The 56041-nt window shown below is 58.4% G+C and carries 55 protein-coding genes (2 of these 55 running past the window's edge); 15 read left to right on the top strand and 40 right to left on the bottom strand.

Features of this window, described 5'->3' with window-relative positions; all coding sequences use genetic code 11:
• The 8 genes from HX790_RS04705 to HX790_RS04740 form a co-directional block, all read right to left on the bottom strand.
• A protein-coding gene (locus HX790_RS04705; RefSeq protein ID WP_017137099.1) for a PleD family two-component system response regulator crosses the window boundary here: on the bottom strand, positions 1 to 601 show its 5' portion. The gene continues 401 nt to the left of window position 1, outside the view; 601 of the gene's 1002 nt are visible here — the first part of the coding sequence; it begins with the start codon at positions 599 to 601; its stop codon lies beyond the left edge, outside the window.
• Positions 602 to 653: 52 nt separating this feature from the next.
• Entirely contained in the window at positions 654 to 1664 is a 1011-nt protein-coding gene (locus HX790_RS04710) for a chemotaxis response regulator protein-glutamate methylesterase (RefSeq protein WP_017137098.1), read from the bottom strand.
• Positions 1661 to 3943 (bottom strand): hybrid sensor histidine kinase/response regulator, encoded by a 2283-nt coding sequence (locus HX790_RS04715; protein WP_176991292.1) that lies wholly within the window; start codon positions 3941 to 3943, stop codon positions 1661 to 1663. Before HX790_RS04715 ends, HX790_RS04710 begins: the two co-directional genes overlap by 4 nt.
• On the bottom strand, positions 3940 to 4641 hold the full coding sequence (locus HX790_RS04720) for a chemotaxis protein CheW (protein ID WP_017137096.1): 702 nt from the start codon (positions 4639 to 4641) through the stop codon (positions 3940 to 3942). Before HX790_RS04720 ends, HX790_RS04715 begins: the two co-directional genes overlap by 4 nt.
• Positions 4638 to 5891 carry a protein-glutamate O-methyltransferase CheR gene (locus HX790_RS04725; protein ID WP_017137095.1) on the bottom strand — a complete coding sequence of 418 codons (1254 nt, stop codon included), beginning with the start codon at positions 5889 to 5891 and terminating at the stop codon, positions 4638 to 4640. The genes HX790_RS04720 and HX790_RS04725 overlap by 4 nt, the downstream gene beginning before the upstream one ends.
• Complete coding sequence (locus HX790_RS04730) at positions 5888 to 6400, bottom strand: chemotaxis protein CheW (RefSeq protein WP_017137094.1); 513 nt, start codon at positions 6398 to 6400, stop codon at positions 5888 to 5890. The genes HX790_RS04725 and HX790_RS04730 overlap by 4 nt, the downstream gene beginning before the upstream one ends.
• Complete coding sequence (locus HX790_RS04735) at positions 6400 to 8022, bottom strand: methyl-accepting chemotaxis protein (protein WP_099548538.1); 1623 nt, start codon at positions 8020 to 8022, stop codon at positions 6400 to 6402. The genes HX790_RS04730 and HX790_RS04735 overlap by 1 nt, the downstream gene beginning before the upstream one ends.
• 171 nt (positions 8023 to 8193) lie before the next feature.
• Positions 8194 to 8904, bottom strand: coding sequence for a tellurite resistance TerB family protein (locus HX790_RS04740; protein WP_176991293.1), 711 nt, complete (start codon positions 8902 to 8904; stop codon positions 8194 to 8196).
• A 304-nt stretch (positions 8905 to 9208) separates the two neighbouring features.
• On the opposite strand from HX790_RS04740, the gene HX790_RS04745 reads away from it, so the two are divergent.
• Complete coding sequence (locus HX790_RS04745) at positions 9209 to 10834, top strand: glucan biosynthesis protein D (protein ID WP_017137091.1); 1626 nt, start codon at positions 9209 to 9211, stop codon at positions 10832 to 10834.
• A 117-nt stretch (positions 10835 to 10951) separates the two neighbouring features.
• Here HX790_RS04745 and HX790_RS04750 read toward each other — a convergent pair whose 3' ends face one another.
• The 3 genes from HX790_RS04750 to HX790_RS04760 form a co-directional block, all read right to left on the bottom strand.
• A complete protein-coding gene (locus tag HX790_RS04750; protein WP_017137090.1) occupies positions 10952 to 11137 on the bottom strand; it encodes a hypothetical protein in 186 nt (61 codons plus the stop codon).
• Positions 11138 to 11472: 335 nt separating this feature from the next.
• Positions 11473 to 12579: an NADH:flavin oxidoreductase/NADH oxidase gene (locus HX790_RS04755; protein WP_017137089.1), complete on the bottom strand. Its 1107-nt coding sequence runs from the start codon at positions 12577 to 12579 to the stop codon at positions 11473 to 11475.
• Between the two features lie 127 nt (positions 12580 to 12706).
• Entirely contained in the window at positions 12707 to 14608 is a 1902-nt protein-coding gene (locus tag HX790_RS04760) for a potassium transporter Kup (RefSeq protein ID WP_017137088.1), read from the bottom strand.
• A gap of 289 nt (positions 14609 to 14897) precedes the next feature.
• Between HX790_RS04760 and rimO the strand changes: the two genes are divergently transcribed.
• The 5 genes from rimO to tsaA all read left to right on the top strand — a co-directional run bounded on the left by rimO (position 14898) and on the right by tsaA (position 19026).
• On the top strand, positions 14898 to 16238 hold the full coding sequence (gene rimO / locus HX790_RS04765; RefSeq protein WP_017137087.1) for a 30S ribosomal protein S12 methylthiotransferase RimO: 1341 nt from the start codon (positions 14898 to 14900) through the stop codon (positions 16236 to 16238).
• A 158-nt stretch (positions 16239 to 16396) separates the two neighbouring features.
• A complete protein-coding gene (locus HX790_RS04770; RefSeq protein WP_017137085.1) occupies positions 16397 to 16864 on the top strand; it encodes a GNAT family N-acetyltransferase in 468 nt (155 codons plus the stop codon).
• A gap of 221 nt (positions 16865 to 17085) precedes the next feature.
• Positions 17086 to 17796, top strand: coding sequence for an rRNA pseudouridine synthase (locus HX790_RS04775; RefSeq protein WP_058421638.1), 711 nt, complete (start codon positions 17086 to 17088; stop codon positions 17794 to 17796).
• Between the two features lie 69 nt (positions 17797 to 17865).
• Positions 17866 to 18327, top strand: coding sequence for a DUF1456 family protein (locus tag HX790_RS04780; protein WP_003189058.1), 462 nt, complete (start codon positions 17866 to 17868; stop codon positions 18325 to 18327).
• 3 nt (positions 18328 to 18330) lie between these two features.
• A complete protein-coding gene (gene tsaA, locus HX790_RS04785) occupies positions 18331 to 19026 on the top strand; it encodes a tRNA (N6-threonylcarbamoyladenosine(37)-N6)-methyltransferase TrmO (protein WP_099548535.1) in 696 nt (231 codons plus the stop codon).
• Between the two features lie 66 nt (positions 19027 to 19092).
• On the opposite strand, the gene fpr is transcribed toward tsaA, so the two are convergent.
• Positions 19093 to 19872 (bottom strand): ferredoxin-NADP reductase, encoded by a 780-nt coding sequence (fpr, locus tag HX790_RS04790; protein ID WP_003189055.1) that lies wholly within the window; start codon positions 19870 to 19872, stop codon positions 19093 to 19095.
• Positions 19873 to 19996: 124 nt separating this feature from the next.
• Between fpr and HX790_RS04795 the strand changes: the two genes are divergently transcribed.
• The gene (locus HX790_RS04795) at positions 19997 to 20923 is read left to right on the top strand and encodes a LysR family transcriptional regulator (RefSeq protein WP_026013711.1); all 927 of its coding nucleotides are present in this window, start codon (positions 19997 to 19999) and stop codon (positions 20921 to 20923) included.
• Positions 20924 to 20926: 3 nt separating this feature from the next.
• On the opposite strand, the gene HX790_RS04800 is transcribed toward HX790_RS04795, so the two are convergent.
• From HX790_RS04800 to HX790_RS04810, 3 genes are all read right to left on the bottom strand, one after another.
• Complete coding sequence (locus HX790_RS04800) at positions 20927 to 21289, bottom strand: diacylglycerol kinase (protein ID WP_017137081.1); 363 nt, start codon at positions 21287 to 21289, stop codon at positions 20927 to 20929.
• Positions 21290 to 21364: 75 nt separating this feature from the next.
• The gene (erdR, locus tag HX790_RS04805; protein WP_017137080.1) at positions 21365 to 22015 is read right to left on the bottom strand and encodes a response regulator transcription factor ErdR; all 651 of its coding nucleotides are present in this window, start codon (positions 22013 to 22015) and stop codon (positions 21365 to 21367) included.
• Between the two features lie 252 nt (positions 22016 to 22267).
• On the bottom strand, positions 22268 to 22987 hold the full coding sequence (locus tag HX790_RS04810; protein ID WP_017137079.1) for a tRNA-uridine aminocarboxypropyltransferase: 720 nt from the start codon (positions 22985 to 22987) through the stop codon (positions 22268 to 22270).
• Between the two features lie 179 nt (positions 22988 to 23166).
• Here HX790_RS04810 and HX790_RS04815 point away from each other — a divergent pair, with 179 nt between their 5' ends.
• A complete protein-coding gene (locus tag HX790_RS04815; RefSeq protein WP_017137078.1) occupies positions 23167 to 23607 on the top strand; it encodes a PA3611 family quorum-sensing-regulated virulence factor in 441 nt (146 codons plus the stop codon).
• Positions 23608 to 23985: 378 nt separating this feature from the next.
• Entirely contained in the window at positions 23986 to 25098 is a 1113-nt protein-coding gene (locus tag HX790_RS04820) for a TIGR00730 family Rossman fold protein (protein ID WP_017137077.1), read from the top strand.
• A gap of 142 nt (positions 25099 to 25240) precedes the next feature.
• Here the strand turns inward: HX790_RS04820 and recX are convergent, their stop codons facing one another.
• From recX to HX790_RS04935, 23 genes are all read right to left on the bottom strand, one after another.
• The gene (recX, locus tag HX790_RS04825; protein ID WP_017137076.1) at positions 25241 to 25708 is read right to left on the bottom strand and encodes a recombination regulator RecX; all 468 of its coding nucleotides are present in this window, start codon (positions 25706 to 25708) and stop codon (positions 25241 to 25243) included.
• A gap of 8 nt (positions 25709 to 25716) precedes the next feature.
• On the bottom strand, positions 25717 to 26775 hold the full coding sequence (recA, locus tag HX790_RS04830; protein ID WP_017137075.1) for a recombinase RecA: 1059 nt from the start codon (positions 26773 to 26775) through the stop codon (positions 25717 to 25719).
• An 83-nt stretch (positions 26776 to 26858) separates the two neighbouring features.
• Complete coding sequence (locus tag HX790_RS04835; protein WP_017137074.1) at positions 26859 to 27359, bottom strand: CinA family protein; 501 nt, start codon at positions 27357 to 27359, stop codon at positions 26859 to 26861.
• Positions 27360 to 27467: 108 nt separating this feature from the next.
• Positions 27468 to 28025: a glycoside hydrolase family 19 protein gene (locus HX790_RS04840; protein ID WP_176991294.1), complete on the bottom strand. Its 558-nt coding sequence runs from the start codon at positions 28023 to 28025 to the stop codon at positions 27468 to 27470.
• Between the two features lie 22 nt (positions 28026 to 28047).
• Positions 28048 to 29058 carry a contractile injection system protein, VgrG/Pvc8 family gene (locus tag HX790_RS04845; RefSeq protein WP_176991295.1) on the bottom strand — a complete coding sequence of 337 codons (1011 nt, stop codon included), beginning with the start codon at positions 29056 to 29058 and terminating at the stop codon, positions 28048 to 28050.
• Positions 29059 to 29067: 9 nt separating this feature from the next.
• A complete protein-coding gene (locus tag HX790_RS04850) occupies positions 29068 to 29280 on the bottom strand; it encodes a tail protein X (RefSeq protein WP_017137071.1) in 213 nt (70 codons plus the stop codon).
• Positions 29273 to 29656, bottom strand: a complete 384-nt coding sequence (locus tag HX790_RS04855) for a phage tail protein (RefSeq protein ID WP_017137070.1) — start codon at positions 29654 to 29656, stop codon at positions 29273 to 29275. Before HX790_RS04855 ends, HX790_RS04850 begins: the two co-directional genes overlap by 8 nt.
• A complete protein-coding gene (locus HX790_RS04860) occupies positions 29656 to 31491 on the bottom strand; it encodes a phage tail tape measure protein (RefSeq protein ID WP_176991296.1) in 1836 nt (611 codons plus the stop codon). Before HX790_RS04860 ends, HX790_RS04855 begins: the two co-directional genes overlap by 1 nt.
• 127 nt (positions 31492 to 31618) lie before the next feature.
• Positions 31619 to 32191 carry a phage tail assembly protein gene (locus HX790_RS04865; RefSeq protein ID WP_176991297.1) on the bottom strand — a complete coding sequence of 191 codons (573 nt, stop codon included), beginning with the start codon at positions 32189 to 32191 and terminating at the stop codon, positions 31619 to 31621.
• A 153-nt stretch (positions 32192 to 32344) separates the two neighbouring features.
• Positions 32345 to 32851 (bottom strand): phage major tail tube protein, encoded by a 507-nt coding sequence (locus tag HX790_RS04870; RefSeq protein ID WP_099548528.1) that lies wholly within the window; start codon positions 32849 to 32851, stop codon positions 32345 to 32347.
• Positions 32851 to 34017 carry a phage tail protein gene (locus tag HX790_RS04875; RefSeq protein ID WP_176991298.1) on the bottom strand — a complete coding sequence of 389 codons (1167 nt, stop codon included), beginning with the start codon at positions 34015 to 34017 and terminating at the stop codon, positions 32851 to 32853. The genes HX790_RS04870 and HX790_RS04875 overlap by 1 nt, the downstream gene beginning before the upstream one ends.
• A 2-nt stretch (positions 34018 to 34019) precedes the next feature.
• The gene (locus HX790_RS04880) at positions 34020 to 34199 is read right to left on the bottom strand and encodes a hypothetical protein (protein WP_017137065.1); all 180 of its coding nucleotides are present in this window, start codon (positions 34197 to 34199) and stop codon (positions 34020 to 34022) included.
• A gap of 92 nt (positions 34200 to 34291) precedes the next feature.
• Positions 34292 to 34837: a phage tail assembly chaperone gene (locus tag HX790_RS04885; protein WP_017137064.1), complete on the bottom strand. Its 546-nt coding sequence runs from the start codon at positions 34835 to 34837 to the stop codon at positions 34292 to 34294.
• Positions 34838 to 34857: 20 nt separating this feature from the next.
• Positions 34858 to 37236: a phage tail protein gene (locus HX790_RS04890; RefSeq protein ID WP_017137063.1), complete on the bottom strand. Its 2379-nt coding sequence runs from the start codon at positions 37234 to 37236 to the stop codon at positions 34858 to 34860.
• A 2-nt stretch (positions 37237 to 37238) separates the two neighbouring features.
• Positions 37239 to 37871 (bottom strand): phage tail protein I, encoded by a 633-nt coding sequence (locus HX790_RS04895; protein WP_017137062.1) that lies wholly within the window; start codon positions 37869 to 37871, stop codon positions 37239 to 37241.
• Complete coding sequence (locus tag HX790_RS04900; protein ID WP_176991299.1) at positions 37868 to 38863, bottom strand: baseplate J/gp47 family protein; 996 nt, start codon at positions 38861 to 38863, stop codon at positions 37868 to 37870. The genes HX790_RS04895 and HX790_RS04900 overlap by 4 nt, the downstream gene beginning before the upstream one ends.
• Positions 38860 to 39192, bottom strand: coding sequence for a hypothetical protein (locus tag HX790_RS04905; protein WP_053254663.1), 333 nt, complete (start codon positions 39190 to 39192; stop codon positions 38860 to 38862). Before HX790_RS04905 ends, HX790_RS04900 begins: the two co-directional genes overlap by 4 nt.
• Positions 39193 to 39201: 9 nt before the next feature.
• Positions 39202 to 39813, bottom strand: a complete 612-nt coding sequence (locus tag HX790_RS04910) for a phage baseplate assembly protein V (protein WP_176991300.1) — start codon at positions 39811 to 39813, stop codon at positions 39202 to 39204.
• Between the two features lie 3 nt (positions 39814 to 39816).
• Positions 39817 to 40332 carry a hypothetical protein gene (locus HX790_RS04915; protein ID WP_176991301.1) on the bottom strand — a complete coding sequence of 172 codons (516 nt, stop codon included), beginning with the start codon at positions 40330 to 40332 and terminating at the stop codon, positions 39817 to 39819.
• Between the two features lie 23 nt (positions 40333 to 40355).
• The gene (locus tag HX790_RS04920) at positions 40356 to 40694 is read right to left on the bottom strand and encodes a phage holin family protein (RefSeq protein ID WP_053254660.1); all 339 of its coding nucleotides are present in this window, start codon (positions 40692 to 40694) and stop codon (positions 40356 to 40358) included.
• 284 nt (positions 40695 to 40978) lie between these two features.
• Positions 40979 to 41137 (bottom strand): hypothetical protein, encoded by a 159-nt coding sequence (locus tag HX790_RS04925; protein WP_176991143.1) that lies wholly within the window; start codon positions 41135 to 41137, stop codon positions 40979 to 40981.
• A gap of 149 nt (positions 41138 to 41286) precedes the next feature.
• Positions 41287 to 42021, bottom strand: coding sequence for an XRE family transcriptional regulator (locus HX790_RS04930; protein ID WP_082463551.1), 735 nt, complete (start codon positions 42019 to 42021; stop codon positions 41287 to 41289).
• Positions 42022 to 42123: 102 nt separating this feature from the next.
• On the bottom strand, positions 42124 to 42687 hold the full coding sequence (locus tag HX790_RS04935; protein WP_176991302.1) for a recombinase family protein: 564 nt from the start codon (positions 42685 to 42687) through the stop codon (positions 42124 to 42126).
• A 304-nt stretch (positions 42688 to 42991) separates the two neighbouring features.
• Here HX790_RS04935 and HX790_RS04940 point away from each other — a divergent pair, with 304 nt between their 5' ends.
• Together HX790_RS04940 and HX790_RS04945 are read left to right on the top strand one after the other, a co-directional pair.
• Entirely contained in the window at positions 42992 to 44059 is a 1068-nt protein-coding gene (locus tag HX790_RS04940; RefSeq protein ID WP_176991303.1) for a fatty acid desaturase, read from the top strand.
• Between the two features lie 57 nt (positions 44060 to 44116).
• Positions 44117 to 45262, top strand: a complete 1146-nt coding sequence (locus tag HX790_RS04945; RefSeq protein WP_176991304.1) for a serine hydrolase domain-containing protein — start codon at positions 44117 to 44119, stop codon at positions 45260 to 45262.
• A gap of 303 nt (positions 45263 to 45565) precedes the next feature.
• Here HX790_RS04945 and HX790_RS04950 read toward each other — a convergent pair whose 3' ends face one another.
• Positions 45566 to 48133, bottom strand: a complete 2568-nt coding sequence (locus HX790_RS04950; RefSeq protein ID WP_176991305.1) for an ATP-binding protein — start codon at positions 48131 to 48133, stop codon at positions 45566 to 45568.
• Positions 48134 to 48958: 825 nt separating this feature from the next.
• Here HX790_RS04950 and HX790_RS04955 point away from each other — a divergent pair.
• The 3 genes from HX790_RS04955 to fdxA all read left to right on the top strand — a co-directional run bounded on the left by HX790_RS04955 (position 48959) and on the right by fdxA (position 52566).
• Positions 48959 to 49234, top strand: a complete 276-nt coding sequence (locus tag HX790_RS04955) for a DUF3077 domain-containing protein (RefSeq protein ID WP_176991306.1) — start codon at positions 48959 to 48961, stop codon at positions 49232 to 49234.
• A gap of 274 nt (positions 49235 to 49508) precedes the next feature.
• Complete coding sequence (gene mutS, locus HX790_RS04960; RefSeq protein ID WP_170036383.1) at positions 49509 to 52100, top strand: DNA mismatch repair protein MutS; 2592 nt, start codon at positions 49509 to 49511, stop codon at positions 52098 to 52100.
• 142 nt (positions 52101 to 52242) lie between these two features.
• Positions 52243 to 52566, top strand: coding sequence for a ferredoxin FdxA (gene fdxA, locus HX790_RS04965; protein ID WP_003208688.1), 324 nt, complete (start codon positions 52243 to 52245; stop codon positions 52564 to 52566).
• Between the two features lie 496 nt (positions 52567 to 53062).
• On the opposite strand, the gene apbC is transcribed toward fdxA, so the two are convergent.
• Complete coding sequence (gene apbC, locus HX790_RS04970) at positions 53063 to 54157, bottom strand: iron-sulfur cluster carrier protein ApbC (protein ID WP_176991307.1); 1095 nt, start codon at positions 54155 to 54157, stop codon at positions 53063 to 53065.
• Positions 54158 to 54329: 172 nt separating this feature from the next.
• Between apbC and metG the strand changes: the two genes are divergently transcribed.
• Positions 54330 to 56041, top strand: the 5' portion of a protein-coding gene (metG, locus tag HX790_RS04975; RefSeq protein ID WP_017137048.1) for a methionine--tRNA ligase. 340 nt of this gene lie beyond the right edge of the window; the window shows 1712 of its 2052 coding nt (coding positions 1-1712); its start codon is at positions 54330 to 54332; its stop codon lies beyond the right edge, outside the window.

Genomic DNA, 56041 nt, shown 5'->3' on the forward strand with positions numbered 1-56041 from the left:
ACAGCTGGGTCTGGTCACGCATGGCACGGCGCCATTCCAGCTCCAGGTATTCGTCAAAGTGGCGGCGGTTGGACAGCCCGGTGAGGCCATCGGAGTTCATCAGCCGCTGCAGCACCAGGTTGGTGTCCAGCAATTGCTGCTGGCTCACACGCAGCGCGCGGTACGCCGCATCGCGCTGCAACAGCGTCATATACGAGCGCGAGTGATAGCGAATGCGCGCCACCAGCTCGATGTTATCCGGCAGCTTGACCAGGTAATCATTGGCTCCGGCCGAAAACGCCGCGCTCTTGATCAGCGGGTCTTCCTTGGTCGAAAGCACGATGATCGGGATATTCGCCGTGGCCGGGTGGTTGCGGTATTCGCGCACCAGTGTCAGGCCATCAAGACCGGGCATCACCAGGTCTTGCAGGATCACCGTCGGTTTGATGCGGATCGCCTGGGCAATCGCCTGATGCGGGTCGGCGCAAAAGTGAAAGTCGATGTTTTCCTCGTGAGCCAGGCCGCGCCGCACAGCTTCGCCGATCATGGCCTGGTCGTCGACCAGCAACACCATGGCAGCGTTTTCGTCGGTCTTGATGTCGTCGATCTGTAAATCATTCATGTGCAGTCACCTGAATTACTTTCCTGCAAGCCGGCACTGCGAGAGGTCTTGATCATTTTGCAAATACCTCCAGCAATCGGGGCGCAATTCTGTCCAGTGGGCGGATTTCAACAGCAGCATCAATCGCCGCCGCCGCTTTTGGCATGCCATACACCGCACAGCTCTGCTGATCCTGGGCGATGGTCAAATAGCCTTGTTCACGCAGTATCTTGAGGCCCTGAGCCCCGTCGCGCCCCATGCCGGTCAGCAGTACGCCGACGGCATCACCATTCCAGTGGCTGGCGACGCTTTCGAAGAACACGTCGATGGAAGGCCGGTAAATCTCGTTCACAGGCTCCGCGGTATAGGCTAGCGTGCCATTTTTCAACAGGCGAATGTGGTGGTTGGTGCCAGCCAGCAGCACCACGCCGTTTTGAGGCGGTTCGCCCTCGCGTGCCAGGCGCACCGGCAGGCCGGAGGCGCTGCTCAGCCATTCGGCCATGCCGGCGGCAAACACCTGGTCCACATGCTGCACCAGCACAATGGCGGCGGGAAAGTCACGGGGCAAACCCTTGAGCAGGATTTCCAGGGCGGCCGGGCCGCCTGCAGAGGAACCAATCGCCACCAGCCTCTGACGTTTGCCAGTGGTGCGCGCTGGCGCGGTTTCGGCGCGTACACGACTGCCACGCTGGCCGATCAGCCAGCCAATATTGAGGATTTTGCGCAGCAACGGCGCCGCCGCATCCTTGGGGTTGCCCACGCCCAGCGCCGGAGTGTCCACCACATCCAGGGCGCCATGGCCCATGGCTTCGAACACGCGACTCATATTCGCTTGGCGATCGACGGTCACCAGCAGAATAGCGCACGGGGTCTCGGCCATGATCTGCCGCGTGGCCTCCACGCCGTCCATCACCGGCATGATCAAGTCCATCAGGATCAGGTCCGGGGTCAATTCGGCGCAGCGCTGCACAGCTTCCAGGCCATTGCTGGCCACCCACACAACCTCGTGGGCCGGCTCTAAACTCAACGCGCGGCGCAAGGCCTCTACCGCCAGGGGCATGTCATTGACGATCGCAATCCTCATGCCCGGGCGCCTCCAATCAGCTCCATCACGGCATCCAGCAACGCATCGTCATGGAAACTGGCCTTAGCTAGATAATAGTCGGCGCCGGCGTCCAGTCCACGACGCCGGTCTTCTTCGCGATCCTTGTACGACACCACCATCACCGGCAACGATTGCAGGCGACTATCACGGCGCAAGAGTGTGACCAATTCGATCCCGTCCATACGAGGCATATCAATGTCAGTGATCAGCAGGTCGAAGTCTTCGGAGCGCAGCGCGTTCCAGCCATCCATGCCATCGACCGCGACCGCCACTTCATAACCACGATTAAGCAACAATTTGCGTTGCAGCTCACGCACGGTGAGCGAATCGTCCACCACCAGCACGCGTTTGCGCGGTGCTTCGGTCGCCTGCTGGCTGCGCCGTGCGATGCGTTCCAGGCGCCCGGTGTTGAGCAATTTATCCACCGAACGCAGCATGTCTTCGACGTCGACGATCAACACCACCGAGCCGTCGTCCAGCAAAGCACCGGCGGAAATATCCTGGACCTTGCCCAGGCGGTCATCCAGCGGCAATACCACCAGGGTGCGCTCACCGATAAAACGCTCCACCGCAATGCCATACACCGCATCGCGCTCGCGGATGACCACCACCTTCAAGGTTTCGTCATTGCTCTGCCCCGGCGGGCGCTGCAACAACTGGCTGGCGGCCACCAGACCGACATGCCGGCCTTCGTGCCAGAAATGCTGGCGCCCTTCCAGTTGCACAATGTCATTCGGCGCCAGGTCGCACATGCGTTCGATGTGCGCCAGCGGGAAGGCATAGGCTTCCTCGCCGACCTCCACCACCAGGCTGCGCACCACCGACAGGGTCAACGGCACTTCCAGGTGGAAGCGGCTGCCCTGCCCCGCCGTCTGCTCCAGCACCACGGCGCCACGCAGTTGGCGGACCATGTGCTGCACCGCATCCAGGCCGACGCCGCGCCCGGACACTTCGGTGACCTTGTCGCGCAGGCTGAAACCCGGCAGGAACAGGAAAGTCAGCAGCTCTTCTTCACTCAAGCGCAGCGCGGTTTCCAGCGGTGACAGGTGCCGGTCGACGATGGTGCCACGCAGACGCTCCAGGTCGACGCCATTGCCGTCGTCGCTTAACTCCAGCACCAGCAAACCGGCTTGATGGGAAGCGCGCAGGCGGATCAAGCCTTCGGCGGGTTTGCCCGCCAACACCCGCTGCTCGGGCATTTCGATGCCATGGTCGACGGCATTGCGCAATAAATGCGTGAGCGGCGCTTCGAGTTTTTCCAGTACGTCGCGGTCGACCTGGGTCTTTTCACCCTCGATCTCCAGGCGCACCTGCTTGCCAAGGCTGCGGCCAAGGTCACGCACCATGCGCACCTGGCCGGCGAGCACATCGGCAAACGGTCGCATGCGGCAGGCCAGCGCGGTGTCATAAAGCACCTGGGCACGCTGGCCGGCCTGCCAGCCGAACTCATCCAGCTCGGCGGTTTTATCCGCCAGCAACGCCTGGGCTTCACTTAACAGACGGCGCGTGTCGGCCAGGGCTTCCTGGGCTTCCAGGCTCAAGTTCATGGTCTTGAGTTGGCCATCGAGCGTGTCCAAGGCGCGCGCGCTGTTGCTTTGAATGCGCTTGAGGCGCTGCAGGCTCACCAGGTAAGGCTTGAGCCGCTGGGTCTCCACCAAGGACTTGCTCGACAGGTCGAGCAGGCTGTTCAAGCGCTGGGCGGTGACGCGCAGCACGCGCTCCCCACCTTCGGTCAGGCGTTTGTTCGGGCGCGGCAGGTCAGTGCTGACCGGCGGCACAGGCTCTGGCTCAGGCTCCGGCGGCAACGCTTCAATCACCGGCGCAGGTTCGGGAGCGGCGGGGGCTGGTGTGGCGTTGACAATCGGCTGCGACGGATCCAGCAGGCGTTCCATCAGCGCTACATAGCCTTGAATGTCCGCTGGCCCGACATTATTGCCCGGCGTGGCGATGCGCATCAGCAGGTCGGTGCCCTGCAGCAAGGCGTCGATATGCTCAGGTTGCAGGTACAGGCGGTTTTCCTGGGCGCTGACCAGGCAGTCCTCCATCACATGGGCCACGCTGACCCCGGCGTCCACGCCGACAATCCGCGCCGCGCCCTTGAGCGAGTGCGCGGCGCGCATGCATGCCTCAAGCTGGTCAGCCTGGGTGGGGTTGCGTTCCAGGGCCAGCAGGCCCGCGCTCAACACCTGGGTTTGCGCATCGGCTTCCAGGCTGAACAGCTCCAGCAGCGAGGCATCGCGCATCTGGTCGGGGGTCATGTGAGGCTCCGGGTCACGGCAGACAACAATTGCGCCTCGTCCAGCCAACGCAGGCTGCGGCCTTTCCACTGCAACACGCCTTGGGTAAAGCGCGCGCTGGCCTGGGTGCCGGAAGCCGACGCGGCCTTCAAGGTGCGCTCATCGATGGCATGGATGCCGTCGACTTCATCCACCGGTACCACCACCGGGCCGTCCTGGGCAGCAATAATCAACATGCGCGGCATCACTCGCGCGCCGGTAGCGCCTGTGCTGGCCGGGTCCAGCCCCAGCAGTTCCACGAGTGACAGGCACGCCACCAGCGCACCGCGCACATTCGCAACGCCCAGTAATGCGCGGGAACGTTGGTGCGGCAACGAGTGAATCGGCTGCAGTGGCGCCACCTCCACCAGGCATCGCGTGGCAATGCCCAGCCACTCTTCACCCAGACGAAACATCAGGATCGAACGGGTGACGATGTCTTCGTCAACTTCCGCGGCTGCATACGCCTGTCGGTCGTCCTGCTGCAACGCATAACGGTCAAGCAGGCGCGTGGCGGCGGCGGAATACACCGAGCAGTTGCGGCAGTGGATATGTTCGGCGAGCAACGGGCAGGACTTGTCGCCATGGATGCCGATGCGGTTCCAGCAGTCGTCGATGGCTTGGGTGTCGGCCAGGGTCAGGTCCAGACCTGCGGTGTCGAGCGCATCAAGGTTATTCATCGTTTGGACTCACTGTCTGCACGCTCGCTACGCGCGGCGCGCGCCTGCAAGCGACGCGCGCCCGCACTGTCACCCTGGGACTCGAGCAATGCGGCCAAGTGCATCAAGGCCTGCGGGTGCTGCGGTTCCAGGTACAAGGCTTTGCGGTAATAACCCTGGGCTTCCAGGGCGCTGCCGGCCACGTCGCTGAGCAGCCCCAGCCAGTAAAACACCTGGGCTGCCGGCGGGTGGTTACTCAAATACTGTTCACACGCGGCACGGGCCTCAGCACTTTTGCCTTCGTTAGCCAACGTAGCGATGCGGCTGAGCAAATCGCCCGCATCGCTGTGCGGCGCCTTGATCGGCACCACTTGGGCACTCGCGGTGCTGAACGGGCGCGGCTTGGCAGGAATCGGTGCCGCGCTGCGCTGGGGGATGGGCAGGGGCACAAATACCGGTTCAGGCTTGACCGGCTCGGTATGCCGACTGAATGCAAAGGATTGCGGCACGCCAATCGAGCGCATGCCATGGCGCCCCAGCAGGCTGCCCTCGGCGGGGCCGATAAACAGCACGCCGTCCTCATGGGTCAGGCTCTTGAGCACATCGAACACTTGCTTCTGGGTGGGCTGGTCGAAGTAGATCAGCAGGTTGCGGCAGAACACAAAATCGTAGGTGGGCTCATTGGCCAGCAACGCCGGGTCGAGCAAATTGCCGACTTGCAGACGCACTTGTTCGCGCACCCGCTCGGCAATGTGGTAACCATCGGGCTGTTCGCTGAAGTGACGCTCGCGAAACTCGATATCGCCGCCGCGAAAGGAGTTCTTGCCATACACCCCACGCTTGGCGCGCTCCACCGACAATGGGCTGACGTCCAGCCCCAATACTTTGAACTGGTGCGGCGCCAGCCCGGCATCGAGCAAGGCCATGGCAATCGAATAAGGCTCCTCGCCCGTGGAACACGGTAGGCTGAGAATGCGCAGGGCGCGCATCTGCTTGATCGCCGCCAGGCGCTCCCTGGCCAAGCGCGCCAAGGTGGCAAAGGACTCGGGATAGCGGAAAAACCAGGTCTCGGGAACGATCACCGCTTCGATCAGCGCCTGCTGCTCATCCTGCGAACTCTGCAAATGCTGCCAGTAATCCTGCACGGTCTGCGCCTGCACGGCCTGGCTGCGCTGGCGCACCGCACGCTCAATGATCGCTTCGCCCACCGAGGCGACGTCCAAACCAATGCGGTCCTTCAAGAAGGCAAAAAAGCGTGGGTCGTTGCTCATAAGCTTAGCTCGCTGGCAAACAGCAAGGCGCGCACGTCGTCGGTGAGCAAGTCGGCCACGCCGATCCACTGCATCAAACCCAACGCATCTTCACGCACCGGCCCCAGGTACGGCGCCTCGCGATTATCCAGGCCATAAGGCTGAAACTCGGCCGGGTCGCAACGCAGGGTGTCGGTGGCCTGCTCCAGGACCAACCCCAGCCAGCGTGGCTCGATCCAAGGTTGCGGCTGGTAGTTGACCAGCACCAGCCGTGTGCTGGTGCGGGCCTGGGCCGGTTTGCCGAAGGTCAACGCACACAGGTCGACAACCGGCACCAGCGCGCCACGATGGGCAAAGATCCCCGCCACCCACAGCGGTGCATGGGCGATGGGTTTGAGTGGCAGGCGCGGTAGCACCTCGGCCACCTCCGTGGCTTTGAGGGCATAACGTTCGCCGCCGATGTGGAACACCAGAAACAACGCCTTTTTCGCTGCCGGGACGACGCCGCGTTTAGCCGCAAGGTCGCTCATCAGACTTTGAAACGCGACACGCCGCTGCGCAGACCGACCGCAACCTGGCTCAGTTCATCAATGGCAAAACTGGCCTGGCGCAGGGATTCCACGGTCTGGCTGCTGGCATCGCCCAGTTGCACCAGCGCATGGTTGATCTGTTCGGCGCCGGTGGCCTGGGCCTGCATGCCTTCGTTGACCATCAATACCCGCGGCGCCAAGGCCTGTACCTGATGGATGATCTGCGACAGCTGTTCGCCCACTTGCTGCACTTCGAACATGCCGCGACGCACTTCTTCGGAGAACTTGTCCATGCCCATCACGCCCGCTGACACTGCCGACTGGATCTCGCGCACCATCTGCTCGATGTCGTAGGTGGCCACGGCGGTCTGGTCGGCCAGACGGCGCACTTCGGTGGCCACCACGGCAAACCCGCGTCCGTACTCGCCAGCCTTCTCGGCTTCAATGGCGGCGTTGAGCGACAGCAGGTTGGTCTGGTCGGCCACCTTGACGATGGTCACCACCACTTGGTTGATGTTGCCGGCCTTCTCATTGAGGATCGCCAGCTTGGCGTTCACAAGGTCAGCGGCGCCCATCACCGAGTGCATGGTTTCTTCCATACGCGCCAGGCCTTGCTGGCCGGAGCCGGCAGCGACCGACGCCTGGTCGGCGGCGGTGGACACTTCGGTCATGGTGCGCACCAAGTCCTTGGACGTGGCGGCAATTTCCCGTGATGTCGCGCCGATCTCGGTGGTAGTGGCCGCCGTTTCGGTGGCCGTGGCCTGTTGTTGCTTGGAGGTGGCGGCAATCTCGGTCACCGAGGTAGTCACCTGCACCGACGAACGCTGGGCCTGGGAAACCAGGGCGGTCAGCTCGGTCATCATGTCGTTGAAGCCGGTTTCGACAGCGCCGAATTCGTCCTTGCGCTCAAGGTTCAAGCGCTTGCTCAGGTCGCCCGTGCGCATGGTTTCGAGGATTTCGACGATGCGATTCATCGGCGCCATGATCGCGCGCATCAGCAGCAGGCCGCACAGGCCCGCTGCGAGAATGGCCACGACCAACGATACGAACATGCTGACTTTGGCGGCGGCCACCGCTTCATCGATGGCGGCGGTGGCGTTATCGGCGACCTGTTTGTTTTCATTGATAATGTCATTGAGCTTCATGCGGCCTGCGGTCCAGGCGGGCGTGAGTTGCTCGTCGAACAGCTTTTGCGCCTCAACGCCGTTGTTAGCCTGATGGGCGTCCAGTACCAGGGCAAGAATCTTGTTGTAGTTCTGGTGGAGCTTTTCGAAGGCGTCGAACTCAGTGCGATCCTGATCAATATTGATCGTGCTCGCGTAACTGGCCATGTGCTGTTCCAAACGTGCCTCAAACGACTTGTAGTCCTGTTTGTCGGCTTCCGAGATGCCCTGACTTCGGTGGGCACCGACCAATTCCTGGGTTTGCAGGTAGCTGTCGACCCAGGCGCTGCGGATCATCGAACTGAAAAATACCCCGGGTACGGCGTCATCCCGGACCGAGTTTTCGCTGACTTCAATCTTCAGCAGGCGCGAATACGAGACCACGACCATCAACAGCATGATCGCGATAATTACCGCAAAGCTCGCCAAAATCCTTTGGCGCAAGGTCCAGTTCTTCACAGTAATTCCTCGAAGGGCCGATCAAATGCCGAGGAGTATAGCTGAGCGGGTGCCCGCATTTATCAACAGGTTTTGATGTCGCGCTCACAGAACGCAAAAACACTGTGCAGGTGACGCAGAGCGTCACGGGCTGCGCTCCCACGCAGAGCGTGGGAGCGATCATTCAGGAGGTCAGAGCGTGGCTTGGCGTACCTGTTTTTCCAGCTCGGCCTTTAAGCCGGGCTCAAGCTTGAGCTGGCGCGCCAGCTCGTCCAGGTAAGCTTTTTCCATGAAGTTCTCTTCGTCCACCAGCATCACGCTGGCGATGTACATCTCGGCGGCCATTTCCGGAGTGCTCGCTGCGCGCGCCACATCAGCGGGATCCAGAGGCTTGTTCAGCTCGGCGTGCAGCCAGCTTTGCAGTTCACGGTCGTTATCCAGCTTGGTGAATTCGCCTTCAATCAAAGCGCGCTCTCGCTCGTCTACATGCCCGTCGGCTTTGGCGGCGGCGACCAGCGCCTTGAGAATGCCCTGACTGTGTTGTTCGACCTGGGCCGGTGGCAGGCGGTCGATGGTTTGCGGCTCGCCTTGGGGTGCGCCGGCCTGCTGCGCCTGCCAGTTGCCGTAAGCCTTGTAGGCGATAACTCCGAGTGCTGCCAGCCCGCCATAGGTGAGCACCTTGCCACCGAACTTGCGCGCCTTCTTGTTACCCAGCAGCAGCCCCATCGCGCCCGCCGCCAGGGCACCGCCACCCGCACCGCCAAGCAAACTGCCGAGCCCACCGCCGCCGAGCAAGCCGCCAAGGGCGCTTTTGTCGTCCGATTTGCGTTGCCCGCCCGCCTTGTTTTGCAACATGTCCTGGCCGGATTTGAGCAACTGATCGAGCAATCCACGGGTATTCATGCGTAGCCTCCAGACACTTGGGTTCGTAGGACCAATAGGCTCCCAGCGTAAAACTAAGTGCCAAAAAGCCGCGATCTAGAGTGCTTCCAGATGTAACGCCGGCAGCGCGTATTTGAAACGTCTTGTTTCACATGCAACGCCATCACCCCGCCATCAATCAATTTTCCTTCTGCATCGAACCGCTTAAGCTATCCGGCGTCTGTTTATTGTCCGTTGCGTTTGGTCGAAGGCATGTCCGAACCGTTATTTATGATCCGTTACGTGCCAGGAACGGCGCGGGATTTGCTCACGACAGGTTGTCTCTATGCACCGCAGGAATTTGCTCAAAGCGTCCATGGCCATTGCGGCTTACACCGGCTTGTCGGCCAGTGGCCTGTTGGCCGCGCAGGCCTGGGCCGGGAACCGTGCCGCCGATGGCAAGGCCGTGGCGTTCGACTTCGAAACGCTCAAGGCCCAGGCCAGGCAGCTCGCCGCCAACGCGTATAAAGACACCAAACAGGTGCTGCCACCGACGCTGGCAACCATGACCCCGCAGAATTTCAATGCCATTGGCTACGACGGCAACCATTCGCTGTGGAAGGAGCTGAACGGCCAGCTCGACGTGCAGTTTTTCCACGTCGGCATGGGCTTCAAGACGCCAGTACGCATGCACAGCGTCGACCCCAAGACCCGCGAAGCCCGCGAGGTGCATTTCCGCCCGTCGCTGTTCAACTATGCCAAGACCACGGTGGACACCAAGCAGCTGACCGGCGACCTGGGTTTCTCCGGTTTCAAGCTGTTCAAGGCGCCGGAACTGGATCGCCATGACGTGCTGTCGTTTCTCGGCGCCAGTTACTTCCGTGCGGTGGACGCAACCGGCCAGTACGGCCTCTCCGCACGCGGCCTGGCGATTGATACCTACGCGAAAAAACGCGAGGAATTCCCCGACTTCACGCAATTCTGGTTCGAAACCCCGAGCAAGGACGCCACGCGTTTTGTGGTCTACGCCCTGCTCGACTCGCCGAGCGCCACCGGTGCCTACCGCTTTGACATCGACTGCCAGGCCAACCAGGTGGTCATGGCCATCGACGCGCATATCAATGCGCGCACCGCCATCGAGCAACTGGGCATCGCGCCGATGACCAGCATGTTCAGCTGCGGTACCCATGAACGCCGGATGTGCGACACCATCCACCCGCAAATCCACGACTCGGACCGTTTGGCCATGTGGCGTGGCAACGGCGAGTGGATCTGCCGTCCACTGAACAACCCGGCCAAGCTGCAGTTCAACGCTTTTGCCGACACCGACCCGAAAGGTTTCGGCCTGGTACAGACCGACCATGAGTTCGCCAGCTACCAGGACACTGTGGACTGGTACAGCAAGCGCCCTAGCCTGTGGGTGGAACCCACCACCGCCTGGGGCGAAGGCTCGATCGACCTGCTGGAAATCCCCACCACCGGCGAAACCCTGGACAACATCGTGGCCTTCTGGACCCCAAAAAAGCCCGTGGCCGCAGGCGAATCACTCAACTATGGCTACAAGCTGTACTGGAGCGCGCTGCCGCCGGTGAGCACACCGCTGGCGCAAGTGGATGCCACCCGTTCCGGCATGGGCGGTTTTACCGAAGGCTGGGCACCGGGCGAGCATTACCCCGAAGTGTGGGCGCGCCGCTTTGCCGTGGACTTCAAGGGCGGTGGCCTGGATCGCCTGCCGGCCGGCACCGGGATCGAACCGGTGGTGACCTGCTCCCACGGTGAAGTCAAAGACTTCAGTGTGCTGGTGCTGGACAACATCAAGGGCTATCGCATTCTGTTCGATTGGTACCCGACCAGCGACAGTGTGGAACCGGTTGAACTGCGGCTGTTTATCCGCACCCAGGACCGCACCTTGAGTGAAACCTGGCTGTATCAGTACTTCCCGCCGGCACCGGACCAGCGTAAGTACAGCTGATACGCGCCAACAGAGCGCTCCCACGCTCCCGCGTGGGAGCGCATCCCGTGGTGATAGCAGGACGCGGAGCGTCCTGGGCTGCATTCCCACGCAGAGCGTGGGAACGAGCTTATGCCGTTAAAACCGCGACACGCTCTTCATTGCGCCGATCAAATAGCGCATCGCCACCTGATCGTTTTCGGTCAGGGCGCGATACTGCGCCAGCAACTCCACCTCATCCGAACTCAACCTTCGCCCCCGCAAGGACATCCGGCGACTCCAAAAAGACGCCACCGCACCCGCTACGCCATAAGACTTGGTCATGGACCGTTACTCCTGATATCAGTCAATTACTCCTGGTGCCCATTCCCTACGCTCATGAAGCGCAATGGCTTCAAGGACAAACAGCCTGACTCCCTGGGCCAGAAATCACACTTACCCTAAGCGTAGAAACAATCTCGTCACGTGTGGGATTTTTTTAGAGTATTCACTTAAAAAATTACTTCGGTAACAAATACCTACAACCCTTTCTCACGCAGCGACCGCTAAAGGTGGATATCGGGAAGCTCTTGCGCATCAGCTGCGGATCAGGCATGCGTTAAACGCGGGCAACAAAAAACCCACCGAGTCGGGTGGGTTTATTGCAGGCAGACGCGGGTTCAATCCCTCAGGTCAGACTCGTGAATCGGCTGATCACGGTGAGTCGCCCGCTGGTACTGCGCGGGCCAGATGGCTTTGCGCCCACCCAAGTCATCGTCGGCATGCAGCGGCCAGTAAGGGTCACGCAACAGCTCACGGGCGAGGAAGATGATGTCGGCCTGGCAGGTGCGCAGTATGTGTTCAGCCTGGGCCGGTTCGGTAATCATACCCACCGTGCCGGTGGCGATACCCGACTCTTTGCGCACGCGCTCGGCAAACCGCGTCTGGTAGCCCGGGCCGGTGGGAATCTCGGCGTTGGCGGCGGTGCCACCGGAGGACACGTCGATCAGGTCCACGCCGAGTTCTTTGAGGCGGCGCGCCAGCTCTACGGTTTCATCGGGGTTCCAGCCGTCTTCGACCCAATCGGTGGCCGATACCCGCACAAACAGCGGCAGCTCCTGGGGCCAGACGGCGCGCACGGCGGTGGTCACTTCGAGCACCAGGCGGATACGGTTTTCAAACGAGCCGCCGTAGTGGTCCTGGCGCTGGTTGCTGATCGGCGAGAGGAATTGATGCAACAGGTAACCGTGGGCAGCGTGGATCTCCACCACTTCGAAACCGGCGGTCAGCGCGCGTTTGGCGGCGGCGACAAAGTCGGCAATCACCTGCTGGATCTGCCCTTCATCCAGTGGCCTGGGTTGCGTGTGGTTCGGGTCAAAGGCAATCGGCGAAGGGCCCACCGGCACCCAGCCGCCCTCCTCCGGCTTGACGCTGCCGTGCTTGCCGATCCACGGCCGATGGGTGCTGGCCTTGCGCCCGGCATGTGCCAGCTGGATGCCCGCCACCGCGCCTTGAGCAGCAATAAAGCGGGTGATGCGCTGCAGCGGTTCGATCTGCGCGTCGTTCCACAGGCCCAGGTCCTGGGCGGTGATGCGGCCATCGGCGGTGACGGCGGTGGCTTCGGTAAAAATCAGCCCGGCACCACCGACGGCGCGGCTGCCCAGGTGCACCAGGTGCCAGTCATTGGCCAAGCCATCGTCGGACGAGTATTGGCACATCGGCGAGACGGCGATGCGGTTGAGCAAGGTCAATTGACGGAGGGTGTAGGGTTCGAGCAGCTGACTCATGGCGCACCTCTTCTGGGTTCTGTGGGCACTATTCAAACAGTGCTTAGAGCCTAGTCGACAACGGTGGATTGCACAGGGTTCAGAAAGGAAAGCGGGAGCCGAATGCCGGCTCCCGTGTTGCAAAAGATTACATCTCGACCTGGGTGCCCAGCTCGATCACCCGGTTTACCGGGAGTTTGAAGAAGCGCAGGTTGCCGTTGGCGTTTTTCAACATGAACGCAAACAAGCTCTCACGCCAACGGGCCATGCCCTTGATGCGCGAGGCGATCACCGTTTCACGGCTGAGGAAGTAGGTGGTGCGCATCGGGCTGAAATCCAGATCGTCCAGGTGGCACAGCTTCAGCGCTTCGGGCACGTCCGGCTCATCGGTAAAGCCAAAATGCAGGATCACCCGGAAGAAGCCTTCGCCGTAGGCGTCCACCTCAAAGCGCCGCGAGGCAGGCACACGCGGAATGTCTTCGTAGACCACCGTGAGCATCACCACTTGCTCATGCAACACCTGGTTATGCAGCAGGTTGTGCAACAGCGCGTGGGGCACGGCATCGGGCCGCGCGGTGAGGAACACCGCAGTGCCCTGCACGCGATGAGGCGGTTGCACGCGGATACTGCTGATAAAGATCGGCAACGGCAGCCCGCCTTCGTCGAGGCGGTCCATCAACAGTTCCTTGCCGCGCTTCCAGGTGGTCATCAGCACAAACAGCACAATCCCCGCCAACACCGGGAAGGCACCGCCCTGCACGATCTTTGGCACGTTGGCGGCGAAGAACAGGCCGTCCACCAACAGGAAGCCGATCAGCACCGGAATCGCCAGCACCGGCGGCCACTTCCAGAGCAGCAGCATCACCGCCGACACCAGGATGCTGGTAATCAACATGGTGCCGGTGACTGCCACGCCGTAGGCGGAGGCCAGGGCATTGGAGGATTCGAAGCCGAGCACCAGCAGGATCACGCCGACCATCAGCGACCAGTTCACCGCGCCGATGTAGATCTGGCCTTGCTCGGCGCTGGAGGTGTGCTGGATATGCATGCGCGGGATGTAACCCAACTGGATCGCCTGACGCGTCAGCGAGAACGCGCCGGAAATCACCGCCTGGGATGCAATCACGGTGGCCAGGGTCGACAGCGCGACCAATGGCACCAAGGCCCATTCCGGCGCGAGCAAGTAGAACGGGTTGCGCGCCGCTTCGGGGTTTTCCAGCAGCAACGCGCCCTGGCCGAAGTAATTGAGCACCAGCGCCGGCAGCACCAGGGCGAACCAGGCGCGGGCGATCGGCTTGCGGCCGAAGTGGCCCATGTCGGCGTACAGCGCTTCGGCACCGGTCAAGGCCAGCACCACGGCGCCAAGAATCGCGACGCCCATGCCCGGATGGGACACAAAGAAACGCACGCCCCACACGGGGTTCAGCGCATTGAGCACCTCGGGATGTTGCAGGATGCCGTGCACGCCAAGACCGCCCAGCACCAGGAACCACACCACCATCACCGGCCCGAACAGCTTGCCGATGCGGTCAGTGCCGTGTTTCTGGATCAGGAACAGCCCCACCAGCACCACCAGCGACAGCGGCACCACCCAACGTTCAATCCCGTCAAAGGCCAGTTCCAGGCCTTCAACCGCCGACAATACCGAGATCGCCGGGGTAATCATGCTGTCGCCGTAGAACAGCGCCGCACCGATCAAGCCGAGGATCACCAGCACCGAACGCAACCTGGGGTACGGCGACGCCGCCCGTCGCGCCAGCGCCGTCAGGGCCATGATGCCGCCTTCGCCCTGGTTGTCCGCGCGCAGGATAAACAGCACGTACTTGATCGACACGACCCACACCAGCGACCAGAAAATCAGCGCCAGAATGCCAAAGACCCCGTCGTGATTGACTTGAACCCCATAACCACCGGTAAACACTTCTTTAAGGGTATAGAGCGGGCTGGTACCGATATCGCCGTAAACCACCCCGACCGCCGCCACCAGCATGCCAATCGGCTTTGCATTGGAATGCTCGGCACCTGCTGCCTGACTATTTGCCTGACCCATCAACCACTCCTGCCCTTTGACCTGAGGTCTTTTATAAACAACGCGCCTAAGCTGACCCTAGCATGCGCTGTTTTACTTCTCGTAACAGACGTTTTATTGACCCCGGGGTTTCACCCGTGCGCAACGGCGCGAAGCATAGCGCAGCACTCGTCGCATTTCCCCGTATAAAGCTGGTCAAGCGCGCTGCCCGTCGATAGAATTGCGCACTTTTTGATCAGAGGCGCACCAAGCGCCCGTCTACCGCCATGTCGTGCCCGACTGGCGGCGTCATTCAATACCGAGGTTAGACATGTCCACCACCATCGCAAAAGCCAACCCAAAGGTCGGCTTTGTATCCCTGGGTTGCCCGAAGGCTCTCGTTGACTCCGAGCGCATCCTCACGCAACTGCGTATGGAAGGCTATGACGTCGTGTCCACTTATCAGGATGCCGACGTGGTGGTGGTCAACACCTGCGGCTTCATCGACTCGGCCAAGGCTGAATCGCTGGAAGTGATCGGCGAAGCCATCAAGGAAAACGGCAAGGTCATCGTCACCGGCTGCATGGGCGTGGAAGAAGGCAATATCCGCAACGTGCACCCAAGCGTGCTGGCGGTAACCGGCCCGCAGCAGTACGAGCAGGTGGTCAACGCCGTGCACGACGTGGTGCCGCCGCGTCAGGACCACAACCCGCTGATCGACCTGGTGCCGCCGCAAGGCATCAAGCTGACGCCGCGCCACTACGCGTACCTGAAGATTTCCGAAGGCTGCAACCACAGCTGCAGCTTCTGCATCATCCCGTCGATGCGCGGCAAGCTGGTCAGCCGCCCGGTGGGCGATGTATTAGACGAAGCCCAGCGCCTGGTCAAATCCGGTGTTAAAGAGCTGTTGGTGATCTCCCAGGACACCAGCGCCTACGGCGTCGACGTGAAATACCGCACCGGCTTCTGGAACGGCGCGCCGGTGAAAACCCGCATGACCGAACTGTGCGAAGCCTTGAGCAGCCTGGGCGTGTGGGTGCGCCTGCACTACGTTTACCCGTACCCGCACGTGGACGAGCTGATCCCGTTGATGGCCGCCGGCAAGATCCTGCCGTACCTGGACATTCCGTTCCAGCACGCCAGCCCGAAAATCCTCAAGGCCATGAAACGCCCGGCCTTCGAAGACAAGACCCTGGCGCGCATCAAGAACTGGCGCGAGATCTGCCCGGAGCTGATCATCCGTTCGACCTTCATCGTCGGCTTCCCTGGCGAAACCGAAGAAGACTTCCAGTACCTGCTGGACTGGCTGACCGAAGCGCAGCTGGATCGCGTCGGTTGCTTCCAGTACTCGCCGGTCGAAGGAGCCCCGGCCAACCTGCTGGATGCGGCCATCGTGCCGGACGACGTCAAGCAGGACCGCTGGGAGCGCTTCATGGCGCATCAGCAGGCCATCAGCTCCGCACGCCTGCAACTGCGCATCGGCAAGGAAATCGAAGTGCTGATCGACGAAGTCGACGAGCAAGGCGCAGTGGGCCGTTGCTTCTTCGATGCGCCGGAAATCGACGGTAACGTGTTTATCGACGATGCCAGCGGCTTGAAGCCGGGCGATAAGGTCTGGTGCACCGTGACGGATGCCGACGAGTACGACCTGTGGGCTGAAAAGCGCGACTAGCTCTGCGCACGCAAAGCGTCCGGCGAGGCATTCCCACGCAGAGCGTGGGAACGATCGGCGTGAAAAATTGAAAAAGCCTCGTGTCTGAGCAAGATGCGGGGCTTTTTTAGGTCTATCGTTTGCCCATCAGCGCCGATCATCGGCAAGGGGCAGCGGGCATGCGTCAGCATTCGGTTATCCACACACCTAAAACCAGCGACTACCAGCAATTGGCGCAGATCTGGGAAGACTCCGTGCGAGCGACCCATGACTTTTTGCCGGACAGCTACATCGTACTGCTCAAGGAGCTGGTGCTGACGCGCTACCTGGACGCGGTGATGCTGATCTGCACCAAGGACGCGCGCCAGCGCATCACCGGGTTTGCCGGGGTGGCGGCGGGCAAGGTCGAGATGCTGTTTATCGACCCGCAACACCGTGGCCAGGGCTTGGGCCAGCAATTGCTGAGTTATGCGATCGAGCACCTGAATGCCGATGCGCTGGACGTCAACGAGCAAAACCCGCAGGCCCTGGGGTTTTACTTCAAGCAGGGTTTCGAGGTGGTCGGACGGGCGGAACATGATGGCTTGGGCCAGCCGTATCCGTTGCTGCATATGCGCTTGCGCCAACAGCAACGGCGCAGTGGCTGACACAACACAGCGCCAATGTGGGAGCGTGCTTGTGTGGGAGCTGGCTTGCCTGCGATGGCATCACCTCGATTCCAAATGCACGACCGAGGTGTCTGCATCGCGGGCAAGCCCGACTCCCACACAGGCCAGCGCCCACAAAAAGCCACTACGCTGAAATGGGTCCGGGATTAACCGCGCCCACACAGGTACAATAGCCGCCCCCTTTTGCTACGGCCCTTGTCATGACTGACCCCATACGCCTTTCCAAACGCCTTATCGAACTGGTCGGTTGCTCCCGTCGGGAGGCTGAGCTGTTTATCGAAGGCGGCTGGGTCTCGGTGGACGGTGAAGTGATCGATGAGCCGCAATTCAAGGTCACCACCCAGAAGGTCGAGCTGGACCCAGAGGCTAAAGCCACTGTGCCGGAACCGGTGACCATTCTGCTGCACGCCCCGGTGGGCGTGGATGTGGAAACAGCAATGGCCTCGATCAGCGCCGAGACGCTGTCCGAAGAGCACCGTTTCAGCAAGCGCCCGCTCAAGGGCCACTTCCTGCGCCTGACCGCCAGCGCCGATCTGCAGGCCAAGGCCAGCGGCCTGCTGGTGTTCACCCAGGACTGGAAGATTTTGCGCAAGTTGACCGCCGATGCCGCCAAGATCGAGCAGGAATACGTGGTTGAGGTCGAGGGTGACATGGTTGCCCATGGCCTCAACCGCCTGAACCACGGTTTGACCTACAAAGGCAAAGAGCTGCCGGCCGTCAAAGCCAGCTGGCAGAACGAAAACCGCCTGCGGTTTGCGCTGAAAAACCCGCAGCCGGGTGTAATTGCCCTGTTTTGCGAAGCGGTCGGCCTGAAAGTCATCGCCATCCGCCGCATCCGCATTGGCGGCGTGTCCATCGGCAAGGTGCCGGTCGGCCAATGGCGTTACCTGTCCGGCAAAGAGAAATTCTAAGCCGCTCCCCTTTTCCCGGCACCGGCAACTCTGCGCGGTGCCCTCAGTTGAATACCAGGATTGCCCACCATGATTCACAACGACGTATTGCGCAGCGTGCGCTACATGCTCGACATCAGCGACAACAAGATGGTCGAGATCATCAAGCTCGGCGGCATGGACGTCACCAAGGAAGACCTGCTGACCTACCTCAAGAAAGATGAGGAAGAAGGTTTTGTGTTCTGCCCGGACGATGTCATGGCGCACTTCCTCGATGGCCTGGTGATCTTCAAGCGTGGCAAGGACGAAAGCCGTCCGCCGCAGCCGATCGAAACCCCGGTGACCAACAACATCATCCTCAAGAAGCTGCGCGTGGCCTTCGAACTGAAGGAAGACGACATGCACGCCATCCTCAAGGCTGCTGAGTTCCCGGTGTCCAAGCCTGAGTTGAGCGCACTGTTCCGCAAGTTCGGCCACACCAACTACCGCACCTGTGGCGACCAGTTGCTGCGCAATTTCCTTAAGGGCCTGACCCTGCGGGTTCGTGCGTAAGCCATGAGCTACTCGGTCTCGCCCGTCGGCTTCGTGCGCTCCTGCTTCAAGGAGAAGTTCGCCATCCCGCGCCAGCCGCAGCTGGCCCCGGCCGCACGCGGCGTGCTGGAGCTGGTGGCGCCGTTCGATCAGGGCGAGGCGGTACAGGGCCTGGAGCAGGTCAGCCATGTGTGGCTGCTGTTTCTGTTCCACCAGGCCCTGGAAGACAAGCCGCGCCTCAAGGTGCGGCCGCCACGCCTGGGCGGCAATACCTCCATGGGCGTGTTCGCCACCCGCGCGACTCATCGCCCCAATGGCATTGGCCAATCGGTGGTGAAGCTGGATAAGGTCGAGCCGGGCCGCTTGTGGGTTTCCGGGATCGATTTGCTCGACGGCACGCCGGTGCTGGATATCAAGCCGTACGTGCCGTACGCGGACATCATTGACACCGCCACCAATGATATTGCCAGCAGTGCGCCGCAGCTGATTCCCGTGCAGTGGCTGAAGACGGCACTGCACCAGGCACAAGGCCATGCGCAGCGCCTTGATGAGCCGCTGGTGGCATTGATCGAGCAGTGTCTGGCCCAGGACCCACGGCCGGCGTATCAGACGCCAGGGCCTGAGCGTGAGTACGGCGCGCAGTTCTGGGATGTGGATGTGCGTTGGCACTATCCAGAGGCGGGTGTCATCTGTGTGCTGGAAGTGGTACCGGCCAAGTAAACGCCGAAACAACTGTGGGAGCCAGCTCCCACACAAGCCAGCTCCCACATTTTTTTTGAGCAGTGTTTACTTCTCGACGAACGCGCGCTCGATCAGGTAATCACCCGGCTCACGCATACGTGGCGAAACTTTCAGGCCGAAGCTGTTCAGCACTTCGCTGGTCTCGTCCAACATGCTCGGGCTGCCGCACAGCATGGCGCGGTCGTCCTCGGGGTTGATCGGCGGCAGGCCGATGTCGCTGAACAGCTTGCCGCTGCGCATCAGGTCGGTCAGGCGACCTTCGTTTTCGAACGGCTCGCGGGTCACCGTTGGGTAGTAGATCAACTTGTCACGCAGCGCCTCGCCGAAGAATTCGTTCTGCGGCAGGTGCTCGGTGATGAATTCGCGGTAGGCGACTTCATTGACGTAACGCACGCCGTGGCACAGGATCACTTTTTCGAAGCGCTCGTAGGTTTCCGGGTCCTGGATCACGCTCATGAACGGCGCCAGGCCGGTACCCGTGCTGAGCAGGTACAGATGTTTGCCCGGCTTCAAATCGTCAAGCACCAGGGTGCCTGTCGGTTTTTTGCTGATGATGATCTCGTCGCCTTCCTTCAAGTGCTGCAATTGCGAAGTCAGCGGACCATCGGGCACCTTGATGCTGAAGAACTCCAGATGCTCTTCCCAGTTTGGGCTGGCAATGGAGTACGCGCGCATGAGTGGGCGGCCGTTGGGCTGTTGCAGGCCGATCATCACGAACTGACCATTCTCGAAGCGCAAGCCCGGATCGCGGGTGCACTTGAAGCTGAACAGCGTGTCGTTCCAGTGATGAACACTGAGGACACGTTCGTGGTTCATGTTGCTCATGTACGGGGAACTCCTGGAAATGGGTCTGCGCCAAAGATGAGATGCGCAATTGCACAGCATTCTAATGGCGGCGACAATATCTGTTAACTGGATTATTAAGATAAGGGTTATCGGTTATATCGATATGCGATTTACTCTACGTCAACTGCAAGTCTTCGTCGCCGTCGCCCAGCAGGAAAGCGTCTCACGCGCTGCTGGCCTTCTGGCCTTATCTCAATCCGCCGCCAGCACCTCAATCACCGAGCTGGAGCGTCAATCCAGCTGCCAATTATTCGACCGCGCAGGCAAGCGCTTGAGCCTCAATGCTCTCGGCCATCAGTTATTACCGCAGGCCGTTGCGCTGCTGGACCAGGCCAAGGAGATCGAAGACTTGCTCAACGGCAAGTCCGGCTTTGGTTCCCTGGCGGTCGGCGCCACCCTGACCATCGGCAATTACCTGGCGACCCTGCTGATCGGCAGCTTCATGCAGCAGCACCCCGAGAGCCAGGTGAAACTGCATGTGCAGAATACTGCCAATATCGTGCACCAAGTGGCGCATTACGAAATTGACCTGGGTCTAATCGAAGGCGACTGCAGCCACCCGGACATCGAGGTACAAACCTGGGTCGAGGATGAGTTGGTGGTGTTCTGTGCGCCGCAGCATCACTTGGCCAAGCGCGGTGTGGCGACGATGGAAGAGCTGACCCATGAAGCATGGATCCTGCGCGAACAGGGCTCGGGCACGCGCTTGACCTTTGACCAGGCCATGCGCCATCACCGTAGCGCGCTGAATATCCGCCTGGAGCTTGAACACACCGAGGCGATCAAGCGTGCAGTGGAGTCAGGGTTGGGGATTGGCTGTATTTCCCGACTGGCCCTGCGCGATGCGTTCCGCCGTGGCAGTTTGGTGCCGGTGGAAACCCCGGACCTGGACCTGGCCCGGCAGTTTTACTTCATCTGGCATAAACAGAAGTACCAGACCTCGGCGATGCGCGAGTTTCTGGAGCTGTGCCGCGCCTTCACCGCCGGGGTTCAGCGCAGCGACGAGATCGTGCTGCCAAACATTGCCTGAGGCTTAGATCAGGATCACGGCCCACACCAGGGTAATCATGGTCAGCGCTACGAATTGCGCGGCGCTGCCCATGTCCTTGGCGTTTTTCGACAGCGGGTGGCGGTCGAGGGAAATCCGGTCGATAGCCGCTTCCACTGCCGAGTTGAGCAACTCAACGATCAAGGCCAGCAGGCAGACCGCGATGAGCAAGGCGCGCTCGACCCGACTGACGTGCAGGAAGAAGCTCAGCGGGATCAGGATCACGTTCAGCAACACCAACTGACGGAATGCCGCCTCGCCGGTGAAAGCTGCGCGCAGGCCATCCAGGGAATAGCCCCCTGCGTTGAAGATACGTTTGATACCGGTTTGACCCTTGAAAGGCGACATAGATGTAGGCAACTGAACCAAAGAAGTGGGGAAACTAGATCACGCAAAGTCAAAAAAGCGTGAATCGGGTACAGCTTAATGCTGCGAAATTGACTCAAGTTGTTGCAAGAGCAGCGCCGCCTGAGTGCGGGTACGCACGCCGAGCTTGCGAAAGATCGCCGTCACGTGGGCCTTGATGGTCGCTTCCGACACACTCAACTCATACGCAATCTGCTTGTTCAACAAGCCTTCGCAAACCATGGTCAGCACCCGAAATTGCTGGGGCGTCAGGCTGGCAAGGCCATCACGGGCGGCTTTGGCTTCGTCGGACACGTTGATTTCTTCAAACGCTTGCGGCGGCCATGACACGTCGCCATCCAGCACGGTGCGCACGGCTTTCTGGATCGCTTCCATAGAGCTGGACTTGGGAATGAAACCGCTGGCACCAAACTCCTTGGAGCGCACCACCACGTCGGCTTCTTCCTGGGCTGAAACCATTACTACCGGGATCTGCGGGTATTGCCCGCGTAAGAGCACCAATCCCGAGAAGCCATAGGCACCCGGCATGTTCAGGTCGAGCAGCACCAGGTCCCAGTCGGATTTTTCGTTGAGGCGGGCTTCCAGTTCGGCAATGCTGGCCACTTCGACCAGGCTCACGTCAGGGCCAAGGCCCAAGGTAACGGCCTGATGCAGCGCACTGCGAAACAGCGGATGGTCATCGGCTATCAGGATTTCGTATGTGGCCATTGATTAAATGATCCTGTTTTTTATGGGAGCCCTGATGGGTTCAGGGTTCGCCAGTACACAAGGCAATGGCCAGGCAGCCATCGCCACAGGGCACACTCAGCATCAAAAACACCTGAAACGACACTGAAAAGTCACGGTTACGCCCCAATCGGCGCCCAGCATGCCCAGCGCAGCCTGGGGGGTCAAGCACTACGCCCGTGGGCATTTTAGCCGGTTGCGGGTTTACGGTGCCATCATGCAAACGTCGTCTGGTTATACCGTAGGGATATGGGGCGCGAGCCGCATGTGCACGCTGTCCGCCGGGTCCAGCGGCAATTGAAATTTAGCGGCCAGGTAATGCGTGCTGAACACATCGAGGTAGGCATCCAGCACTTCGCTGGCCGCTGGGTCGTCGGCCAGCTCCAGGCACAGCGCCGCAACCTCGGCGGTACAGAAATGATCATCGCGCTTGGACCGGCGCAGCTTGTAGCGTGACAGCTGTTCGGGCGCCAGGCTCAACACCGGCAAGTGCGCAAGGTAAGGGCTTTTGCGGAACATCTTGCGCGCCTCGCTCCAGGTGCCGTCCAGCAGGATGAATAACGGGCGCTTGCCGTCTTGCACCTTGACCTCGCTGCACACCCGCTCAGGCGCAACGAACTCGCCCGGAAACACGATATAAGACTGCCATTGCGGGTCGGCCAACAGGGTCAGCAACTCGGGGTCCACTTCTGTGCGCGACCAGGCGAACGCGGTGGTGTCGTCGATGACATCGGCGATCAGCCAGCCGGTGTTGCTGGGCTTCATCGGTTCCACGTCATGCATCAACAGGCACATGGCCGAGCGGGCCTGCACTGTTGGGCGCCAGGCGCACAGGCAGTACTCGGGAATCACCCGGCAACCGGGGCAACGTTCGGCGCGCGAACCACGGTTTAGAAACGGCCGGACGGCGCGCGCCAGGCGCTGGGTACGCAAGCGGGAGACGGCGTGGCTCATCGGGCGCACCGCGAGCAGAGGTCAATCGACACAGGCAAAACTCGAATCAGGCTTAAGTGGCCGCAGTTTACCAGCGATACGCCTGGCTGTAGTGGCAAGCGGTCCCCTATAATTGCGCGCCACTGAACGCACAGCGCAGTGGCTGGTCTATGCACCAGTAACCGAATCAGGAGAGTTTCATGCTGCGTTCCATGCTGCGCCTTGTTGCCCCATCCGTCGCCCTTGCGCTGGTTCTGCCCATGGGCGCCCACGCGGCGTCGCTGCTGGAGGCCCAAATGAACAGGAAACTGCAGAGCGTCGCGGCCGAGAGCAACAAGGACCTGCCCCGGGAAATCGATGCAAAGACCCTGGAAGTGGCCTACACCGTTGAAGGCATGCAACTGATTGATCACCTCAGTGTGCTACCTGACCGTGCCGAACAGATGCGCGCAAACCCCAAAGCTGTGTATTTCCAGCTGGGTCAAAGCGTATGCCTGAACAAAGGCTATCGCGAGCTGATGGCCAAGGGCGCCGTGATGCGTTATGAGATCACCGAGAACAAGACCAACCGCCCGGTAGCGTCGGTCAAGTTCGTGGAAGCCGATTGCCCGGCACCCGCTGCGGCGAAGAAGAAAAAGTAACTGTTGCTCGATCATCGCGCGCTGCTGTCCGGTGGCGCGCACCTCCCTCGCCTTATTGGCCAGCCGCCAACTAAACTGCTTGATGAGTGACCAATAAGCGGTTGCCAGCCAAGGGTTTTTCGGCTCATGATCAAGCCATCCCGGCAGCCCATCTACTGCGTTTTTCACGCCGTTCTGTAACATTTTCAGGGCAAAAGAGGGTTGCCCTCCTGCGACTTGCAGTGCAAAGGTTTCCAAATCACAAGGAACATACAGAGCCCGTTTTGCCGCCTGGCGAACACCGTGCAACGCTTAAGGCGTGCAGCGACACACGCAGTGTCGTGGCCGCGGACGAATCTCTCGCCGATGGCCCAGGTTCTGTGAAGAAGGAGAAGTTGAATGCCTTACGAACCGAATGACCGCCTGCTCCGTCATTTTGAAGCAAACGGCGCTGACCTCACCCAGCAGGTCGACGCACAACTCCAGCTGGTCGCTCCCAACAGCCCGAACATCCCCCTTTATCGCGATATGATCCTCACCGTGCTGCGTATGGCCAAGGATGACCGCAACCGTTGGAATGCAAAAATCACGCTGCAGGCGATCCGCGAGCTGGATAACGCCTTCCGCGTGCTGGAACAGTTCAAGGGCCGCCGCAAGGTCACGGTGTTTGGCTCGGCGCGCACGCCGGTCGAAAGCCCGCTGTACGCCTTGGCCAGGGAAGTCGGCACGCTGCTGGCGCAATCCGACCTGATGGTGATCACCGGCGGTGGCGGCGGCATCATGGCCGCTGCCCACGAGGGCGCAGGTCTGGAACACAGCCTGGGGTTCAACATCAACCTGCCGTTTGAACAGCACGCCAACCCGACCATTGATGGCACCGAGAACCTGCTGTCTTTCCACTTCTTCTTTACCCGCAAGCTGTTCTTCGTCAAGGAAGCCGACGCGTTGGTGCTGTGCCCGGGCGGTTTTGGCACGCTGGATGAAGCGCTGGAAGTGCTGACCCTGATCCAGACCGGCAAGAGCCCGCTGGTGCCGGTGGTGCTGCTGGATGCCCCAGGCGGTGGTTTCTGGCAAGGCGCACTGGACTTCATTCGCAGTCAGTTGGAAGCCAATCGCTATATCCTGCCCACCGACCTCAAGCTGATCCGCCTGGTCTACAGCGCTGAAGAGGCGGTGGCGGAGATCAACCAGTTCTATGCCAACTTCCACTCCACGCGTTGGTTGAAGCGTGAGTTTGTGGTGCGCATGAATCATCCGCTCAGTGATCGTGCACTGACCCACTTGCAGAGCGAGTTTGCCAGCTTGCGGCTAAGTGGAGAGTTCCAGCAGCTTGCTTACACAGGCGAGGAACATGATGAACCAAGATTCAGCCATTTGACGCGGCTGGTGTTCAACTTCAACGGTCGTGATCAGGGCCGGTTGCGGGAGTTGGTGGATTACATCAACTTGCCGGAGAACTGGGTCCAGGCTCAGGGGAAGACACAGCAGCGGGCGGCGCCAGAGCCGGCGTGATTTTTAAGGCAAAAAAAAAAGGCCCACTACTGTCGTAGTGGGCCTTTTGTTTTACCGGGATTTGGCATCCCAGCAGCCAACACAATCCAATGTGGAAGCTGGCTGGCCTGCTCCCACATTTGGATTTAACCAACCTGAAGACTCAATCTTCCATGTCCCGACCGCTGAGTAACCGGCTGATCATGTCCATCGAAAACCCGCGATAGCTCAGGAAGCGCCCTTGCTTCGCACGCTCCCTGGCATCAATTGGTAGATGCCCGGCAAACTTGCGACGCCAGGTATCCTCCAACTGCGACTGCCAACTAATACCGCACTCACGCAGGGCAAGGTCGATATCGGCACGTTGCAGGCCACGTTGGCTCAGTTCTTCACGAATTCGCGCTGGGCCGTAGCCGGAGCGCGCACGGTAGGAGACAAAGCTTTCAAGGTAACGGGCTTCGGAAAGCAGCCCCTCTTCCGTCAAACGGTCCAGGGCTGTTTCGATCATCTCGGGCTCTGCACCGCGCTGACGCAGTTTACGCGTCAGCTCGACTCGACCATGCTCGCGGCGAGCGAGCAGGTCCATGGCAGTGCGCCGAACGGCGACGAGTGTATCCAGTACAACAGTCATCGTTTGCTTCAGATGTCAGTGTCGACTTCTTCTACTTCTTCAACCGGCTCGCGGTTGGCAGCAGCTTTCACGTCTGGTGCTGGGGTCAGCAGCTTGTCGCGAATCTGCTTCTCAAGCGTGGCGGCGATATCCGGGTTGTCCGCCAGGAACTTGGCCGAGTTGGCCTTGCCCTGACCGATCTTGCTGCCGTTGTAGGCATACCAGGCACCGGACTTCTCGACGAAGCCATGCAGTACGCCCAGGTCGATCATCTCGCCGTTCAGGTAGATACCCTTGCCGTAGAGGATCTGGAACTCAGCCTGACGGAATGGCGGAGCCACCTTGTTCTTCACGACTTTAACGCGGGTTTCGCTACCAACAACCTCGTCACCTTCCTTCACCGCGCCGGTACGGCGGATATCCAGACGGACCGAAGCGTAGAACTTCAGCGCGTTACCACCGGTGGTGGTTTCCGGGCTGCCGAACATTACGCCGATCTTCATACGGATCTGGTTGATGAAGATCACCAGGCAGTTGGCGTTCTTGATGTTACCGGTGATTTTACGCAGCGCCTGGGACATCAGGCGGGCTTGCAGGCCCACGTGCATGTCACCCATCTCGCCTTCGATTTCAGCTTTCGGTACCAGGGCAGCCACGGAGTCGACCACGATCACGTCGATGGCGTTGGAGCGCACCAGCATGTCGGTGATTTCCAGGGCTTGCTCACCGGTGTCCGGCTGGGAAACCAGCAGGTCGTCAACGTTGACGCCCAGCTTGCCGGCATATTCCGGGTCCAGGGCGTGCTCGGCGTCGACGAACGCACAGGTGGCGCCCATTTTTTGCGCCTGAGCAATCACCGACAGGGTCAGGGTGGTTTTACCGGAAGATTCAGGACCGTAGATTTCAACGATACGGCCTTTTGGCAGGCCGCCAATGCCGAGTGCGATGTCCAGACCCAGAGAGCCAGTGGAAATAGCCGGGATCGCCTGACGGTCGTGATCGCCCATACGCATTACGGCACCCTTGCCGAATTGACGTTCGATCTGACCCAGGGCCGCAGCCAAGGCTTTCTTCTTGTTGTCGTCCATTAAAGTCCTCACGTAATCAATAAGGCCTGACGGCCAACACCTGTATAAGTAGACAGTATTGTTCCACAAAGATCCGGGATCGCCTACCCCTGATTTTCGATTTCTGCTGCAGCTCGTCGCAACAAGCCCTCAAGCGCGGCTTTTACCGTTTGTCGGCGGACCTCGTCGCGGTTGCCGGGGAAGTGCGCCAGCTCGGCCGTTACCTCATCGCCCACGCCGAACGCCAGCCATACGGTGCCCACCGGTTTGTCCGGCGAACCGCCGTCCGGCCCCGCCACACCGCTGACCGCCACGGCAAAGCGCGACAGGCTTTTTTCCTGCGCACCGCGCACCATCGCCTCCACCACTTCCTGGCTGACGGCGCCGACCTTGGGGAACAGCGTCTCAGGCACACCCAACTGGCGGGTCTTCTGCCGATTGGAGTAAGTGACATACCCGGCCTCGAACCACGCCGAACTGCCCGGAATACGCGTAATGGCTTCGGCGATACCGCCACCGGTGCAAGACTCGGCAGTGGTGACGTGGGCATTGAGCACCTGCAAACGGCGACCCAGTTCAGCGGCCAGTTGAGTGATTTCCTTCACGGTCGTCTCCAAGTATGGGCGGGGGTTTGCCTACCCTACAGGAGCCTATCGGCCATGCAAGTTGCAGAGTGCATCAAGACGCTAACGGCCGACGACGCGCATCCTGCCTCAGGAAACGCCCAATATCGCCTTCGCCCGCGCCCAGAGCTGCAAACGATCGTCCAGGCCATTCAGGCCACCATTGATGCGCCGGGTGATAGTGGTGAACTGGTCTTTGTCAGCAAGTTCGTTCAAACCATTGCTCTGCCAGAACCATGCGGCGGACTCACACGCCCATTGCGGCTGCTCCAGCAGTTGCGGTTGCTGCAACAGGCGGTCGTCGCCGAACAACGCTTGGCTGCAGGCGAGGTAATTGCGCCGCCCCGTGATCTGGATAAGCCCCCTGCCCCGGTACTTCTGGCCATCGCCGTCGGCCTCGGGGGTGTTGCCCAAACGCGCCGCCAGGGTGCCGGTGTCGTATTTGCTCAGGTATTGATCGCTGCCCAGTTCTCGTAAATAGAGCAACTGGCCGGATTCGTGGCCGATTTGGGCGAGGAACGCGGCACTACGCTTTGGCGTGCCAATGTCGTAGCGAACCAGCACCGCATTTAACGCAGATAAAAAAAAGCCCGCTCTAAGGCGGGCTCCAGGCATCACTTGAAGCAGTTGAGCAAGCGTTATCGCCATGGGGCTTTCCCTTTGAAAATGGCTATGCCGACAACCCATTCGCCGTAATCGAACTGCGATACCCAGTCACCGGATCGCCAACATGCACCACCTGTTTCATCGACCACTGGCCCTGCATATACGAAGGCCAGGTTTCATCCAGCAACAACACGCCTTCGGCAGCCAACAAAGGGTTGCCAGGGCAATCAATCAGCAGTTTCAAACCTTCGCGTCCCACACGTCGCAGTTCGCCTTCAGCCACGGCACGTGCCTCGGCTTGGTTCTGGCAGCGCTGACGCAAAGTTTTGAACGGGGCCACCCCCACCTCGACTACCTGCTGTTTGCCACCTGCGGCGTCCCACCAGGTCACGCGGCTGCCCATGTATTTGGAGCGAGACGTTTCGTCGAGCTTGGCAGTGATGAAGGCCTGGTCACCGGGGCGGTTGTCCTGGGTCACGGACAGCTTCACCTGCGGTAATAGTTGCCCGGTAAGTGATTTGACCTGCCCCGCCTCGGCCAGCACGTACAGCTCGTTGATTGGTTTGGTGACCGCGCTGTAGCGCTTGGCAAGGCGGGTGATGAACGCCATGTCGCTTTCATTAGACTGGTCGATATGGGCAATCGCAATGCCTTCCAGCGCAGGGGCCACACGCGGTGAAAACCCGTGGCGACTGACCAGTTGGCGAAACAGTGCGCCCAACGTGGTTGGCCCGTAACTGGCCGACCGTCGCTGGCGATAACCGCTGGCGTCGAGCATGCTGAAAGGTGCGGCTGTCGCCACGATCATCAAGCGCATGGGAAACAGCACGGGCGTGCGCTGCGTGATCACAAACTCGCCTTTTTCCACCAGCGCCGACTCCTGATAACCCACGCGCAAACCGATCTTGCCGCTCAGGCTGGGCAAACCTTCCAGCCCCTCGATATTGAGGGTCAACTCCAGTCGGTCAGACTCGATACCTGCAGCGTCGGTATGGCTCCAACGCATCAGGCGTTGATTGAGCAGCGCGGCATTGGCGCCATAAAACTCCACGATTGGCGTAAATCCCTGTGCCATGTTGCCTCCTTAATCCCAGGCCAGAACAGGCCGCACAGCAGCCGGCCGCGCTTGCATTTCCGGCACGATGACCCACACACCAGCGGGCAGTACCGGCCCGTACTCGGCAAGTTCGGGGTTCAGGCGCCAAAGGGTTTCTTCCGCCGCATCATCGCAACGGCCCAATTCGCGGTAGAGCAACAGGTTGACCGAATCACCGGCAATACTTCGCACTCTACGCATTGACGAATTCCTCCAGTTCCATAGTCCAGGCCATGACCATGGCAGTGCCGTCATCGATCACGTTGCTCTGGGTTTCCATCACCGAATTGATCCGCCACAGGCCCCAGTTACGGCCGATGCCATCGACCAGCGGTAAGGGCGCACGCGCATTTTGCAGGGCGCGCAACTCGTCCAGGCGCTGCATGCCGATGGCGTACATCGCTGTGCCGGTGAACGTGAGCTTCTCCAGCTTCTGCCCGCTTTGCCGCGACTGGGGTTTACTGGCAATAATCGCCAGGTCACTCCAGCCGCCGTCAGTGGTACGCACCAGCCCGGAATAGGCAAAGCCACGGGACAGGCCAAAAATAAAGTCGCCGAGGACCATTTGTTGTTGCATCAATCACCTCCTGGTGGATCGGCCAGCGCCGCGTTGCGCCGAATGCCAAGGGTGTCGGTGACCATCGGCATGCACTGAAATTGCAGGGCCTGGATCACCTGGTTGACGACTTGCTGGGCATCGGCGGGGTTCACGCCGGTAATCTGAATGCTCGGCGCGAGGGTGACTTGCACATTGTCTGTACGCGCGGCGTTGAGCTCTTTGCTCACTGCACCGGGTGCAGGCAGTCGGTCGGTTGAGCCGAACAATTTGTCACCCAGCCAGGTGCCCGCTTCACTGCCAAGCAAACCCCCAATGGCGCCGCCGACCGCGGTGCCGACACCGGGAAAAATCAGCGTGCCAATGGCCGCGCCGGCGGAGGCTCCTGCCCAGGCGCCACCTGCAGTGGTGAGGCCTGCACCGACGGCTTTGGCGTCGCCGTTGCGGATACCCTCGGCCACATCCATGGCAGTGTCGACATACCTCATCGGGCCGAGGCGGCGGGCGGCGGAGGACTCCAGCTTGCTCACCGCGCCTGACAGGCCGGAGGCCGGCAGCTTCGGCGCGTGAGGCAGCGCCTCAGTTGAGCGCTCATGGCTGAAGGTCTGTGTGTTTGGCAGAGCAGTCATACGCCCATCAGAAGGCAGGGGGACAAGCCCTCGCTCCAAGGCCTCCATCAGCCCCGGCCCTCTGCCAGCAGCCGGTTGACGGTAATCAGCGCCCTGCTTTCGACTATTTGCCTGGACCTCGCGCAGTTGCATCCCCTGAGTAGGGCCACCGGCGTGAAAACCATTCGACTGCGCAGGGAAAAAGGACTTGGCAAAGCGCTCGGACACACCGCGCAGCGTTGCCATCACGCCGCCGCTTTTTGTGGATGCAAGCCTGGTAGCAGCTGGCTTGGCCACGGAAGCCTGTTTCTTCTGCGAACCTTGCTTGTTCTGCGCGCGCTGCGTCTTCTTATTCTGCGATTTTAGCGGTTGGGTATTCTTCTTCCTGGCAGAAGAACTTCTACGGCTGACGCGGCGGCTACTGGGTGAGGCTTGAACAGCAGCAGCACAGCAGCAGGACTTATCCTTTTTAAAGCCATCACTCTTGAATAGCTTGCCGGCGACTCCAGGCAACTTGCCAAGCGTTACATCAACCAAGTTACCCGTTACCCTGGTTTTGATCGTCTCTCCCAAGCCCGAAAAAAAGCCAGTAATGACGGGTGAAATAACCGGCAAAACGACCACCTCAGCCATTTTTACAGCGGTGACAGCTGTGGGCGACTCACCCGCTATGGTGTTGGCGCGGTCCATCACATGGGTCTTGGCTTGCAGCCACCAGTCCTCCCCGAGCACCGGCGCGAGCTTCAGCGTGGTGGAGAGCCGCTCCTCACTCTTTGACGACTCCTCTCGCAATTGAGTGGTAGTTTTTTCCGCAACGGTGGGTGCAGCAAACGATTGCTGGAAGGCTGCGACCGGATCGAGGCTCTTTACATCGCGCAACGTCATGGCGTCACGGACCAAGCTCCGATCTTGCGATGCGCTCGACTTAACCTCGGTGGTCGTCTTCTGCTCACTACGCTGATCGATTTTAGACGGTTCAACGTCCACCGCCTTCAGCCGCGACAAGGCGTCTTCCAGCGCGTCCACGCTGTTGCGCACTAACCCCAGGGACAGCGAGAGGCCATTGAGTTGCAAGCCTGCATTGGTCAGCGCCAGACTCATTGAGGACAACGACGGCGCTTCTGCGAGAGCACTAGAGACCAAAGGGCCTGGGCTGACAATCTCGCCCCCCTTTGCGTTGTCTGCGTTGCTAAAAACACCCTGACCATCCTTGGCCATGGCATACGCGAGCGAATACTTGTTTTGCATCCCGCTTACTCCTGTTTAACGCCAAGGCGAGTGATCGCAATGTCGTAGCGGCGCAATGCTTTGCCGGCGTCCCAGTCGAGGATCTCTGCCTCATTGACCGAGTAAATCAGCGGCACCACATCGAGGATTACTTCGATGTCGCGCTGCGAAAGAAGTCCGCCGGTTGATTTAAAAAATCGTCGATGCGCTCCTGCAGTTCCGTCCAGTCGGGTACGGTCAGGCCAGCGAGATCGGGGATCATCAGGCCGGTGCAGTGCGCGGTGATGAACTCGGCGCGTTCTTTGTTGGTGGCGAGTTTTTTCATCACCTTGGTGGCGCGCAGGGCGGGCATTTCCAGGGGCAGTTCGGTCAGGCTGCGACCGGCCGCGTCGAGGGCCAGCAGCAGCTGAACAGGCTGGTCGTGGGTCGCTTCGTCAGGCTGATCCAGGAAGAATGACGCAGGGCGTGTCGACATGTCATGTACGTACTGAGCGATGCTCACGTAGTCCGGGCGCTTGAGCTGGTCGAGCTCTTTTTCCGACAGGCCGGTGGCGAGTTTCGCCAGTTCAAAAAACTGGTCGTCCTCGTCATCACCGGCCCGGGCCAGCACGTCTTTTTGCGCGGCGTAAAACAACGGCTTGAGTTGAATCTGCTGGATCGTCGCGCCAGTGTCGGCGGTGATCGGGGACAGCAGAATGTGCAGCGGTGGCATCCAGGCCATGGGGCAATTCCTTGTTAAGCATTTTTGAGGTTAAACACAGTCAATGTGGGAGCCGGGCTTGCCCGCGATGCAGGCGACTCGGTATGTCGGGTGCACCGAGGTGATGCCATCGCAGGCAAGCCAACTCCCACATTGACCGTGCCCGCTTCGCCTTTAAGGCATCAGCACCGCGCGGCGTGCATCGCCGAGAATGTCGACGCCGTTGAGCACGAACTTCTGGGTGCGCACGTCGATGTCGATCACCGAAATGCCGTTTTCCAGACGGTTGTAGGTACGGCAGGACAGTTCCAAAGTGGTGGTGACCTTGTCGCCCATCTTCAGCTTCGCCTCCTCCAAGGATTTGAGTTTGCCGCCGACCGTGTGGTAGGTGAAGTAGGTTTTGCCATCCTGATCCTGACCGGCTTCTCGTACGTTCAGCAGAATGTCGTCACCCAAGCGCACGCCCAGGGCCAACATGATTTCCGGCCCGGCACCTTGCAGAACCAACTTGGCATTGAGCACCTTGCCGCTCTTGGCCATTTCTTCGGCGATGAAGCGCCCACCGGACATGGACTCCATGTCGAACTCAATCTTCGGCGGGGTGAACTCCTCTACTGTCGCGGACAACGGCAGGCCTTGAAGGGTGGCCGCAATGGCCTGTCTTACACGGTTGGTAAACATTAGAGAACGTCCTCCAGGAACTGCTCGATGATTTCATCGCGGGCATTGAGTTGATAAATCATGTGTTCGTTCGGCGCGTAACGGCCGTAGTCGATGACGATGAACCAGGTGCCGTTCTTGTACTTCTCGACACTGTTCAGCTCCGGGTGCAGGTACACGCTGCCGCCGGGGATGGTTTCATCGGCCACCAGGGTTTGCAGCCAGTCGTTGATGCGCTTGACCTCCTGGTCCATAAACGACTTGGTGAGGTTCTTGGCCATGGCTTTCTGGCCGGCCTTGACCAGCTTGCGGCTGATGGCATCTTCCAGGCCGACGTAGCTGATGAACTTGCCGGTGAGGGAGCGGTTACCCAGCAGCGAAAAGCCGCCAAGGATAGTGCGCGCGTAGTAGCTCACGCCGTAACGGTTGAGCAGGTCGCCTTCGGTGGAGGTGTCGAGGATGTTGTACTCGACCACACGGGAAACGTCCTCGGCGAAGGTCACCTGGTTACCTGGGCTTTCCCACTGTTTGACCTTGGCCAGTGCAGCAATAGCCAGCGACGATGGCGACAGGAACACGTTTTTCTTCGCCGCCTTGGAATACACCGACGGCATATTGTGCACCAGCAGGCAGCGGTCGAAGCCGAGGTCGGCACCGCCCAGCTCGCCGCTGTAGGTCACTTGGTCAGCGACGGACGCGTCCTTGCCGTCCAGCACCACACGGGCCTTGATGCGCTTGCCGAAGGCAGCGAACTCACCGGCCACGGCCTTGGTGCCGGTGAAGCCTGGGGCGCCGATGATGGTCAGGTCTTCCGGGACGCTGCTCAGAGCCGCCAGGCCCAGCTTGCGGCCGGTGGCTGGCTCGTTGCCGCCGATCACGTTATTGACGGTGTCGGCCGGGGTTGCGCCCTCCTCCACGATCACCACATAAACCGGCACTTTCACCACTTTGAGGATCTGGTACACCGCCTGAAACAGCGTGCCCGACTCGGCGCCGGTCGGGTCCAGCAGCGCCTGGGTGGTGAAGCTGTTGATGCGAAACGGCGCGTTTTTCGGAATCGACGCGTGGGCATTCGGCGCGGTGCCGACCAGGCCGATAACGTTGTCGCCCAGGCCACCCATGGCCTCGGGGGATTCGGTGGCATTCACGGTGATGCCGTTGTGCTCGAAGTTCAAAACCTCAGCCATGATTAGTCAGCCTTCTTGGGGGTGGAGTTAAGGACGCTGGTCAGTTCCAGGCGGCCGGCGGTGCGCAGGGCGGATGCTTCGACGTCCAGAAGTTCAAGCTCCTCGCCGGCGGTGGACCAGTGGCCACCTCCGGTGGGGAATGGGATGAGGACGGTGTATTTCTGGCGATTAGACGTAGCCATTTTTTGAATCTCCAGGCATAAAAAAAACCGCAACGCGGCTCTTGGGGGATGTTTCAGATATCGGGTTAAGCATTACGCGCCAAGGCGCGAGGTTATTTCTTTGGAAGTTCGGAGGGATCGACGCCCTGAAAAGCCTTCACTTCAGGCTCGGATGTCGGTGTGTAAATGAAGGGGCTCGCGGGCTGTTCCGGCCAGATCACTGCCTGTGGAAAATCAGGCTGGCCCTCCATCTGTGCAAGATGCACACGGTACAGGCGCCAAGCCGCCACCTCAGCTTGCCTGGCGGGCAATTCGTCAGCCTCATCTCCCACCAAACCAGCGGCGATGGTGTCCTGCAATACCTCAACAGCCGTCAGCAATTCGTTGATTTTTTGGGTAGCGGATGCAGCCTTATCCGTACGCATGCACATCACCAGCGCGAGGATCATTTCACGCGTAGGCTCTTGAACCTCTCCAAACTCGCCAGCCTTCGCACGCTCGAAAAGCTCAACACCGTGGGGCTCAGCGTCATTAGGAGATGCCGCGAAGGGCTGTTCCCCAATGGTCTCCTTGGTTTGTTCAAAAACCACGTTCAGCACTATTGCGCTATGCGACTGGTCGGTCCAACGTGGATTGTTTGCACTTAGAACGGTAAACATTTGATCACCTTATTTTTTAATTAAGAAACACGTTGCCACAACGAAGCGTTGTAGCCAGTTAAAGCGCCATGCAAGCGCCACTGCCCTACGTTGAGCAGGCCTGAATTATTGCCTGCACCGTCACTTACAGTGAGCGATGTATAGAGCAACTGACTGCCCGCCAATATAGTGCCTTGGTTAGAGGCAGGCTGCGCAACCAGCGGACGCGCAAATGCATATTGCCCGACTGCACTTAGGCCAAGGGCAGCCACTTTTGCACCATGATTTGCGTCACTGATCAAATCGCCAAAATCTGTTGCATCTACCGTTAAACGCAGACTCCCTGCCGAGTTAAAGCCCAGTTTGATTTTATTATTAGCCTGCCCCACGCCACCGCCTTGTTGTATCGGCGTGTAGCCCAAACGCGGCTGAATGTAATAAACGACACCGTCTGTAGAACGGCGCATGTACATGAATTCAGGGTTATCGGACGCCATCCCTACCGTGGTAATGGAATCGCGAATTGGCCTGGACCAAACATACTCTTCGCACTTGGCAATTGTTTCGTCTTTTGTATACGCGTTGGTAATTCCATAGGCGGCAAGCGTTGAACCCCAATTTGCCTTGGTGTCAGGCGAAAAGTTTCCGGAATACCAAAAATTGCCCAGATCCGTTGTATCAACTGTCGCCTTCAAGCCCACAGTCGACCAGCCGATGTTAACCCTTGAACCCGTCTGGCCCACCCCGGTGCCTTGCGCGACGGGTGTGTAATCCAGTTTTCTCTGGATAAAGTACAACGCGTTATCCGATTCACGGCGCATGTACATAAGCGCAGGATCATTACTGGCCATGCCGATGTTGGTAATACTATCGCGCATAACGCGCTGTGCAACCAGATAACCCGTTTCATCTTTGGTATAAGCGTTGGTAATACCATAGGCCGCAAGCGTCGATCCCCAGTTTGCCTTGGCATCGGGAGAGAAGTTTCCGGAATACCAAAAATTCCCCAAGTCTGTTGTATCAACTGTTGCTTTCAACCCAACGCTGGACCAACCAATGTTTACCCTTGAGCTATTTTGGCCTACACCGGTCCCTTGCGAGACGGGTGTGTAATCCAATTTCTTCTGTATGAAATACACCAGGTTATCTGTTTCACGGCGCATATACATAAGTGATGGGTCATTACTGGCCATGCCTATGTTGGTAACACCGTCGCGCATAACACGTTGCCCGACCAGAAAATTGGTTTCGTCCTTGGTAAATGCGTTAGTCACTCCATAAGCGGCAAGCGTCGAACCCCAATTAGCCTTGGTATCGGGAGAGAAATCAGAGGACGTCCAGATTTTTCCGAGATCGGAATTATCAATGGTCAACTTCAGACCATTACCTGACCACCCCAGTCTTACCGTGTTTTGGAGCTGACCTATACCCGTGCCTTGCTGAACAGGCAGGTAGGTCAATTTTGACTGAAAACGCACGTCGCTCTCGGTTTTTGTGAAAGCATCCACAATACCGAAACCCGCGAGACTGGTTGGGTTGGTGCCACCGATTACAAAACCTCGGCGGTCAACCGAGACACTCCGATACGTGCCAGGAATGACCCCACTCGGGCCATAAATCTGCTCGAATTCGAGCGCAGTAGTGCCGAGGATAATCGGTGCGTTCGTGGTCAGCTGCCAAAGCGTGTCAGCGTACTTCGTGCCCTCTTCAACACTCACTATCAAGTTAGGTGTTACTTCACCACTGACATCCGCATCAGTACGGCGAAACCAAGCGCCATTGGCAACAGTGTAAATACCATTATTGGCTGCAATCGCCTGGAACGTTACCAGCACGCTGTCGCCCGCGACAACGGCAACGCCGTCGAGCATTTGAGCACCGCTCAATACAATTGGCCCAGTTGCAGCGGCTCGCACGGACTTTTTAGTGTCCAGCTTCGCCAGCTCGCCTGCCACGTAATCGGCCACCCAGGCACGCGTGGCCTTGACGATCGAGTCATCGATCGACAGCACCACATTCGAGGCGTTGCTTGTTTGAAAAATAGCACGCAGATAAAACTCTTTGCCTGCGCCCTGATCGGCCATTACCGGTTTGAACGACTCTGGATACTTAATCACCGCATAGAGGACACCGGTGTCAGTCCATATGGCCGCTTCGCGCACATACCAGCCACCCACCTCATTAGGAATTGTCACCTCAGCCAGTAACCAGCTTAGGTTTTTTTGATCCTGCATCAATGCATTGATGCTGCCTCGCCATACCTCACGGCGCAAAGCGACTGCGGTCGCGTCGGGGTTATATACGGACCCGCCGCCATCGCCGACCGACATATGTGTCAACTTGATGGGCGTCCCGCTTGCCTTGCAAGCGGTCTCGTGCGCGATCCCGGCGTTTGTTAACAGTGTGTAGTAATCAGCCATTTTTACTCCAACGGGTAAAGGGTCATTGTCTCGACGGTGTAAATACCCGCCGCCATATAAAGCGGCGAAATGGATGAGAGGCCTTCCAACTTGAAGGGGTAAATCGTGGTCAGTTCCCCACATACAGTGACCGCACTGATGCAGTGATTGCCTGATGCGGATAACCCGACACTCACCGCCAACGTGTCACGCTCGCTTTTTGCATCCGCGAGGCGCTTGTCGAGCCGAGTGTTAATCTCTTCGCTGTAAGGCCGATCAGTGAAAGCTCTAACGGTGAAACTGTATGGCGCACCCGAAGGAGACTTCTCATGCCACGCCTGTATCTGAGGCGATAATTCAAGCCCTCGGACCGCATTTTCGAGCGCAAGGCGCGTGCCTGCCTGGCGTTTTGTTGGCCAAGAAAACCCGACGGTAAGACGCTTTTCAGACTCCGCAGCGCTAGCACTCCATTCCGCCACACCGCGATCCGCAGCCAAGTAGGGTAGAAACTCCGTAGGCGTTTCATTAGGGTTCATCAGACTCGGAAAAGGCGGCGTAATACGGTTGACCAGCTTTGCGAAACCGAGGTCCAGCGCCCTCTCCAGTGCCGAACTATTCGCCGGCAAGAGGCTATGATCGATTTGCTCTTCGCTCATAAAATTCGCACCTCAACCGCGACACCGGTGCAATAGGGAGCCTGAAAGGCCGTTGCCTGAATCGGAGATACAGGCTCAAGGATTTCAAGCTGTGCAGCACCCGCTGCATGAATGGCGTAATCAATCCAACTGGGATCCACCCGCCCTTCGAGGCGATGACAGGACTCTGCGTAGTCCAGCAGCAGTTTCTGCGCCGCAACTTGAGTGAGCCCCGAATCCGGCCCGGCATTGATCTTGGCCACGACCCGGATCTTGTAGCGCAGGATATGCGCACCTTGCACGCTGACCAGATCGGTCTCCGGCCGCACATCCGGCCGTGCGAAATGGCGACGAACCCCGTCAAGCAAATCGGCGGACGGCGTGCCGTCGCTCTCACGAGCAAGCACAGTCACCATCACTTCACCGGGCGCTGTTCGACGAGCGTTACCGTCCTTGACCTGCGCGGCATAACCGTCGGGATCAAAGGTGTAGCTGACCGTCACCACGCCCTGCGTCGCGCTTTGCACCTTCACCGACGGCCGTTCACCCAGGGTAAAAACCTCTCGCCGATACTGCATCCGCGAGCCGGCTGCCGGGGCATGGGGTGCCAGGTAATAACGCAAGCGAGCGTCGTCGTCACTTTCCAATGTCGGCGGCACCGGCGGAAACGCCGCAGGGTCACCTGGGTCGAGCACTTGGCGTTCCAGGCCCATATCCGCCAGGCGTGCATCCAGGTTGCTGCCGGTGGCCCACCACGCCAGCATCTGCTTGATGCGGGCGTTGTATTTGCGTTCGTGGGTTTGCAGCCGCACGCAAAAAGCTTCCAGGGCCAGGGTCAGCAACTCGCTTTCGTTGTCGAGGCTGACCTTGAGTTTGGCCGCGCTTTGCGGTGCTCGGGTGGCGACGTAGTCCACAACAAACGCCTTGAATTCGGCCAACAACGGCTCGAACTCATCCACCGCAATGATGGCCGGTTCCGCCAGTTGGTTCTGGCCGGGGATCAGCATGCTCATGTCACGACCTCGAAGGTTTGTTGGCGGTTTTTCCAGGTGCCGGCGAAGCGCAACAGCAGGCCGGCGCCTTGGCGGGTGGCGACGATGACCTGGGGTTGAAAATCGCCGATGCCGTTGTGGCTGTTGTAGAACGCCTGCGCGGCGTGGCTTTGGGCGAGTATCAGCAGGTCGTCGCCGAGGTTCTGGCCGAGCAGTTGCGGGATCAGCGAGCCATATAGCGGGCGTTTCTGCCGAGTGCCCACGGGGGTGGTCAGCGCTCGGGTGGCGCGCTGCACGAACTGCAGCCAGTCATCGACGGCTGCCCCGGTGTTTCGATCGATGCCGAGCATGGGATGTCCTTATCGGGGGCTGATGACGCGGCCTTGATGGTCCACCAGCGGGCCGCTGAAGTGCGCGCCGCCAGCGTCCAGTACCAGGCTGGTGCCGCCAATTTGCAAGGTGATGTTCTGGGCGCTCATGACCAAGCTGGCGGCGCCGACCTTGACGTCTATCTGTTCGCGGGAGCCGCTGAATGTGGTGGGGCCGTTGGCCCAGTTGAAGGTGTGGCTGGCGTCGTCATAGTCACTTTGGGTGCCGTCCTGATGACGCCGCCGGGTCAATGTGGCAACGCTGGAGACGGGCGGAAACTGACTACTGTTGAGGCCGAACAAGGCTACCGACTGCCCACCGCCTTCGCCGCCGCCGTAATTGAGCAACAGGCATTGTTCACCCACAGACGGGATACGCGTTTCGGTTTGTGCGCCTGCGCTGGGGTTGAAAAAGCGGATCGCCGGGGTGAGCAAATCACCGTGGCTGACCTTGCAGGTATTGCTGGCGGCATCGACCGACTGACACGTGCCGATCCGACAAAAACTCTCGGCGCGTCGATACAGGTCTTCAAGTTGGGTTTCCATCTCTGCCAGGCGCTCGACAATCGGCCCCAGCTGCATGCGTAACAGCGCGTCGAACATGGGCTACTCCGCCAGTGGTTTGTATTGGTCGGGATCGTCGATGTTCGACACTTCCCAGGTGCGGGCAAACAGCGGCTGGCCGGTAGGATCTGTGAGTAATACCGGCCCGATGTAGACGGTCTGGGTGAAGGAGACAGTCCAAGTGTCGTAGTCCGTTTCTGCTGCTGTTGCAGCAACCGGAGCGGCGACGATATTTATCGGCAAATCACACTGGGCCAAGGGCAGGCCCCAACGGTTATCCAGCACCTGGTCCATCAGTTGGCTGGCCAGGTCGCAGGCATCAAACGGCAGCGCACCCGGCGCCACCATGGCCCGGAGAGAAATCGTCAGGGCGTGAGCCTTGCGCCCTTCGCGAGAGCGAATGCCTGGGCCATTGCCTTCGACCGTGATCAACACGCCGGTTTTATCCAAGGCGCCCTGAAAATCCTGGTGATTGCCGACCTTCAAGTTCGGGAAGGCCGCGTGCAGCGCCGCGCCTATGGCGTTGGGCAGTTGGGATGGCTTTTCGATAAGGGTCATATTAAGTAGCGTCCTTGCAACGGTTACTGCGGATCTTGGCCGGAGCCTTGGTTGACCCCGATGCGCTTGGCGGCCCAGCGTTCATAAAGGCCGATGGCGACGTCGGCACCGGCCATCGCGGTGAGGCACCCAATGGCGCCGGCAGTCCAGATCGACATGCCGGCGGCGTAGCACAGCATCAGGGCTGAAACTCCGCAGACCATGCACGCGCCGGAGCGCAGGGCCAGGCGGCGGATCAGCGACCAACCACGTGCGCCCTCCTTGTCGGCGCGCCACATTTCGCCGGATACACCGCCGATCACGGCCAATACGATGACCAGCCAGATAGGCATTTCCGCTAACGCTTGTTGTTCATTTGTCATGTCACGCCTCCTGGCTGAGCACTCAATAGTCCATTTTTCATTTACACATGCTTCGATAGGTCGGCATTCCAAAAAGCCCGGTTGCCCAGGCTTTTCAGTAATGATGTCCTCGAACGTTCGGCGCTACTGGCGCGGTACGTACATTACAAAAATTATTTCCGACCACGATCCCTGTCTGCCGGATAACTGCTTCTGGTGCTTTACGCTGCACACCCGGGTCAGTTGCCAACCCTCTGAACCGTCAAGGCCGGTTCATCGCTGCCTGTTTTTTTGAAGCGGTGTAACTAAAGAGCGTCGGCATCCTTGCCGGTGTTGCCTGGCATCCCTGCCATCGCTTCGATGGCGTCCTTGCCGATGTTGCGTGCCGTCCTTGTCACTTTCCTTGGCAGCATCCTTGCCGCCTCCACCACCTTGTTGGCTGGCTTGAGATGGAGAATATGCATTTATGCATATACAGTCAATGCATAGATGCATTTATTTTTACCAAAGGAATGCACCAGTGCATTGAGAGCCTGATGGGCCAGGGGTTTACCGGTTTTTTAAGGCCGAAAAAAAGCCCGCACAGGGGCGGGCTTTGTCTTACGCAGGGAGGTTATCGGGCGTACATGCCCCACCAGAATACATGGCCGAGGATGCTGATTTGCTCATCCTGGATATCCTGGAAGCTGTAGTCCTCGTCGGGATGCTCATCACGATTGAAGCTGCGCAGGCGAATCCCGGAAGGCAGGCGATAGAGCTGTTTCACCCGCAATTGGCCATTGTGATTGATGGCATACAAGTCGCCATCGACGATGTCACCAATGCCGCTCTTGCCCGCATTCACTCCGACCGTCGCGCCGTCGCGCAGCACCGGCAACATACTGTTGCCACGCACTGTCACGCATTTGGCCTGGTCGAACTGCACACCGTTGTGGCGAAGGCTGCGCTTGCCGAACCGCAGGCTGGCCTTCTCGCTTTCCTCGATGACGAATCTTCCTGATCCAGCAGCCAATTCAACCTCGCGCAAAAAGGGGATCGACACCTCGTCATCATTAACGGGCGTGTCGTCGTCCCACAGGCTTATGTCCTTGAGTTCCGAATGCATCGGGTCGCGCCCATCATCGCGCCCGGCGCCCAGCGCCGCGCGCCCGCGCAGGTGGTCGGTGCTGACGCGGAAGTACTCGGCGATGCGCGAGATGTGCTTGTCCGACGGATCAACGATCTTGCCGCTGAGGATCCGAGAGAGTGTGGATTGAGGCACGCCGGTACGCCGGTGAAGCTCCGTGGGGGAGATCCGGTCGCGGTCCAGCAGCTCTCTTAAGACGGTTGAAACGTTGCGTTTTTGCATAAAGGCGATAGTGCCGGGAGTTTTTGGGGTTGGCAAATGCTAAATTGCATATTTTATGCAATGGCAACACATTTCAATCTCTGCCCGGCTGTTTGCAAGCCCCTATGAGGGCTTCAAATAGCGATAAAGTGTCTGACGACTGATATCAAAATCACGCGCCAATTTAGATTTGTTTTCTCCTGCGCTGGCTCGGCCAATTAAACTGACCACCTGATTGTCAGACAGTTTTTTCTTGCGCCCGCCGTAGCAACCGCGAACCTTCGCAGCAGCGATTCCGGTAGCCTGTTTTTCCCTCCTTGTAGCGCGTTCGAACGCGGCAATCCGCTCCATCACCGCAATGATGGTCTCTACAACCTCAAGACAGTCATGCCGGAAAATCAGGTTTTCGTTTAGAAACTCCAGCGTTACCTGTTTTTCAATCAGACGTCGAATAAGGGTGCACAGTTGTTCGGTACTGGAAGTCAGCGAGGTCATGCTATCGACCACCACGGTATCCCCGCACTGCAGGTAGCGAATGAGTCTTTCCAGACCTGCGCGATTCACCGCCTCGTCTGCTGCCTCATCGCAAAACACGGCGTCAAATACATCACGGCTGGGTATGTTCTCGATGTTATCGCAGGGTGCTTGCAGAGAGTGCCGGAAATATCTAATGCGATGAGATCTCATGGTGCCTCCTTGGCAATAGTTGTACAAAGTCCTTTTTATACTTGTACAAACTGTAACTAAACCACTAATTCCTTACACATTCGTAACAATGAACCCACCCAAAATACACAGTTGCAAAGACTTGAACTTGTCTTATCATTTTGAAGCCCGGATTAATCCTAACAAGTTTTTTGACACACCGTCGATTTTGCATTCATTGAATTTACGCAACAGCGTTAAATACCTATCGTTTTACAGTTCAAACAATTGACGTGACCGGCTTGACAAGGCTGGCAATTCACTGACGCAAGCAGAGGATGAGTTGATGAAAGTCTTGGAGAAAACCGTTGAAGTTGATGGACTAACTACCGATCAGGAAAAGATTGATACGGTCACCCGCAGCATTACCGAGCATGGCAATTACCTGCGCGAACGTTATCCTGTTTTGCAACACCAGGATGCCCTGGGCGCGAGTGTCATGGTGTTTTCGCTGGTGGGCATGGTTGTCACAGGCGGGCTCTACGTGAAGGGTTTTATCCCCGCATGGCTGTGCATCTTTATCAATGCGCTACTGACTTCGTTTATTCATGAAATCGAGCACGACTTGATTCATCGTCTTTATTTCAGGAAAAAGCCACTGGCCCATAATGCCATGATGTTTTTTTGCTGGCTGGCCCGACCGGGCATGCCCAGTCCTTGGTTAAGACGCAGTCTGCACTTTCATCATCACAAGGAATCCGGAACTGATTCAGATGTCGAAGCCTGGATAACGACCAGTGGTAGCCCGTGGGGAATACTGCGCTTATTGAAACTGATGGATGGTTTTATATTTGGTTTTCTAAACGCGATTTTTGCACCTGGATGGCGGCAAAAGGTAAAGTTGTTAGGCAAGATTATTCGGCTCAATACACCGTTCGGCCTGTTGTATTGGGGGTGCTGGTATGTGTTCCTTGGCTACCACGCAACTGTCTGGCTTGGCTCAATCATGGGCCAGGAGGTTCACCCTTCCGCGGCAGCGCTGGGGTTAATGGAGATAGTTAACAGCGCCGTTGTTATTCTTATTGCACCCAATTTGATACGCCAGTTCTGCCTGTTTTTCATCAGTTCAAACATGCACTATTACGGCGATGTTGCCCCGCGCAATCCGTTACAACAAACTCAAGTGATGAACCCCTGGTGGTTGTGGCCGTTTCAGTTGTTCTGTTTCAACTTTGGCAGCACGCACAGCATTCATCACTTTGTGGTCAGAGACCCGTTCTACCTTCGCCAGATGACGGCACCCTATGCGCATAAGGTCATGGCGCAAGCCGGTGTCAGATTCAATGACTTCGGCACCTACAAGCGCGCGAATCGTTATTCCACTAAGCACGCTCACACTCGGTCGCGGGGGTGAGTGCCATCGCGCTCGCACGTATCAAGGGCAGCACTACAACGACAAGGAGTCTGAAGTATGAAAGCACAAGGGATCTGTGCGCAGCAGTTCGCAGCGGTCAGGCAGGCCTTCGAGGACATTTTTAATGATCCGCAGGAGCGTGGTGCAGGGTTGTGCGTGCAAGTAGACGGAAAGCGCGTTATCGACTTATGGGCCGGTACGGCGGATCAGGAAGGCACCACGCCCTGGCGGCACGACACGCTGGCCAATACCTTTTGCGTGGTAAAACCCTACGTCGCGGTGGCCGTGCTGATGCTGGTTGAACAGGGCAAGCTGGAGTTGGATGCATCTGTGGCCCGCTACTGGCCTGAGTTCGCCCAAAATGGCAAAGCCAAGGTCACCTTGCGTCAGGTGATGAATCACACCGGGGGCCTACCCGCACTGCGAACCCCCGGCCATAACGCCATGATGTATGACTGGGAGCATATGGTGCGGGTCCTGGAGGCCGAGCCGCTCTGGTGGGAAGCGGGAACAGACCTGGGCTATGGCACCACGACGTTTGGCTGGATTCTGGGTGAACTGATTCGCCGGGTGGACGGGCGAGATCCCTGTGTCTTTATCCACGAAGAGATTCTGGATCCCCATGCCCTCGACGTTCACCTTGGCGTGGACGCAAAACACTTTCATCGCATTGCTCGTTTCGACACTGCCAGCGGACGAGTCGGCGACAGTTACTCGCAAGCACTGCGCACGGTGCTCAAAAACGAGCCATCGCACATCGCGACACTCGCCTTCACCAACCCCGGAATGTTGCCCAGGCGAACCAGTGACCCACGCTGGTGGGCCTATCAGCAACCGGCCGTGTGCGGGCATGGCACAGCGCACGGCTTAGCCGGTTTTTACACGGCATTGATGGCCGGACACTTTATCGGTCGCGAGCTGCTCAGTGAGTTCACACGAGAGCACAGTCACGGCATGGATCGGGTCTGGATGCGCCCAATGCGTTATGGCTTGGGCTGCATGCTGGAACAGCAACGTGACACGACGGCCTCCCACGCAATGGGCCCGGGCACCTTTGGCCATATCGGGCTGGGTGGCCCGATCAGCTTCGCGGACCCCGAGAGGCGAGTGAGCTTTGGGTTTGTCACCACGACTTCGGGCAGTCATTCGATGATTGACCCTCGGCCTGGCCGGCTGTCATCACTGGTGTATGCAGCGCTTTGAGAGGGTTGATATCTGGGTGGAGTTCGTGATGCCTGGAATACGCCAACAGATCAGGTGGCGGTTTTATTTTTATTTAAATAAATCTGCCCCTTTTTCACCTTAACACTTCCATAAATTTTTACGCGGCTCTTTATGATTAAAGACTATACCTTAGTCGGTATAACAGTCAAAAAAATAGCTCTCTCTAAACATGATAATATTCAATTCAAACCCAGCACACTACCCCGCTTACCGATTATTTTAATCTGCTAGCTCGAGCGAGCATTATGCCTGCCGCGCCCGAGCCACTTTCATCGATGAAAATCAGTTCCGCCTATACACTGTACACTCTCTAAATATCGATACCGAAATTACCTCAGCCACTTTGGCTTCATATACCTCGACATTGTATCCTTCGCCCCACACCAAATTAACAAGCTCATGAGCACATGCCATAATCGAGCAAACTTCACGGCTAGGACCGCACTGAACCAACTCATCAGGCCATGCAAAAGAACTATGATCTTCGATCTCAAGCACATTATCCATGTACTCAAGATGAGTATAGAAATCTCTATAAACAATATCATCATCATCATCATGCTCGATGGTCCCATCATGAATGATAAGGATATCCGAATCTTTTAAAAACTCAGCAAGATCTGCATAATATATGGCGCTCCCCTTTAACTTTCCAAGCATCAGCTTATCTGCACTCGCCCCAAAATACGACAACAAACTACTTGAGGATATAGTTATCGCTTTTGAATCATAAAGTTTATGGGCTTGCTCTTGAGCCCAACGTTGCAGGTCTGAAGTATTCATAATGGGAGTTGCCGAATTTCGAGCCAAATCCTCTTGTTGCTGTGACATCACAACACCCATGATTCCATGAACTATACCCGCACGAATCCCATTTATCGCCCCGATTCCGACTGACGGATCTGAGAGATATCGATCATTATCGTACAAAGCGAAACGCCCGAGAATATTATCAGAGCTATCTCTTAATATGGTCATATTCGACCACGGCCCGGATTTTCCATATTTGATGACTTTGGGGTTTTTAAAATATGCCGGGGAAATCCGCCTAGCTAGTAGATAAGAGTCCAATTCCAGCCAATCATTTGCTCTTACAACTTTAGTCCTCTCAGAGCCTTGCTCTTTTACAAAAAGATTAATATCAAGCGCAGGCACCAATTTACCGCAGACCTCTGACAAGCTAAGTGTGACATTTCCGTTTTCGGCGACTTGACCAGTCTCTCGGAGCTTACAATATGCCTCCCCCTCTAACAACACTGAAATCCTAGTACCTGGGCGTTTTAAGCACTCACTATCAAGGGGTGGACGGAGAATAGGTCGTTGATTAGCACCGTTAGTAAACTCGAGCACCCACTGAGACCGCTCATTATCTTTCGACTCGTACCGTCGAGTCACTATTTTTATGTGACCACCAAGCATGAATATTGAAAAAAAACCTATTCCATATTGCCCAGTTGCTTGAAAACCAGTAGCGAGCAAATTGTTCCATTCTCCATCTAAATCACTACTACGCCATAACGACTTCCCAAAGTCTAACAGAACATCGGTTAGGACATATCTACTCATGCCTAATCCTGTATCAGTAATATGAAGCCAGTCGCCCTCTGACTTTAATTCATGCGCAACCTCTATCTCTCCTTCTTCCTCTCCAAGCCCGCCAAGCTTCCTACATGCCCGGATAGCGTCTACAGAGTTCTGCAACAACTCTCTCAATGCAGCGGATAGATCCTTACCATATAGCTTTTCGCCACCAAATCGCCTAACAGTTTCATGTATATCTGTAATTTTTATACTAGCATCGATAGGGTGCCAACCCTCGACGGGTACTACTTTCGAGAAGTCTTCCGGAGTGTGGGCATGAGCAACCGCATTAACAGCCAGACGGGGTCTATGCGAGTCCATCAAGAGTCGATCTGCAGCCTTCAATTCACCATCGATCATTCGGGCAGTGTCATATGCTAACCACCAAGACTCTTGCTCATCTACTGGAAAACTGGCTCCACTGATGCAAAGCTCTTTGCGATTTTCGTCAGGATCACGAGTTGGTTTATTAATCCTAGATTGAAAATCCCAATGTAGCTTTGATATACCCTGCGGACTAAGCAAAGCCTGTAAAAATCTAGGCGCTCGTTCCGAGTCGATATGAGCAGCGTCGGCAGTTCTAAGAATAACGGCCACCTTCAAAACATCAACCCCCCAAGGTGCTGGATGGATACACGCAGGAGGCGTTATTTTGAATTGGTTAAATTTTTCCAACTGGTGAGGATACAACCAGTGACTTTCGGCAATAACCCCAATTGCCTCTCCATAAGCTCTTCTAAGATCTTCATTAGGTAGCAAATACATAGGCTCGTGATTATCTGGAGCTTTCCAACTTTGCCTAGCTAATACTCGGGCCTGGGTAGGATGAAGGACCCGCAAGACATCAAAAAGTATATTTTGAAACTTCTCAGTTCCTCGCACAACATCTTCAGATTTGACTCCGTGCTTTATACACGAACTTTTCCACTGAGGAAGATTTACTATTTCGGTAATGCCACCAGGATAAGCAGCAATACAATGTGCAGAGTCATGCAGCAGAAACGCGCCACCTAGCAAAAAAGCTTCAGCAGCATTAAGTTCATATTCGGGACCCGCGATCTCTGACGCAGTCCACCAGAGGGCATCAATATGAGTTACATCATGTATTGTTAAGGCAGGCATATCTTTTTGAATTTGCGCGACCAACACCGATACTCGTTCACGAAATTCATGCAGAGCATTTGCCAAAAATCCCCTCTGTTCATCGTATTTATCGCTGCGAGGTCCAAAAGCCTGTACCCATAAAGGGGCACTGCGGTAGTCCTTCATTCTGAAGCCGATTCCTATATAGCTCTGTCTGGGATGCCCGCATAAAGAGACTGGTTTTCTCCCTCTTCCCTGTAGGCAGTGTCAACCGACGGATGGTCCGTGGCTTCCGAGTAGCCTATAGCCATCATCCTAATTAGCAAAGCTGAAAATGCCCTTTCACTGCGAAGCGCAGCGTATTTCTGCATTCAGTGCGTATTATTTAAATCCCCGCAAGATTGGTTCATGATTCGATTGGTCGCGCGGAGCCGTTTAACCGGGCGAATTGCAGCTTCGAAAACGGTAAAAAATATACACTGGCACTATATGAATAGTGCCTACCGGGCAAACCGTCCCGTTCTTCAAAGAATTTGCTGAAGCTCTATGGGAAGCTAAGCACAATAGGATGAAGTCAGGTACCTGAGAAAAAATTAGCGCTCCAACTTCTTCCGCGAACCACCGCTTAGCACTCCCAACTAGCAGCAAGGCCCCCTCGTTTCCCAGTTGCACCCACCCCACCATCACGCTAACCTCCCCCGGTCGCTGCAAATTCAGCGACCGGGTGTGAGAACCCGAGCAAATCAAGGCGCAAAGCGCCCAAGAACCCTATCGCGGCGTTTTTTTTCGTCTGCGGTATCGTTTTATGGCGGCTGTGCGTGGGAGACCTTCGGGTCTACCGGTTGCCTTGATTGCCGGTTTCTCACCCTGCGCACAGCTGCCACCCAAACCTGTGAGAAGGTTCGTGGCAGTTCCTCAAATCAAGGAACTTTCACTTATGTGCTTCTACGTTTATTGCATCAAAAGGTGTCACCTTTCTCGGCTCATTTCCTCCGTCCTCGGAGGTGTTTTATGAGCTCTGCGCAAGATCTAACCACCCTCGGCGTCACGCCCTTCTCTTTCCACGCCGACCAACCGCTATTTCGCGTCAACAGCGGTGTTTCCCTGCACGAAGCCTTGCACCACGCCTCCGACCTCCTCCACGTCGCCAAGCAACTCGCCGAAGATGCGGCGATGACCAAGGAGACGGACCGTTACGCCTGGGCGTCGCATTACTTGCAGGAGATGGTCAAGGCGGTGGTTGATGATGTGGCGAAGGTGTTGGGTTCGCCAGGTAACCTTCAGTAAGGGGCGAATGAAAAACCGGTGCGGCGCCTGATTCCGATCACTCAAGAGATAGCTCAAGCACCGCTAACCTGTGGCGTGGGAGCTCGCCACAGGTTCGGTGTTCATTCTTGAGAGTGATGGCCATTGGGCGCTGCGCCATTTTTGGCTTTTACCTGGCTGTTTGTGACCTGCGAACCCTCGACCTCGCGTGTTAACCTTGCCGCCATCGCAAAATTAGCAGGGCCAAGTGCCCCATCTTTGCCCCACTCCTTTTAACGAATTTGCTAACTATCTGATGAGTAAAAACACCTCCGATCTGTCCTCCCACACCCCGATGATGCAGCAGTACTGGCGCCTCAAAAACCAGCACCCTGATCAGTTGATGTTCTATCGCATGGGCGATTTCTACGAGATCTTCTACGAAGACGCGAAGAAGGCCGCCAAGCTGCTGGACATCACCCTGACCGCGCGCGGGCAGTCGGCGGGGCAGTCGATTCCGATGTGTGGGATTCCTTACCATTCGTTGGAAGGTTATCTGGTCAAGCTGGTGAAGTTGGGCGAGTCGGTGGTGATCTGTGAGCAGATCGGCGACCCGGCGACCAGCAAAGGGCCGGTGGAACGTCAGGTGGTGCGCATTATCACGCCGGGCACGGTGAGTGATGAGGCGTTGCTGGATGAGCGTCGTGACAACCTGATCGCAGCAGTGCTGGGCGATGAGCGTTTGTTTGGCCTGTCGGTGCTGGATATCACCAGTGGCAACTTCAGTGTGCTGGAGATCAAGGGCTGGGAGAACCTGCTGGCGGAACTGGAACGCATCAACCCGGTGGAGTTGTTGATTCCGGATGATTGGCCCAAGGATTTGCCGGCGGAAAAGCGTCGTGGGACCAAGCGGCGTGCGCCGTGGGACTTTGAGCGCGACACGGCGCTGAAAAGTCTGTGCCAGCAGTTCTCGGTACAGGACCTTAAAGGCTTCGGCTGCGAAACCCTGACCCTGGCCATCGGCGCTGCCGGTTGCTTGCTCAGCTATGCCAAGGAAACCCAGCGCACCGCCCTGCCGCATTTGCGCAGCCTGCGCCATGAGCGCCTGGATGACACCGTGGTGCTCGATGGCGCCAGCCGTCGCAACCTCGAGCTGGACACCAACCTGGCCGGTGGCCGCGATAACACCCTGCAATCAGTGGTCGACCGTTGCCAGACGGCCATGGGCAGCCGTTTGCTGACCCGTTGGTTGAACCGTCCGCTGCGCGACCTGACCGTGCTGCAAGCGCGCCAGACATCGATTACTTGCCTGCTGGATCGCTATCGTTTTGAAAACCTGCAGCCGCAGCTCAAGGAAATCGGCGATATCGAGCGCATCCTGGCGCGAATTGGCCTGCGCAATGCGCGGCCACGTGACCTGGCGCGCCTGCGCGATGCCTTGAGCGCGCTGCCGCAGCTGCAAGTGGCGATGACCGAGCTGGACACGCCGCACCTGCAACAACTCGCCGTCACGGCCGGCACTTACCCGGACCTCGCGGCGCTGCTGGAAAAAGCCATTATCGACAACCCGCCGGCGATTATCCGTGACGGCGGCGTGCTTAAAACCGGTTACGACAGCGAGCTGGACGAGCTGCAATCGCTGAGCGAAAACGCCGGGCAGTTCCTGATTGACCTGGAAGCCCGCGAAAAAGCCCGCACCGGCCTGGCCAACTTGAAGGTCGGCTACAACCGCGTGCACGGCTACTTTATTGAGTTGCCGAGCAAACAGGCCGAGTCGGCGCCGATTGACTATCAGCGTCGCCAAACCCTTAAGGGCGCCGAGCGTTTCATTACGCCGGAGCTCAAAGAGTTTGAAGACAAGGCACTGTCGGCCAAGAGCCGTGCCCTGGCGCGCGAAAAGATGCTGTATGAAGCGTTGCTCGAAGATTTGATCAGCCGCCTGGCGCCGCTGCAAGACACCGCCGCCGCCCTGGCGGAACTGGATGTGCTGAGCAACCTGGCCGAACGTGCGCTGAACCTTGACCTCAATTGCCCGCGTTTCGTCAGTGAGCCGTGCATGCGCATCGTGCAGGGGCGCCACCCGGTGGTGGAGCAGGTATTGACCACGCCGTTTGTGGCCAACGACCTGTCGCTGGATGACGACACGCGCATGCTGGTGATCACCGGTCCCAACATGGGTGGTAAATCCACCTACATGCGCCAGACCGCCTTGATCGTGTTGCTCGCGCACATCGGTAGCTTTGTGCCGGCAGCCAGTTGCGAGTTGTCGCTGGTGGACCGCATTTTCACCCGGATCGGTTCCAGTGATGACCTGGCCGGTGGGCGTTCGACATTTATGGTGGAAATGAGCGAAACCGCCAACATCCTGCACAACGCCACCGAACGCAGTTTGGTGCTGATGGACGAAGTGGGACGCGGCACCAGCACCTTCGATGGTCTGTCGCTGGCATGGGCGGCAGCCGAGCGTTTGGCGCATTTGCGCGCCTATACGCTGTTTGCCACGCACTATTTCGAGCTGACGGTATTGCCCGAAAGCGAGCCGTTGGTGGCCAACGTGCACCTCAATGCCACTGAGCACAACGAGCGCATCGTGTTCCTGCACCACGTGCTGCCGGGGCCGGCGAGCCAGAGTTACGGCCTGGCCGTGGCGCAGTTGGCGGGGGTTCCCGCGCAAGTCATCAGCCGTGCCCGCGAACACCTGAGCCGCCTGGAAGAAACCGCCCTGCCCCATGAGATTCCGGTAGCAAGCCCGGCCAAAACCAACGCCAAACCCAGCGCGCCGCACCAGAGTGATATGTTCGCCAGCCTGCCCCATCCGGTGCTGGATGAGTTGGCAAAGCTTGACCTGGACGGCTTGACGCCGCGTAAAGCGCTCGAAATGTTATATGCACTGCAAGTTCGGATATAACGCACAGGCTTGCAAGCTGGTAGACTCTCGCGCGGTTTGGGATGCTGCGGGTTATTAGCCTGGCCTGCAGACTATCGCTCCCGAACCTCGCGAGCCCTGCCACAAAGGGTTTCGCTGCCGCCGCCTGAGGAGAGAATTAGAAATGACCTTCGTCGTTACCGACAACTGCATCAAGTGCAAGTACACCGACTGCGTCGAAGTGTGTCCGGTGGACTGCTTCTACGAAGGCCCGAACTTCCTGGTTATCCACCCGGATGAGTGCATCGACTGCGCCCTGTGTGAACCAGAATGCCCGGCCGTCGCTATTTTCTCCGAGGACGAAGTCCCGGCAGAGATGCAGGAATTCATTCAGTTGAACGTCGAGCTGGCGGAAATCTGGCCGAACATCACTGAGCGCAAAGATCCGATGCCTGATGCAGCGGAGTGGGATGGCAAGAAAGGTAAGATTGCAGACCTCGAGCGCTGAAAGCGCCGCCGCCCAATAAAAAAGGCCCCTTGCGGGCCTTTTTGCGTTTCTGGGTGGTCGGTTTCACTTTTCTGCAGGCAAAAAAAGGGGCGGTATGACCCGCCCACATTTTTTCCCTAGTCCCTGTATTCCTTTTCATCATCCTGATGAATCGCATCCTGCGACGTTCCTTCAACCATCGTTCCTTGATGGCTGTGCCAATCCGTGGACACAGGGCTGATCTTAGAGAGTTCCGGGGGAAGTTCAACGGGATCCAAGTGATCGGCTGACAGACTTGAACGCTCATTCAAGTATAAATAATTGTTATTTTTCAGATGGATAGAAAATTCGTTCACCGTTTCGAGATGGACATGCCCGGTAAAAAAACCAAACACTTACGAAAAAGTAAGCAAATGCTTACACGCGCAATTGCGCAAACGCATGATTCGGAACCATTGACTGATCGGCAGGCATAAAAAAGCCCCGACAACGCCGAGGCTGTTTTCCTTCAGCAGGTTCAGTCGTCGCTGACGGTGATGGTCGGCATTGCCGGTGCTGCGGCTTCCTGCAGGACGATCCCCGCGCCCACGTGACGGGCCAGTTCCTGGTACACCATAGCGATCGGTCCATCGGGCTCTGCGGCCACGGTGGGCTTGCCGCCGTCGGCCTGCTCACGAATTTCCATCGCCAGCGGCAACGACGCCAGCAACTCAACCCCGTATTGGGTCGCCAACTTCTCACCGCCGCCTTCGCCAAACAAATGCTCGGCGTGGCCGCAGTTGGAGCAGATGTGTACCGCCATGTTTTCAACAACGCCCAGCACCGGGATGTTGACCTTGCGGAACATCTCCACGCCTTTTCTGGCATCCAGCAGCGCCAGGTCCTGGGGTGTGGTCACGATTACCGAACCGGCCACCGGCACCTTTTGCGCCAGGGTCAGCTGGATATCACCTGTGCCTGGCGGCATGTCGATCACCAGGTAATCCAGGTCGCCCCAGGCAGTCTGGGTAACCAGTTGCAGCAAGGCGCCGGAGACCATCGGCCCGCGCCAGACCATCGGCGTGTTGTCATCAGTGAGGAAGGCCATGGACATGACCTCTACACCCAACGACTCGATCGGCACAAACCACTTCTGGTCCTTGACCTTGGGCCGCGTGCCTTCGGCAATGCCGAACATCACGCCCTGGCTCGGGCCGTAGATATCGGCGTCGAGGATGCCCACACGCGCACCTTCTCGGGCCAGCGCCAGCGCCAGGTTGGCGGCAGTGGTGGATTTACCCACACCGCCCTTGCCGGAGGCCACGGCGATAACATTCTTGACGTTGGCCAGGCCCGGAATCTGCGCCTGGGCCTTGTGCGCGGCGATCACGCACTGGATGTCGACCTTGGCCGAACGCACGCCCTCCAGGCCTTCGATGGCCATTTGCAGCATCTGCGCCCAGCCACTCTTGAACAAACCGGCGGCATAGCCCAGTTCCAACTGGACCGACACCTGGTCGCCCTGGACTTCAATGGCACGTACACAGCCGGCGCTGACCGGGTCCTGGTTCAAATAGGGGTCGGTGTACTGGCGAAGAACGGCTTCCACCGCTGCGCGATTGACGGCGCTCATGGGCTACTCCCGAAAAAAGACTGACTGAAACAGGCGGCTATCCTAACCGTTCCGGCCGCCCAGCGGCATGCTTTCGAGACCTGGGAAGATTCAGAAACAGCACCACGGGGTGAAATATATTTCCCGGCGCTTTATAGTGGCCGACCTCCGTTTCATCAAGTAGCCGAGCCCCATGTCCGAGCCACGCAAGATCCTCGTCACCAGCGCCCTGCCCTATGCCAATGGTTCCATCCATCTTGGCCATATGCTTGAGTACATCCAGACCGATATGTGGGTGCGCTTCCAGAAGCATCGCGGCAACCAATGCATTTATGTCTGCGCGGACGACGCCCACGGTTCGGCCATCATGTTGCGTGCCGAGAAGGAAGGCATCACCCCGGAACAACTGATCGCCAATGTGCAGGCTGAACACAGCGCCGACTTTGCCGAGTTCCTGGTGGACTTCGACAACTTCCACTCCACCCACTCCGAAGAAAACCGCGAGCTGTCGAGCCAGATCTACCTGCGCTTGAAGGAAGCCGGGCACATCGACCAGCGTTCGGTGACCCAGTATTTCGACCCGGAAAAGAAAATGTTCCTGGCCGACCGCTTCATCAAGGGCACCTGCCCTAAATGCGGCACCGAAGACCAGTACGGCGACAACTGCGAAAAATGTGGCGCGACCTATGCACCGACGGACTTGAAGAACCCGAAGTCGGCAATCTCCGGCGCCACCCCGGTGCTCAAGGATTCCCAGCACTTCTTCTTCAAGCTCCCGGATTTCCAGCAAATGCTGCAAACCTGGACCCGCAGCGGCACCTTGCAGGACGCCGTGGCCAACAAACTCTCCGAATGGCTCGACAGCGGCCTGCAGCAGTGGGACATCTCCCGCGATGCGCCGTACTTCGGCTTCGAGATCCCGGGCGAGCCGGGCAAGTACTTTTATGTGTGGCTGGACGCGCCGATTGGCTACATGGCCAGCTTCAAAAACCTCTGCGACCGCACGCCTGAGCTGGACTTCGACGCGTTCTGGGCAAAGGATTCCACCGCCGAGCTGTACCACTTCATCGGCAAGGACATCGTCAACTTCCACGCGCTGTTCTGGCCGGCCATGCTCGAAGGTTCGGGCTATCGCAAGCCGACCGGTATCGCCGTGCACGGCTATCTGACGGTCAATGGCCAGAAAATGTCCAAGTCCCGTGGCACCTTTATCAAGGCGCGCACCTACCTGGACCACCTGTCGCCGGAATACCTGCGCTACTACTACGCCGCCAAGCTGGGCCGTGGTGTCGACGACCTCGACCTGAACCTGGAAGACTTCGTGCAGAAGGTCAACTCGGACCTGGTCGGCAAAGTGGTCAACATCGCCAGCCGTTGCGCCGGTTTTATCCACAAGGGCAATGCCGGTTTACTGGTGGCTGAAAACGCCGCACCGGAACTGACCGAAGCCTTCCTGGCCGCCGCGCCAAGTATCGCCGACGCCTATGAAGCCCGTGACTTTGCCCGCGCCATGCGCGAGATCATGGGCCTGGCCGACCGCGCCAACGCCTGGATCGCCGACAAGGCACCGTGGTCGCTGAACAAGCAGGAAGGCAAGCAAGCTGAAGTCCAGGCTATCTGTGCCACGGGCGTCAACCTGTTCCGCCAATTGGTAATCTTCCTCAAGCCGGTGCTGCCATTGCTGGCCGCTGATGCCGAGGCGTTCCTCAACGTCGCGCCGCTGACCTGGAACGACCACGCCACCTTGCTCAGCAACCATCAGTTGAACGAGTTCAAGCCGTTGATGACGCGTATTGACCCGGTCAAAGTCCAGGCCATGACCGACGCTTCGAAAGAAGACCTGGTCGCCAGCCAGACCGACACCGGTTCGGCTGCGCCCGCCGGTAACGGTGAGCTGGCCAAGGA

Source organism: Pseudomonas sp. IPO3747 (assembly GCF_013385245.1).
GTDB lineage: Bacteria > Pseudomonadota > Gammaproteobacteria > Pseudomonadales > Pseudomonadaceae > Aquipseudomonas > Aquipseudomonas edaphica.

What these genes read in the sequence shown, in the direction of transcription:
- HX790_RS04710 (WP_017137098.1), bottom strand. Translation starts at nt 1,664, where the DNA reads ATGAGGATTGCGATCGTCAATGACATGCCCCTGGCGGTAGAGGCCTTG.
- HX790_RS04715 (WP_176991292.1), bottom strand. Translation starts at nt 3,943, where the DNA reads ATGACCCCCGACCAGATGCGCGATGCCTCGCTGCTGGAGCTGTTCAGC.
- HX790_RS04720 (WP_017137096.1), bottom strand. Translation starts at nt 4,641, where the DNA reads ATGAATAACCTTGATGCGCTCGACACCGCAGGTCTGGACCTGACCCTG.
- HX790_RS04725 (WP_017137095.1), bottom strand. Translation starts at nt 5,891, where the DNA reads ATGAGCAACGACCCACGCTTTTTTGCCTTCTTGAAGGACCGCATTGGT.
- HX790_RS04730 (WP_017137094.1), bottom strand. Translation starts at nt 6,400, where the DNA reads ATGAGCGACCTTGCGGCTAAACGCGGCGTCGTCCCGGCAGCGAAAAAG.
- HX790_RS04740 (WP_176991293.1), bottom strand. Translation starts at nt 8,904, where the DNA reads ATGAATACCCGTGGATTGCTCGATCAGTTGCTCAAATCCGGCCAGGAC.
- HX790_RS04745 (WP_017137091.1), top strand. Translation starts at nt 9,209, where the DNA reads ATGCACCGCAGGAATTTGCTCAAAGCGTCCATGGCCATTGCGGCTTAC.
- HX790_RS04750 (WP_017137090.1), bottom strand. Translation starts at nt 11,137, where the DNA reads ATGACCAAGTCTTATGGCGTAGCGGGTGCGGTGGCGTCTTTTTGGAGT.
- HX790_RS04755 (WP_017137089.1), bottom strand. Translation starts at nt 12,579, where the DNA reads ATGAGTCAGCTGCTCGAACCCTACACCCTCCGTCAATTGACCTTGCTC.
- HX790_RS04760 (WP_017137088.1), bottom strand. Translation starts at nt 14,608, where the DNA reads ATGGGTCAGGCAAATAGTCAGGCAGCAGGTGCCGAGCATTCCAATGCA.
- rimO (WP_017137087.1), top strand. Translation starts at nt 14,898, where the DNA reads ATGTCCACCACCATCGCAAAAGCCAACCCAAAGGTCGGCTTTGTATCC.
- HX790_RS04770 (WP_017137085.1), top strand. Translation starts at nt 16,397, where the DNA reads ATGCGTCAGCATTCGGTTATCCACACACCTAAAACCAGCGACTACCAG.
- HX790_RS04775 (WP_058421638.1), top strand. Translation starts at nt 17,086, where the DNA reads ATGACTGACCCCATACGCCTTTCCAAACGCCTTATCGAACTGGTCGGT.
- HX790_RS04780 (WP_003189058.1), top strand. Translation starts at nt 17,866, where the DNA reads ATGATTCACAACGACGTATTGCGCAGCGTGCGCTACATGCTCGACATC.
- tsaA (WP_099548535.1), top strand. Translation starts at nt 18,331, where the DNA reads ATGAGCTACTCGGTCTCGCCCGTCGGCTTCGTGCGCTCCTGCTTCAAG.
- fpr (WP_003189055.1), bottom strand. Translation starts at nt 19,872, where the DNA reads ATGAGCAACATGAACCACGAACGTGTCCTCAGTGTTCATCACTGGAAC.
- HX790_RS04795 (WP_026013711.1), top strand. Translation starts at nt 19,997, where the DNA reads ATGCGATTTACTCTACGTCAACTGCAAGTCTTCGTCGCCGTCGCCCAG.
- HX790_RS04800 (WP_017137081.1), bottom strand. Translation starts at nt 21,289, where the DNA reads ATGTCGCCTTTCAAGGGTCAAACCGGTATCAAACGTATCTTCAACGCA.
- erdR (WP_017137080.1), bottom strand. Translation starts at nt 22,015, where the DNA reads ATGGCCACATACGAAATCCTGATAGCCGATGACCATCCGCTGTTTCGC.
- HX790_RS04810 (WP_017137079.1), bottom strand. Translation starts at nt 22,987, where the DNA reads ATGAGCCACGCCGTCTCCCGCTTGCGTACCCAGCGCCTGGCGCGCGCC.
- HX790_RS04815 (WP_017137078.1), top strand. Translation starts at nt 23,167, where the DNA reads ATGCTGCGTTCCATGCTGCGCCTTGTTGCCCCATCCGTCGCCCTTGCG.
- HX790_RS04820 (WP_017137077.1), top strand. Translation starts at nt 23,986, where the DNA reads ATGCCTTACGAACCGAATGACCGCCTGCTCCGTCATTTTGAAGCAAAC.
- recX (WP_017137076.1), bottom strand. Translation starts at nt 25,708, where the DNA reads ATGACTGTTGTACTGGATACACTCGTCGCCGTTCGGCGCACTGCCATG.
- recA (WP_017137075.1), bottom strand. Translation starts at nt 26,775, where the DNA reads ATGGACGACAACAAGAAGAAAGCCTTGGCTGCGGCCCTGGGTCAGATC.
- HX790_RS04840 (WP_176991294.1), bottom strand. Translation starts at nt 28,025, where the DNA reads ATGGCGATAACGCTTGCTCAACTGCTTCAAGTGATGCCTGGAGCCCGC.
- HX790_RS04845 (WP_176991295.1), bottom strand. Translation starts at nt 29,058, where the DNA reads ATGGCACAGGGATTTACGCCAATCGTGGAGTTTTATGGCGCCAATGCC.
- HX790_RS04850 (WP_017137071.1), bottom strand. Translation starts at nt 29,280, where the DNA reads ATGCGTAGAGTGCGAAGTATTGCCGGTGATTCGGTCAACCTGTTGCTC.
- HX790_RS04855 (WP_017137070.1), bottom strand. Translation starts at nt 29,656, where the DNA reads ATGCAACAACAAATGGTCCTCGGCGACTTTATTTTTGGCCTGTCCCGT.
- HX790_RS04860 (WP_176991296.1), bottom strand. Translation starts at nt 31,491, where the DNA reads ATGCAAAACAAGTATTCGCTCGCGTATGCCATGGCCAAGGATGGTCAG.
- HX790_RS04865 (WP_176991297.1), bottom strand. Translation starts at nt 32,191, where the DNA reads ATGGCCTGGATGCCACCGCTGCACATTCTGCTGTCCCCGATCACCGCC.
- HX790_RS04870 (WP_099548528.1), bottom strand. Translation starts at nt 32,851, where the DNA reads ATGTTTACCAACCGTGTAAGACAGGCCATTGCGGCCACCCTTCAAGGC.
- HX790_RS04875 (WP_176991298.1), bottom strand. Translation starts at nt 34,017, where the DNA reads ATGGCTGAGGTTTTGAACTTCGAGCACAACGGCATCACCGTGAATGCC.
- HX790_RS04880 (WP_017137065.1), bottom strand. Translation starts at nt 34,199, where the DNA reads ATGGCTACGTCTAATCGCCAGAAATACACCGTCCTCATCCCATTCCCC.
- HX790_RS04885 (WP_017137064.1), bottom strand. Translation starts at nt 34,837, where the DNA reads ATGTTTACCGTTCTAAGTGCAAACAATCCACGTTGGACCGACCAGTCG.
- HX790_RS04890 (WP_017137063.1), bottom strand. Translation starts at nt 37,236, where the DNA reads ATGGCTGATTACTACACACTGTTAACAAACGCCGGGATCGCGCACGAG.
- HX790_RS04895 (WP_017137062.1), bottom strand. Translation starts at nt 37,871, where the DNA reads ATGAGCGAAGAGCAAATCGATCATAGCCTCTTGCCGGCGAATAGTTCG.
- HX790_RS04900 (WP_176991299.1), bottom strand. Translation starts at nt 38,863, where the DNA reads ATGAGCATGCTGATCCCCGGCCAGAACCAACTGGCGGAACCGGCCATC.
- HX790_RS04905 (WP_053254663.1), bottom strand. Translation starts at nt 39,192, where the DNA reads ATGCTCGGCATCGATCGAAACACCGGGGCAGCCGTCGATGACTGGCTG.
- HX790_RS04910 (WP_176991300.1), bottom strand. Translation starts at nt 39,813, where the DNA reads ATGTTCGACGCGCTGTTACGCATGCAGCTGGGGCCGATTGTCGAGCGC.
- HX790_RS04915 (WP_176991301.1), bottom strand. Translation starts at nt 40,332, where the DNA reads ATGACCCTTATCGAAAAGCCATCCCAACTGCCCAACGCCATAGGCGCG.
- HX790_RS04920 (WP_053254660.1), bottom strand. Translation starts at nt 40,694, where the DNA reads ATGACAAATGAACAACAAGCGTTAGCGGAAATGCCTATCTGGCTGGTC.
- HX790_RS04925 (WP_176991143.1), bottom strand. Translation starts at nt 41,137, where the DNA reads ATGCATATTCTCCATCTCAAGCCAGCCAACAAGGTGGTGGAGGCGGCA.
- HX790_RS04930 (WP_082463551.1), bottom strand. Translation starts at nt 42,021, where the DNA reads ATGCAAAAACGCAACGTTTCAACCGTCTTAAGAGAGCTGCTGGACCGC.
- HX790_RS04935 (WP_176991302.1), bottom strand. Translation starts at nt 42,687, where the DNA reads ATGAGATCTCATCGCATTAGATATTTCCGGCACTCTCTGCAAGCACCC.
- HX790_RS04940 (WP_176991303.1), top strand. Translation starts at nt 42,992, where the DNA reads ATGAAAGTCTTGGAGAAAACCGTTGAAGTTGATGGACTAACTACCGAT.
- HX790_RS04945 (WP_176991304.1), top strand. Translation starts at nt 44,117, where the DNA reads ATGAAAGCACAAGGGATCTGTGCGCAGCAGTTCGCAGCGGTCAGGCAG.
- HX790_RS04950 (WP_176991305.1), bottom strand. Translation starts at nt 48,133, where the DNA reads ATGAAGGACTACCGCAGTGCCCCTTTATGGGTACAGGCTTTTGGACCT.
- HX790_RS04955 (WP_176991306.1), top strand. Translation starts at nt 48,959, where the DNA reads ATGAGCTCTGCGCAAGATCTAACCACCCTCGGCGTCACGCCCTTCTCT.
- mutS (WP_170036383.1), top strand. Translation starts at nt 49,509, where the DNA reads ATGAGTAAAAACACCTCCGATCTGTCCTCCCACACCCCGATGATGCAG.
- fdxA (WP_003208688.1), top strand. Translation starts at nt 52,243, where the DNA reads ATGACCTTCGTCGTTACCGACAACTGCATCAAGTGCAAGTACACCGAC.
- apbC (WP_176991307.1), bottom strand. Translation starts at nt 54,157, where the DNA reads ATGAGCGCCGTCAATCGCGCAGCGGTGGAAGCCGTTCTTCGCCAGTAC.